Source organism: Lactobacillus intestinalis, from assembly GCF_024397795.1.
GTDB lineage: Bacteria > Bacillota > Bacilli > Lactobacillales > Lactobacillaceae > Lactobacillus > Lactobacillus intestinalis.
Genome location: NZ_CP072983.1, coordinates 173,014 through 230,684, shown reverse-complemented (window position 1 = coordinate 230,684; position 57,671 = coordinate 173,014). Strand labels below are relative to the sequence as shown.

Annotated in this window: 52 protein-coding genes, 2 tRNA genes, 1 pseudogene and 1 riboswitch (2 of these 56 only partly in view); of the genes and pseudogenes, 9 read left to right on the top strand and 46 right to left on the bottom strand. The window is 35.6% G+C overall.

Features of this window, described 5'->3' with window-relative positions:
• On the bottom strand, positions 1-446 hold the 5' portion of the coding sequence (rpoE, locus tag KBW87_RS01105; RefSeq protein WP_004045722.1) for a DNA-directed RNA polymerase subunit delta. Its footprint begins 109 nt before the window's first position; the window shows 446 of its 555 coding nt (coding positions 1-446); its start codon is at positions 444-446; its stop codon lies off the left edge, out of view.
• 47 nt (positions 447-493) lie between these two features.
• Positions 494-895 carry a YwiB family protein gene (locus KBW87_RS01100; RefSeq protein WP_057809598.1) on the bottom strand — a complete coding sequence of 134 codons (402 nt, stop codon included), beginning with the start codon at positions 893-895 and terminating at the stop codon, positions 494-496.
• A 104-nt stretch (positions 896-999) separates the two neighbouring features.
• On the opposite strand from KBW87_RS01100, the gene KBW87_RS01095 reads away from it, so the two are divergent.
• On the top strand, positions 1,000-2,361 hold the full coding sequence (locus KBW87_RS01095; protein ID WP_057809600.1) for an HD domain-containing protein: 1,362 nt from the start codon (positions 1,000-1,002) through the stop codon (positions 2,359-2,361).
• A gap of 50 nt (positions 2,362-2,411) precedes the next feature.
• Here the strand turns inward: KBW87_RS01095 and KBW87_RS01090 are convergent, their stop codons facing one another.
• The 18 genes and pseudogenes from KBW87_RS01090 to trpS all read right to left on the bottom strand — a co-directional run bounded on the left by KBW87_RS01090 (position 2,412) and on the right by trpS (position 22,718).
• Positions 2,412-3,386 carry a ribose-phosphate diphosphokinase gene (locus KBW87_RS01090; RefSeq protein WP_057809602.1) on the bottom strand — a complete coding sequence of 325 codons (975 nt, stop codon included), beginning with the start codon at positions 3,384-3,386 and terminating at the stop codon, positions 2,412-2,414.
• Positions 3,387-3,543: 157 nt separating this feature from the next.
• Positions 3,544-3,888: a hypothetical protein gene (locus KBW87_RS01085; protein ID WP_242368064.1), complete on the bottom strand. Its 345-nt coding sequence runs from the start codon at positions 3,886-3,888 to the stop codon at positions 3,544-3,546.
• Positions 3,889-4,067: 179 nt separating this feature from the next.
• A complete protein-coding gene (locus KBW87_RS01080) occupies positions 4,068-5,093 on the bottom strand; it encodes a MupG family TIM beta-alpha barrel fold protein (RefSeq protein WP_057810386.1) in 1,026 nt (341 codons plus the stop codon).
• A 121-nt stretch (positions 5,094-5,214) separates the two neighbouring features.
• Entirely contained in the window at positions 5,215-7,236 is a 2,022-nt protein-coding gene (locus tag KBW87_RS01075) for an SLAP domain-containing protein (RefSeq protein ID WP_157055139.1), read from the bottom strand.
• 185 nt (positions 7,237-7,421) lie between these two features.
• A pseudogene (locus KBW87_RS09670) lies at positions 7,422-7,616 on the bottom strand (SLAP domain-containing protein); the annotation flags it as partial.
• Between the two features lie 1,113 nt (positions 7,617-8,729).
• Positions 8,730-9,455, bottom strand: a complete 726-nt coding sequence (locus KBW87_RS01065) for an SLAP domain-containing protein (protein WP_057810376.1) — start codon at positions 9,453-9,455, stop codon at positions 8,730-8,732.
• A 90-nt stretch (positions 9,456-9,545) separates the two neighbouring features.
• Positions 9,546-10,412, bottom strand: coding sequence for an SLAP domain-containing protein (locus KBW87_RS01060; protein WP_057810374.1), 867 nt, complete (start codon positions 10,410-10,412; stop codon positions 9,546-9,548).
• A gap of 249 nt (positions 10,413-10,661) precedes the next feature.
• Entirely contained in the window at positions 10,662-12,047 is a 1,386-nt protein-coding gene (gene glmU / locus KBW87_RS01055; RefSeq protein WP_057810372.1) for a bifunctional UDP-N-acetylglucosamine diphosphorylase/glucosamine-1-phosphate N-acetyltransferase GlmU, read from the bottom strand.
• A gap of 47 nt (positions 12,048-12,094) precedes the next feature.
• Positions 12,095-12,925, bottom strand: a complete 831-nt coding sequence (gene purR, locus KBW87_RS01050; RefSeq protein ID WP_057810370.1) for a pur operon repressor — start codon at positions 12,923-12,925, stop codon at positions 12,095-12,097.
• 103 nt (positions 12,926-13,028) lie between these two features.
• Complete coding sequence (locus KBW87_RS01045) at positions 13,029-13,286, bottom strand: Veg family protein (RefSeq protein ID WP_057810368.1); 258 nt, start codon at positions 13,284-13,286, stop codon at positions 13,029-13,031.
• Between the two features lie 73 nt (positions 13,287-13,359).
• A complete protein-coding gene (rsmA, locus tag KBW87_RS01040) occupies positions 13,360-14,247 on the bottom strand; it encodes a 16S rRNA (adenine(1518)-N(6)/adenine(1519)-N(6))-dimethyltransferase RsmA (RefSeq protein ID WP_057810366.1) in 888 nt (295 codons plus the stop codon).
• Complete coding sequence (gene rnmV, locus KBW87_RS01035; RefSeq protein ID WP_057810365.1) at positions 14,237-14,806, bottom strand: ribonuclease M5; 570 nt, start codon at positions 14,804-14,806, stop codon at positions 14,237-14,239. Before rnmV ends, rsmA begins: the two co-directional genes overlap by 11 nt.
• Positions 14,793-15,560, bottom strand: a complete 768-nt coding sequence (locus KBW87_RS01030; protein ID WP_057810363.1) for a TatD family hydrolase — start codon at positions 15,558-15,560, stop codon at positions 14,793-14,795. Before KBW87_RS01030 ends, rnmV begins: the two co-directional genes overlap by 14 nt.
• Positions 15,560-17,536, bottom strand: a complete 1,977-nt coding sequence (metG, locus tag KBW87_RS01025; protein WP_057810360.1) for a methionine--tRNA ligase — start codon at positions 17,534-17,536, stop codon at positions 15,560-15,562. Before metG ends, KBW87_RS01030 begins: the two co-directional genes overlap by 1 nt.
• A gap of 88 nt (positions 17,537-17,624) precedes the next feature.
• Positions 17,625-20,306 (bottom strand): magnesium-translocating P-type ATPase, encoded by a 2,682-nt coding sequence (gene mgtA, locus KBW87_RS01020; RefSeq protein ID WP_057810358.1) that lies wholly within the window; start codon positions 20,304-20,306, stop codon positions 17,625-17,627.
• 83 nt (positions 20,307-20,389) lie between these two features.
• A riboswitch (M-box (ykoK) riboswitch) is annotated at positions 20,390-20,553 on the bottom strand.
• 55 nt (positions 20,554-20,608) lie between these two features.
• Entirely contained in the window at positions 20,609-21,214 is a 606-nt protein-coding gene (locus tag KBW87_RS01015; protein ID WP_157055138.1) for a TPM domain-containing protein, read from the bottom strand.
• Positions 21,195-21,680 carry a deoxycytidylate deaminase gene (locus tag KBW87_RS01010; RefSeq protein ID WP_004045761.1) on the bottom strand — a complete coding sequence of 162 codons (486 nt, stop codon included), beginning with the start codon at positions 21,678-21,680 and terminating at the stop codon, positions 21,195-21,197. Before KBW87_RS01010 ends, KBW87_RS01015 begins: the two co-directional genes overlap by 20 nt.
• A gap of 15 nt (positions 21,681-21,695) precedes the next feature.
• Positions 21,696-22,718 (bottom strand): tryptophan--tRNA ligase, encoded by a 1,023-nt coding sequence (gene trpS, locus KBW87_RS01005; protein ID WP_057810354.1) that lies wholly within the window; start codon positions 22,716-22,718, stop codon positions 21,696-21,698.
• 127 nt (positions 22,719-22,845) lie between these two features.
• Between trpS and KBW87_RS01000 the strand changes: the two genes are divergently transcribed.
• Together KBW87_RS01000 and KBW87_RS00995 are read left to right on the top strand one after the other, a co-directional pair.
• Positions 22,846-23,448, top strand: a complete 603-nt coding sequence (locus KBW87_RS01000; protein WP_057810352.1) for an SOS response-associated peptidase family protein — start codon at positions 22,846-22,848, stop codon at positions 23,446-23,448.
• Positions 23,449-23,490: 42 nt separating this feature from the next.
• A tRNA-Gly gene (locus KBW87_RS00995) sits at positions 23,491-23,561 on the top strand.
• 46 nt (positions 23,562-23,607) lie between these two features.
• Here KBW87_RS00995 and KBW87_RS00990 read toward each other — a convergent pair.
• From KBW87_RS00990 to greA, 3 genes are all read right to left on the bottom strand, one after another.
• Positions 23,608-24,270 carry a CPBP family intramembrane glutamic endopeptidase gene (locus KBW87_RS00990; protein ID WP_057810350.1) on the bottom strand — a complete coding sequence of 221 codons (663 nt, stop codon included), beginning with the start codon at positions 24,268-24,270 and terminating at the stop codon, positions 23,608-23,610.
• Between the two features lie 102 nt (positions 24,271-24,372).
• A complete protein-coding gene (locus KBW87_RS00985; protein WP_057810348.1) occupies positions 24,373-25,725 on the bottom strand; it encodes an MFS transporter in 1,353 nt (450 codons plus the stop codon).
• A gap of 118 nt (positions 25,726-25,843) precedes the next feature.
• On the bottom strand, positions 25,844-26,305 hold the full coding sequence (gene greA, locus KBW87_RS00980) for a transcription elongation factor GreA (RefSeq protein WP_004045770.1): 462 nt from the start codon (positions 26,303-26,305) through the stop codon (positions 25,844-25,846).
• Positions 26,306-26,435: 130 nt separating this feature from the next.
• Between greA and KBW87_RS00975 the strand changes: the two genes are divergently transcribed.
• Both KBW87_RS00975 and KBW87_RS00970 read left to right on the top strand, forming a co-directional pair.
• Positions 26,436-26,864: an Hsp20/alpha crystallin family protein gene (locus tag KBW87_RS00975; RefSeq protein WP_057810346.1), complete on the top strand. Its 429-nt coding sequence runs from the start codon at positions 26,436-26,438 to the stop codon at positions 26,862-26,864.
• A gap of 152 nt (positions 26,865-27,016) precedes the next feature.
• Positions 27,017-28,333: a C1 family peptidase gene (locus KBW87_RS00970; RefSeq protein ID WP_057810344.1), complete on the top strand. Its 1,317-nt coding sequence runs from the start codon at positions 27,017-27,019 to the stop codon at positions 28,331-28,333.
• A gap of 169 nt (positions 28,334-28,502) precedes the next feature.
• Here the strand turns inward: KBW87_RS00970 and KBW87_RS00965 are convergent, their stop codons facing one another.
• The 21 genes from KBW87_RS00965 to KBW87_RS00865 form a co-directional block, all read right to left on the bottom strand.
• Positions 28,503-29,177, bottom strand: coding sequence for an SLAP domain-containing protein (locus KBW87_RS00965; protein WP_057810341.1), 675 nt, complete (start codon positions 29,175-29,177; stop codon positions 28,503-28,505).
• Positions 29,178-29,195: 18 nt separating this feature from the next.
• Positions 29,196-30,122, bottom strand: coding sequence for a helveticin J family class III bacteriocin (locus tag KBW87_RS00960; protein WP_162255601.1), 927 nt, complete (start codon positions 30,120-30,122; stop codon positions 29,196-29,198).
• Between the two features lie 202 nt (positions 30,123-30,324).
• Entirely contained in the window at positions 30,325-31,134 is an 810-nt protein-coding gene (locus KBW87_RS00955; RefSeq protein ID WP_057810339.1) for a helix-turn-helix domain-containing protein, read from the bottom strand.
• 85 nt (positions 31,135-31,219) lie between these two features.
• Positions 31,220-31,876 (bottom strand): HD domain-containing protein, encoded by a 657-nt coding sequence (locus tag KBW87_RS00950; RefSeq protein WP_420896553.1) that lies wholly within the window; start codon positions 31,874-31,876, stop codon positions 31,220-31,222.
• Between the two features lie 4 nt (positions 31,877-31,880).
• Positions 31,881-33,194 carry a C1 family peptidase gene (locus KBW87_RS00945; RefSeq protein ID WP_057810337.1) on the bottom strand — a complete coding sequence of 438 codons (1,314 nt, stop codon included), beginning with the start codon at positions 33,192-33,194 and terminating at the stop codon, positions 31,881-31,883.
• Positions 33,195-33,279: 85 nt separating this feature from the next.
• Entirely contained in the window at positions 33,280-34,221 is a 942-nt protein-coding gene (locus KBW87_RS00940) for an ABC transporter ATP-binding protein (protein ID WP_004045780.1), read from the bottom strand.
• A gap of 23 nt (positions 34,222-34,244) precedes the next feature.
• On the bottom strand, positions 34,245-35,294 hold the full coding sequence (locus tag KBW87_RS00935; RefSeq protein ID WP_057810335.1) for an ABC transporter ATP-binding protein: 1,050 nt from the start codon (positions 35,292-35,294) through the stop codon (positions 34,245-34,247).
• Positions 35,295-35,307: 13 nt separating this feature from the next.
• Positions 35,308-36,390, bottom strand: coding sequence for an ABC transporter permease (locus KBW87_RS00930; RefSeq protein WP_051053490.1), 1,083 nt, complete (start codon positions 36,388-36,390; stop codon positions 35,308-35,310).
• Positions 36,391-36,436: 46 nt separating this feature from the next.
• Complete coding sequence (gene opp3b / locus KBW87_RS00925; protein WP_004045786.1) at positions 36,437-37,366, bottom strand: oligopeptide ABC transporter permease; 930 nt, start codon at positions 37,364-37,366, stop codon at positions 36,437-36,439.
• A 185-nt stretch (positions 37,367-37,551) separates the two neighbouring features.
• Entirely contained in the window at positions 37,552-38,694 is a 1,143-nt protein-coding gene (gene guaB, locus KBW87_RS00920; RefSeq protein WP_057810333.1) for an IMP dehydrogenase, read from the bottom strand.
• Between the two features lie 162 nt (positions 38,695-38,856).
• Complete coding sequence (locus KBW87_RS00915) at positions 38,857-40,494, bottom strand: peptide ABC transporter substrate-binding protein (RefSeq protein WP_057810331.1); 1,638 nt, start codon at positions 40,492-40,494, stop codon at positions 38,857-38,859.
• Between the two features lie 96 nt (positions 40,495-40,590).
• Positions 40,591-42,213: a peptide ABC transporter substrate-binding protein gene (locus tag KBW87_RS00910; protein WP_057810329.1), complete on the bottom strand. Its 1,623-nt coding sequence runs from the start codon at positions 42,211-42,213 to the stop codon at positions 40,591-40,593.
• 173 nt (positions 42,214-42,386) lie between these two features.
• Positions 42,387-42,459: transfer RNA gene (locus KBW87_RS00905), tRNA-Thr, on the bottom strand.
• A 76-nt stretch (positions 42,460-42,535) separates the two neighbouring features.
• A complete protein-coding gene (locus KBW87_RS00900) occupies positions 42,536-42,880 on the bottom strand; it encodes a hypothetical protein (protein ID WP_255807131.1) in 345 nt (114 codons plus the stop codon).
• 190 nt (positions 42,881-43,070) lie between these two features.
• A complete protein-coding gene (tyrS, locus tag KBW87_RS00895) occupies positions 43,071-44,333 on the bottom strand; it encodes a tyrosine--tRNA ligase (RefSeq protein ID WP_057809353.1) in 1,263 nt (420 codons plus the stop codon).
• Positions 44,334-44,624: 291 nt separating this feature from the next.
• Complete coding sequence (locus tag KBW87_RS00890; RefSeq protein ID WP_057809351.1) at positions 44,625-47,603, bottom strand: sulfatase-like hydrolase/transferase; 2,979 nt, start codon at positions 47,601-47,603, stop codon at positions 44,625-44,627.
• A gap of 40 nt (positions 47,604-47,643) precedes the next feature.
• Positions 47,644-48,258, bottom strand: a complete 615-nt coding sequence (locus KBW87_RS00885; RefSeq protein WP_057809349.1) for a glycerol-3-phosphate acyltransferase — start codon at positions 48,256-48,258, stop codon at positions 47,644-47,646.
• Positions 48,258-49,364 carry an LCP family protein gene (locus tag KBW87_RS00880; RefSeq protein WP_057809347.1) on the bottom strand — a complete coding sequence of 369 codons (1,107 nt, stop codon included), beginning with the start codon at positions 49,362-49,364 and terminating at the stop codon, positions 48,258-48,260. Before KBW87_RS00880 ends, KBW87_RS00885 begins: the two co-directional genes overlap by 1 nt.
• Before the next feature lie 102 nt (positions 49,365-49,466).
• Entirely contained in the window at positions 49,467-50,036 is a 570-nt protein-coding gene (locus KBW87_RS00875; RefSeq protein ID WP_057809345.1) for an aldose epimerase family protein, read from the bottom strand.
• A gap of 262 nt (positions 50,037-50,298) precedes the next feature.
• A complete protein-coding gene (locus tag KBW87_RS00870) occupies positions 50,299-50,586 on the bottom strand; it encodes a type II toxin-antitoxin system HicB family antitoxin (RefSeq protein ID WP_004039397.1) in 288 nt (95 codons plus the stop codon).
• 146 nt (positions 50,587-50,732) lie between these two features.
• Positions 50,733-51,425: a 2,3-diphosphoglycerate-dependent phosphoglycerate mutase gene (locus tag KBW87_RS00865; protein WP_004039398.1), complete on the bottom strand. Its 693-nt coding sequence runs from the start codon at positions 51,423-51,425 to the stop codon at positions 50,733-50,735.
• Between the two features lie 181 nt (positions 51,426-51,606).
• On the opposite strand from KBW87_RS00865, the gene KBW87_RS00860 reads away from it, so the two are divergent.
• From KBW87_RS00860 to KBW87_RS00845, 4 genes are all read left to right on the top strand, one after another.
• Complete coding sequence (locus KBW87_RS00860; protein WP_057809343.1) at positions 51,607-52,032, top strand: PAS domain-containing protein; 426 nt, start codon at positions 51,607-51,609, stop codon at positions 52,030-52,032.
• A gap of 74 nt (positions 52,033-52,106) precedes the next feature.
• Positions 52,107-52,871, top strand: coding sequence for a hypothetical protein (locus tag KBW87_RS00855; RefSeq protein ID WP_057809341.1), 765 nt, complete (start codon positions 52,107-52,109; stop codon positions 52,869-52,871).
• 82 nt (positions 52,872-52,953) lie between these two features.
• Positions 52,954-53,754: a DUF6612 family protein gene (locus tag KBW87_RS00850; protein ID WP_057809339.1), complete on the top strand. Its 801-nt coding sequence runs from the start codon at positions 52,954-52,956 to the stop codon at positions 53,752-53,754.
• Positions 53,755-54,720 (top strand): Gfo/Idh/MocA family protein, encoded by a 966-nt coding sequence (locus tag KBW87_RS00845; RefSeq protein WP_057809337.1) that lies wholly within the window; start codon positions 53,755-53,757, stop codon positions 54,718-54,720.
• A gap of 48 nt (positions 54,721-54,768) precedes the next feature.
• Here KBW87_RS00845 and KBW87_RS00840 read toward each other — a convergent pair whose 3' ends face one another.
• A complete protein-coding gene (locus KBW87_RS00840; RefSeq protein ID WP_057809335.1) occupies positions 54,769-56,607 on the bottom strand; it encodes a monovalent cation:proton antiporter family protein in 1,839 nt (612 codons plus the stop codon).
• Positions 56,608-56,689: 82 nt separating this feature from the next.
• Positions 56,690-57,671, bottom strand: the 3' portion of a protein-coding gene (locus KBW87_RS00835; protein ID WP_057809333.1) for an SLAP domain-containing protein. Its footprint extends 119 nt past the window's final position; only the last 982 of its 1,101 coding nucleotides appear in the window; the start codon falls outside the window, past its right edge — the gene reads right to left on this strand; the stop codon is at positions 56,690-56,692.

Here is a 57,671-nt window from a genome sequence, read left to right as displayed (position 1 = left end):
TCAGCAGCGTCATAATCTTCGCCATCATCTTCAGTAGCATCAAGATCTTCATCTTCTGGGTCATCATTATCGTAGTCAATGATGTCATCACTACCCGTAGCACTTGCCAAGAATGCGTTAACCTTCTTGTGGTGCTTTCTTGCTGAATCTTCTTCTTCATCTTCTGGGTGGTTAACTTCTTCGTCAACTGATTCATATGGGAACCATGAACGAAGGGCCCAAACATTTTCACCCATGGAGATAAATTCACCATCAGTATTCATATCAGTATAAAATTGTGGCAAGCGTTCACGAATTTCTTCATCACTCTTGTTCAAGTACTTTTGAACAGCATTCACAATGTCTGCAAAAGCCATTCTCTTGCCGTTATCTTCCAAAATTGCACGAGCAACTTCGATCATTGACAATTCATCACGATTTTTATCTTTAAATTGGTCTAATCCCACAGTTGTACGTCCTCTCTTTTTACAATCCTTACTATTGTACTAAGCGTTTAAGCAAAAATCAACGTGACTGCATAGTTACCTATTAAGTATAGACCACTAAAGAGGTCATATTCAACACTAACTTTGTGCTCATCGCCATTTTTAGTCACTTTTAGTAAATTTGTCACGCTAGTTAAATCCATTTGTCGGCCTTCAACAAGATAGTGGCAATCTTCTTTTTCACCAGGAGTAAACCTCATTAAAGAATGATTGCGACTATCAACTCCTCGGCGCATAATCATCTCATTGTTCTTAATCATAATCTTAATTGGAATTTGCCCATCCTCTAAATAGGATAAGCGCATTATACCATCTTTTTCATTAAATTCACCGGGCATCGTTTTTTCAAAGGTTGCCGTTTCATCTTCTTGTGTAATTTTACTTGTTAAATGAATTTCTACTTTTTCCATATGCAAAATCACCTACTTCATTTGTATACATTTGATATAATCTAGTTAAGTATATTCTAAATTATATTTTCCAAAATAATAAGAATTAAGTTTGAGGAATTATCATGTTAAATTTTCAAAGTGAAAAATTAAAAGATGAGGTTCTTTTACGTGACCCCGTCCACGGATACATCCATATTGAAGATAAAGTAATTTTTGACATTTTGCAATCAAAAGAGTTCCAAAGAATGCGCCGGATTAAACAACTTGGGCCTATTAGCTACGTTTTTCCTGGGGCAACTCATACCAGATTTGAGCATAACTTAGGGGTATACGAATTAACAAGACGTATTTGCAATATCTTTAGTAAAAATTATCCTTCACGTGAACCCGACGATGGATTATGGGATGATAGCAATCGCCTCTTGGTTGAATGTGCAGGTTTACTTCATGATATTGGTCACGGCCCATATTCACATACTTTTGAGCACTTATTTGGGACGAATCATGAAAAAATTGGCCAACAAATCATTACGGATCCTCATACTGAGATCAACCAGGCATTACGACAAGTTTCACCTAATTTTCCTGAATTGGTAGCCAGTGTAATTGCAAAAACTTACCCTAACCCTCAAGTAGTGAAGATGATTTCCAGCCAAGCAGATGCGGATCGAATGGATTATTTACAAAGAGATGCCTACTTTACTGGTGTAAATTATGGTCAGTTTGACTTGTCTCGAGTTTTACGAGTGATCCGTCCATATCAAGATGGTATCTGCTTTACCAACAATGGAATGCACGCAGTTGAAGATTACATTGTTTCGCGCTATCAAATGTATCAACAAGTTTACTTCCACCGCGTAGGTCGCTCAATGGAAGTGATTTTGCATCATTTGCTTCAAAGAGCCAAGGTTGTCTACAAAACTGGCACTTTGCAAGTCACTCCAAGTTTAGCCAAATTTTTAGAAGGTAATTGGACTTTAGATGATTATTTAAAGCTGGATGATGGTGTCATGGAAACCAATTTTTCACTCTGGCTCAATTCTTCTGATCCAATTTTGGCTGATCTTGCTAGCAGATATTTATTTAGAAAACCTCTCGCTAGTATCAGAATTGATGAAGACACTAAAGGACTTTTACCAAAATTAAAGGATTTAATTAAGCAAGCTGGCTTTGATCCTACTTATTATACTGATACTAATTCAGCTTTTGATGAACCATATGATGCTTACAAACCCACAGGTAAGAATGCTAATAGCCAAATTGAAATCATGCAAGACGATGGCAGCTTAATTGAACTTTCTCAACTTAGTCCTTTAGTTAAGGCTTTAAATGGGACTTTTCAAGGCGATGAGAGATTTTTCTTCCCAAAAACTATGCTATCTCAAAGTAACGAACCACAAATTTTTGATCCACTTTATGAGCAATTCCAACGTTATATTAAAAATGGTGCGCTTCATTACTTGCGTCGTCCTCACAAAAAATAAAGATAAGAAAAGCTCCAGAAATCTGGAGCTTTTTATTATTCAAAAGTTTACTATCTACGCTTTTCTTCTTGGTATCTAGTATTGAACAATGGACTAAGTGGTTCATGTTCTTGGATAAGCTTAATTGCATCACCCATAAGTGGTCCTACAGAAACTAAAAGCATCTTATCAAGTTGCTTTTCAGCTGGTTGATCGATTGAATCAGTCAATACCAAGTTCTTGATTGGTGAGTTATTCAATCTATCAATAGCTGGGCCTGATAAAACAGCATGAGTTGCAGAAGCATAAACTTCAGTAGCACCAGCATCAATTAAAGCTTGAGCTGCTAAAGTGATAGTTCCGGCAGTATCAATTATATCGTCGATAATGATTGCACGCTTTCCTTTAACGTCTCCAATAATATTCATAACTTCAGCGACGTTAGCCTTAGGACGACGTTTATCAACAATAGCAATGTTAGTACCTAAGAATTCAGCCAGCTTTCTTGCACGGGTAACACCACCATGGTCTGGTGAAACAACAACGGCATTTTCTTCTAAATTGTTACGTAAGAAGTAATCTGCAAGAAGTGGGGCACCCATTAAATTATCAACAGGAATATCGAAGAATCCTTGAATTTGTGGAGCATGCAAATCAAGTGAAAGAACACGATCTGCACCTGCAGTTTGAAGCATATCAGCTACAAGCTTAGCTGTGATTGGTTCACGTGCACGAGTTTTACGATCTTGACGTGCATAACCATAGTAAGGCATTACAATGTTGATGCTGCGAGCACTGGCACGACGAACAGCGTCAATCATGATAAGCAATTCCATTAAATTATCATTTACAGGATCGCTAGTAGATTGAATCAAATAAACATCTTTACCACGAACAGAATCGTCAATATTAATTTGAATTTCACCATCACTAAAGCGTTCTACACTTGATTTAGAAAGTGGAACACCAACACGATCAGCTATTTTTTGAGCTAATGGAACATTTGAATTAAGGGCAAAAATCATTAAATCGTCTTTGTAAGACATAGTTTCCTCCGTAAAAATACAACTACCTTATATTTTAGCAAAACTTGGCTAAAAAGAAACCGCAGATAGCTTTCTTTTATGATAAATTCAAACAAAAAACCAGATACTAGCATTTCTAGTATCTGGCTTTCTCAATAAATCGAAGTATTTAAAACAATTAGTCTTTTACAACATCTTTAGTGTTCAACCACTTGTTTGATGAAATCTTAACGATCTTCTTGCCGTTAACTTTCTTAACATCTTTTGCAGTAAAAGTTGAACCCATCTTGACAGTTTTTGAAGTCTTCTTAGCATCCTTGTTGTAAACTGCAACAGTTTGCTTCTTAGTATCTTTGACAGTTACGAAAATCTTTTCGCCCTTCTTAATGGCTGGATCAGTTGGAGCAACTTCGGCAACACCCAACTTTGGAGCATTGAAAGTAGCAGCACTAACAGTTGAACCAACACCTAAAAAACTAACAGCAAGAACTAAACTTGAAACAACTTTAACTAACTTCTTCATTTTAAATACCTTCGATTCTAAAACTCTTCATTTCCTCTTGACAACTATATTATATAACATCAGTTATTAAATGCAAGTATTTTTATAAAGAAATAAAAAGTATCCTAAAGCCCGATATCATGGGGTTCTAAGACACTTTTGAGGTTAAAAAAAGATAACAAATAAATAAAATAATTTTGTTATTTTGTAGATTTCACAAAAATTATGGGAGAACTGGAACCTACAAATTTCAATAAACTTAAATCTTCTTGGACAACATAGTCAATTATATTAACGCGCTCATCTGCTGGAAGATCACATTTAGTAATCTGTAACTCTCCTTGATACTGCTCATAAAGATCATTATCACAAGTCACACTACCCTCTGGACGCGATAAAATCTCTTTTTGCGGAGTTAAATCAAACAGTTGCTTAATTCTACCTTCCACCAATCTAACCACATCACGCGCAACATCAGGACGATTGTGCCATTGATTTTGAATCAAGGTAAGGTTCCCTTCTCTTAAATGAAGAGTAATCGCCTTCTGCTTCAAATAACTTACAAAAGTCGTAATCACGTCTGTATCTATGGAGGTATCCCCTACAAGAACATCATCACAATTCAGCTTTTTTAACTCTAACATTGCAGCTAACGGGTTTACTCCTCGCAATTTTTCTAAAGTTGGCCGATAAAATCCAGCACTTTTATCACCAGAAATGAAGGCTCCCACTTTCAAGCCAAATTTATGCAACCAATGATTTCTTTCCTTAAACCATTTTGAAGCTAACCCGGTATGAGGGTGAGGATAAAAGTTATGCCATGCCGTTAAATTGTCAAAATCCGCATTCTCATCCTTCAACTCATCAATATCATTTTGAGTAATTGTACTTGCATTCAACACAACGGTGAAAGACTTAGAAATTTTAGCAATGTCAGGCATACTAATCCCTTCATCAGCTCGAATCCCTGTTAAAGGTAATGTTTCAAAGTCCGTTAATTGCTTAATTTCTAAAAATTTTAAGCTCTCTTTTGAAATATCTGCAATTACTTTTAAATCTAAATTTTTACACCATTTACCTAATTCATTTAAGCGTTCTATTTCTCCATTGTCATGGTCTAAGAGTGATGTAAAAACTGTATTAAATCCTGCATTTCGCATTGCAATTAAGTAATTATAATCATCTGCAGTCAAATCATGACTTAGATATACTGAAAAACCTAACATCTTATTCCTCTGTTAATACTTCCACTTTTTATTGCGCAAAAGCGCTTTCTTAATATTACTATTTTAAACTAAAAATGCACCCTATAGAGAGTGCACTTTCATTTGTATTCAAAATGTAAATCTAGTTGTTGTTAACAGGTGTGGTTGCAACAGGAGTAGCTGTTGCATAATCTGATACTGGAAGGTATTGATAACCATCTGGAGTATTGATTGCAAGTTGAGTGTTGCTGGTGAATTGAATAGCACTTTCAGCAGCATTATTTACACGAGCAACTAACTTAATAATGGCATCTTTTTCACTTTGGCTTAAATTGTTTAAGTCAGTTACTGGAACTTTCTTACCATCTAAGTTAGCAATTGCCTTAGTTAAATTATCAAGGGCATTCTTGACAACACTGATAGTTGCAGTCTTTGAAGTACGAGCATTTTGAGCAGCTTCATAAGCTTGCTTAAAGTTAGTCTTAGCGGCATCAGTTGCAAACTTGTATGCATCTGTCTTTTCAGCAGCATCAGCATTGTTAATTGCACTAATCAAGCTTACCTTATCACTATCAGTAGCTACAACAGCATCATTCTTAGCTTGTTCAGCATCATTAGCTGGAGTAAGAGTCTTACCACTTATAGTGACGGCATCAGCCTTTACAAAGCCGTCCTTATCACTAACTAACTTGTAGAACAAAACAGCTTGGTTTTCAGATTTTACCCAGATGTATCTTAATTCACTGACACGAGCTTGGTGACCTTTACCAAATTCTTGGTTTGGCCTGATTTCACCTTTACTGTTATAAACAGGGCTTGAAGTAGTCCAAGTAGCAATCAATTGATTTGGATCAGTGGTAGAGTTAGTATAATCTGCATTTGGATCTTCAGACTTTGGAATTAAAGCTGGACCACTAGTTACAACAGCGTTAACAGCCTTGATCCATTGACCATCACCAATACTGTAGTACCATTTGTCATTAATCTTTTTAGCAGCCAAAGCTTGGTAAGAAGCACCTTTAAGAAGGGGGGCACTGTCTTCATTATAAGTATCGCCGTTATCGTTATAAATAATAGCATTCTTAATCAAATTGATATAAGTATCTTCCTTAACTGGCTCAGTATCTTCAGTTTCTTTAGCATTGGTAGTCTTGATGTATTGACCCTTACCCATATCATAGTAATTTCGATCATTAATCATCTTAGTACCATAGTAATCGATAGTAGAACCCTTCTTTAAAGTTCCAGCACTCTTAATTCGTTTACCATTTGCATCATAAACGTATGAGTTCTTAATTAACTCTACTGACTTAACAATGACACCATTTGAAGCTTTAACATATTGACCCTTACCCATATCGTAATACTCGACATCGTTAATATCTTTTGTACCAGTGTAATCAAAAGTTGCGCCCTTCTTTAAGGTTTTTGCACTCTTGATGCGCTTGCCATTTTTGTCGTAAACATATGAATTACGAGTTAATTCAACATGTCTATTATTCTTTTTAGCTGGAGTGGTAGTTTCGGCATTAGCTGCCTTGATGTATTGACCCTTACCTAAGTTGTAGTATTTCTTAGAGTTAATAGTATCTAAGCTAACGTAAGAAACCTTTGAACCCTTTTTCAAAGTTCCGGCACTCTTGATGCGCTTGCCGTTTTTGTCGTAAACATATGAATTGTGACTTAATTCAATTGACTTTGCATCACTATCATCATTAGTTGAAGTGGTAGTGGCGTTGCTAGTGGTATCCTTTTTGCTCGTATCCTTTTTAGTAGTGGTCTTCTTATCAGTTTTAGGAGTATCTTTCTTAGTAGAGCTAGTAGTGGTAGTAGTTGCTTTTTTACCATCAACCGTTGCCACATTAGAAGCCTTGATATAATTACCGTCACCGATAGAGTAGTAACTTACACCTTTGATAGTAATTAAACCGTAAGCATTAAGTTTTGCACCTTTACCAATTACAGGGTAAGCAGTATCTCCCACCTTATAATTCTTATTACGAGTTCCATCTTTTAAGTAAACATATGCATTACTGCCCAAAACAATCTTGCTAGACTTGGTAGCAGCTTGAGCGACACTAGCAGTATTAACTCCCCCTAAAACTGGAGTAACACCCATTAATGCTGCTGTTGATAACATAATTAATTTATGACTTAATTTCATATCTTTTTTTCCCTCAATTTCACGAAATAAAAAATCTCTAATTTCCATATTTAATTTATTAGAATATTTTCTATTAACTTATCTATATTACTAATAATTGCATCAGTAGTTTTATTATAACGCAAAAAGAAGACTGTTCACTTTTTGAAACAGTCTTCTTAAGAAAATGTAAATAAGTTAACACATTACTTCTTAATAGTAAAGTCTGAAGCCTTTACGTAGTAATGGTTTGGTTGTAAAGCGTAGTACTTAACACCATCAATAGTCTTAGTACCTAAGCCTTTAACTTGAACGCCCTTACCAATGATAGTCCACTTCTTGCTACCCATGTAAGTCTTAGCCTTCTTACCGTTCTTGTCGTAAACTTGAGCCTTACGCTTAGCAACAATGTTAGTTACCTTGATAGTCTTCTTAGTTGACTTCTTTGATGAAGTTGATTTTTCGTCTGATTTCTTTGAGTCTGACTTAGTTGACTTCTTTTCTGACTTTGAATCAGATTTCTTTGATTCTGATTTAGTTGAAGTCTTTTCTGACTTAGTTGACTTCTTTGAATCAGTCTTAGTAGTCTTCTTAATGCTCTTGGTTGAAGCCTTGGTTGATTCCTTTGAATCTTCATCTGATGACTTCTTAGCATCCGATTTTGATGAAGTCTTTTCTGACTTTTCATCTGCTACTTTTGAGTCTGACTTAGTTGATTTCTTTGAATCAGATTTTGCTGAGTCCTTAGTTGTCTTTTTATCTGACTTTGAATCTGACTTAGCTGAGTCATTCTTGCTTGACTTCTTTGAATCTGAGTCAGTAGTCTTCTTTGATGAAATTGACTTTTCGTCTGACTTTGATGACTTCTTAGTTGAATCTTCATCAGATTTCTTTGATTCTGATTTAGTTGAAGTCTTTTCTGACTTAGTTGACTTCTTTGAATTAGTCTTAGTAGTCTTCTTAGTGCTCTTAGTTGAAGCCTTCTTAGTTGACTTCTTTGAGCTTGACTTCAAAGTCTTTTCAGTTTGAACAACTTTCTTACCATCAGTAGTAATAGTTACCAACTTGTTACCATCTTGGTATTGAACAGAACCACGAGTAGCAGTTGCTGGAATCCAGTACTTCAAGTTACTTTGAATGCTGAAGTAAGTTTCACCATTAACTTCTTTTACATTATAAATAATGTAGCTACCATTCTTGTAAGCTTTCTTGCTAGTCTTCTTACCATTGTTGTTAACAAAGTACATAGTCTTAGTTGGCTTGATGCGGCTATTCTTGCCCATAGTGTTATAAACCTTAACAGACTTGGACTTCTTAGTAGCAGCGAAGGCTACGTTAGTATTTACAGCTGAACCAACAACTGGGCTAACTCCCATTAAAGCAGCTGCTGAAACCATAACTAATTTATGACTTAATTTCATATTATCTACCTCAACGCAAAAATATAATTATTTATACTCTAATATTGTAAATCCTCAAACACTATTTGTGAATTAAAGACTACATTAATTTTGTTATTTTTTACGAATTTTAACCTTTTCTAAATTGTTGTACTTAATCCATCCATGATTGGTTATATAGAACTTCTTACCCGCAACGCGCTTAATACTATAGCCCTTAAGAAGGGTTCCTTTTTTAATCAAAGTGATCGTCCCATATTTTGTGCGTCTCAATTGTCCCGCATTATTATATACGTATGCATTATGTTTAGTAATTAAACTAGTCACAGTAGGAACGGGATTATAAACAGAGTAAGACAAATTGCCTTTCTTATCTGTTGTCAAAATCATTATATTATTTGAAACCTGTTTATACCACACCTCACCATTGGTACTCTTTGCGAGTAGCCACAAATCAGATTTAGTCTTGTAATAAGTATGATTGTTTAAAGTCTTAATCTGATAAATTTTATAAAGAGTATTTTTCTTAGCCAGCTTCTTTAATTTTTTGCCAAAGCTATTATAAAATGGTGCATTCTTATTCAAGCGAACACTACTTTTAGAAACAATTGTATTACTCAATTGTTCTTCTTCATCTTCTGGCCCAATTACTTTGGTTTTAGATTTATCAGTTTGGGAAGTTTTAGAAGTTGCCTTTTTGGAAGGATTGCCACCCAAATGAATAACGTTAGTAGGTTTAGCTGGATTTACAGTTACTGTAGCGATTGCTTCATTTGAAAAAAGGCACAGTGTCGCCCCTAGAGCTGCAGATGTCAAAATCACTTTCTTTTTTAGGCTCATAATTTTTCTCCTTGTTACTATTTTTTACATCAATATAATTATAAGCCTAAGAAAAAAGATGATCGCTTTTAACGATCATCTGCGGGTGCATTAATTATGACTAGTTGTTCCTACATTAGCAGCTTTAATATAAACCCCATCACCTAAGAAGTAATAAGTTGAGCCATTAATTGTTTTTGTTCCATAGTAATTAAGAACTGTGGTCTTCTTAATGTAAGAATAACCTAAATTAGTGAGCTTCTTACCATTTTTATCATATGGAATAGCATTTTTCTTCAACTTAAGCGTATCTTTACCAGCTACCCAATTATCTGGACGCCCTAACTTCTTAGAGTTGCTGGTAGTTGAAGGAGTAGGTGATGTCGACGCATGTGGGGTTACATTGCTGCTTGCCACATTCCCAGCTTTAATATAGCCAGTGTCAACAACATAATACAATTTGCCATTAATGCGTTTAGTACCTTTGTTAGCTAACTTAGCACCTTTACTATAGTAAATTTTACCTACGCGTTTTCCATTTGCATTATAAACATAGGCGTTCTTCTTTAATGTAATAGTTTCACCTGAAGCATGTGGTACCACCGTACCGTCATTAACATCATCATTGGTACTAATTATATATGAAGCGCCATTTTTAACGTAACTTACCTTACCTTTTGTAGCAGAAGAAGGTATCCAATAATTTGAATCCTTTTCCACGTTATAGTAAGTCTCACCATTAATCGACTTAACATTCCAAACCGTATACTTACCGTCCTTTTCAGCAACGATAGGCATACTCTTACCATTTTGATCTACAAAATGTGCATTCTTGATGGTTCTAACAACACTTGTCTTACTGTTAGTTTTGTAAACCGTAGAACTTGCGGCCTGAATTGATTGAGTGCTAGTCAAAAGTGGACTAACTCCCATTAAAGCGACTGCTGAAACCATCATTAACTTACGACTTATTCTCATGTTCTCTACCTCATGTCAAAATCTAACTCTACCTAGCGTAGAATGCAATGTCTGGTATTTTATTCAATTTTCTATACTCTGTTAGTTTTTAAATTATATTTTCACTCCCACGTTATGTTTTTTTATCTACTCTTCTATTATAATCTTGCTTGCTAAATATGCTATAGTTACGCCAAAAAAAGAGCATAAAATTTTAAAAGTTTAAAATTCATGCTCTTAATATTTGTTATTTAATTTTTAAAATAAACTTTATTCCCATTCCTTGTCTTTTGATAAAGGAAGCTTGTGCCAGTAATCTGGCTTGTTAGTTTGACGGCCTCTAGCAATTGCCATATCGTACTTATTAACATCTTTAGTAATAGTAGAATCAGCTGCGATAAAGGCATGGTCAGCAACGTTAATTGGAGCAATCAAAGTTGCACCAGCGCCAATAAATGAATGATCTCCAACTGTAGTATGGAACTTCTTAACACCATCGTAATTAGAAAAGATAGTTCCACAACCAACATTTACATCTTTACCTAAAGTTGCATCCCCAACATAAGTCAAGTGACCAACCTTAGTATCCACACCAATTTCAGCCTTCTTAATTTCAACGAAGTTTCCAATATGAGCGCCTTCACGAATAACAGCCTTTGGACGAAGGTGTGAATTTGGACCAATATCAGTATTATCATCCATTTCGGATTCTTCAATAGTTGAAGAAGTAACAGTTACATTATTACCAATCTTAGAATCGATAATTCTTGAACCATTGGTGATGTAACAATCACTACCAATTTCAGTATTCCCTTTAATTACTACATTGCCTTCAATGACAGTATCATTACCAATCTTTACATCGCTATCAATATAAGCAGTATCGGGATCGATGAAAGATACACCATTTCTCATATGCTCTTCATTGATTCTTCTTTGCATAATTTTAGTAGCTTGTGCTAAAGCAATGCGGTCATTTACTCCTAAACTTTCACTAAAGTCAGGCATCTTGTATGCACCAACGCGTTCGCCTTCATTACGCAAGATTTCAAGCACATCCGTTAAGTAATATTCTCCTTGAGCATTGTTGTTAGTAACATGCTTTAAAGCTTCAAAGAGCTTCTTATTGTCAAAACAAAATACACCAGTATTAATTTCTTTAACTTTTAATTCTTCAGGCTTGCCATCTTTTTGTTCTACAATTCGTAAAACATTTCCTTGATCATCACGAATAATTCGGCCATAACCAAATGGATTTGGTGCTTCTGCGGTCAATACAGTAGCTGCATTTTCTTTTTCATTGTGATATTCAAACAAGTTCTTGAAAGTATCCGCAGTAAATAATGGGGTATCTCCAGTTACAACTAAAGTTGCACCATCTTCATCTGCCAAAATTTTGCCAGCAGTCTTAACTGCATCTCCAGTACCCAATTGCTTTTCTTGGAAAGCAAATTCTGATTTGCCATCAAGAACTTTTTCTACATCTTCAGCACCGGTACCCACAATAGTTACGATCTTTTCAGGATCAACACCTTCAGCTGCAGTAACAACATGTTCAACCATCGTCTTGCCACAAACTTTATGCAAGACTTTGTACAACTTGGACTTCATCCGAGTTCCCTTACCAGCAGCCAATACAACAACAAATTTTTTCATATTTTTAACCTCTTAATTAATATCAAAACTAGTGTCTAGTATAACATTTAGAAGCGATTGAAATCAGTAACTGAAAGGAAGTTCCCTGGTTGAGCTAAAATAATCTTTTTAGTAGTATCGATTTTGCTAATCTTGATTAATGAAATATAATTATCCACCAATTTGCTCTTATCAAAATCAGCCTCACAAAGGACACAAATTCCAGCAATACTACAGTCAAATTCTTTAACTAGTTCTTCCATTCCAGTTAAAGTACCGCCGCCCTTCATAAAGTCATCAACAATCAAAACATTTGAGTTCTTTTTAAGCGCACGAGTTGGCAATTCCATTTTTGAAACACGATCTAATGAAGAAGAAATATAGTTAACTGAAACAGTTGCACCTTCGGTAACTTTTGAACGTTTTCTAGCCGTTACAAATGGTACATTTAAATAACGTGCTACTGATTGTGCCAAGGCAATTCCTTTAGTTTCAACAGTCATTACGGCATCAATATTAGAATAAGCATACTTAGTGGCAAGCAATTCACCGATTCTTCTTAAATCTTGAGGGTTGCCGAGAATATCGGATAAGTATACAAAACCACCAGCTAAAATACGACTAGGATCCTCAATTCGAGAAGCCAAATCTAATAAATATTCCTTAGCATGGTCATGCCCTAAAAATGGAATATACCTTACTCCTCCAGCTGCACCAGCTACAGTCTCTAAAATTCCATTTTGATTATTTGCTAAAGTTCTTTTTAAAATTGCAAGATCTTCTGAGATTGATGATTTAGCTGCATTATAACGATCTGCAAAAAAAGGTAATGAAATTAAAGTGTGAGGACGTTCTAATAAATATTTAGTCATATCTACAAGTCTTTCTGAACGTTTCATAATATTTCCTTTCTAATGTTTGGATTTATCTGCTTATAAATATTACTCTAATGCACAAAAAAAAGCACTAACATTTTAACAATGTTAGTACTTATTCCAGCTTTTAAGCTTCAGCTTCTTCTACTTCATCATCAAATTCTAATGCAATATTCTTAGTTAATAAATCAGTGTAACTATAAGAAACATGTTTAAAATTATTTTGATCTTGATCTAAATCAACAACAAATACTGCAGGAAAGGTTTCTCTCAAGATTCCCCGTCTCTTTGTAACCTTCTTACGACCCGCTTGAGCTACTACTGTTAAGGTATCGCCTAAGTGAGAATCCAACTTATGTTTAATCGTATTAATCGATGTTGGCACTAAATAACAACTCCTTTTGGACGATTCTATCATAAAAAGGGTTAATTGTCAATTTTTCACAAGCTTTTAAAGCCTACTGCTTCATCGGAATAGCCTTAGCAATTTGGATAAATTGTGAAATCGTCAAATCCTCCGGCCTAACCCGTGGATCTACTCCTAGACTAGAAATGAGCTTTTCTCTTTCATCCTTATCAGGAATTACGTTTTTCAGATTATTATTCAAAGTCTTTCTTCTTTGAGAAAAACACATTTTTACTACCCAATTAAAATGTTTACGATTAGGAATATCTGGTTTATTTTCCAATGGGGTAAGAACAACGACACTAGAATCAACCTTGGGACTTGGCATAAATGAGGTATTCTTAACTTCAAGTGCAATCTTAACGTCCATTTCAGTTTGAACCGCAATTGAAAGTGGCCCAAACGCTTTATTACCAGGACTTGCAACTAACCTTTCCGCAACTTCCTTTTGCATCATCAAGGTTAAACTTTCAAAATTGAGATTTGATTCAGCTAAACCAAAAATAATTGGTGTTGTAATGTAGTAGGGTAAATTAGCTACAACTTTCACGCCTTTATTCAAGTCAAAAAATCCAGCTAAATCATGATCAAAATCTGCCTTCAAGACATCTTTTAACATTAATTTGAATCGACTATCTAAATCTTCTCCATCGATTGTTTGTGGTAATTCATTGTGAAGAATTTCAGGAAGTGAATCATCCACCTCATATGCGAACACTTTTGCACCTGCTAAAAGAAGTTGTTCTGTTAAAGAACCTATTCCTGGTCCAATTTCAATAACTTGATCCCCGGGTTTTACTTGCGCTGCTTCAACAATTCCCATAATTGCATCATGATCAATTAAAAAGTTTTGTCCTAAATTCTTTTTAGCTTTAACAAAATAACGATTAACAATCGCCTGCGTTCTAACAGGAGATCCAATTGGAATATTATTTGCCATTTTCTATTTCCTTTACCACTTCTACTAACTCATCTAGAGATACGCCAAAAGTAACTAATCGTTTATAAAATTGTTTAGAATTGCCGTATCCAATCCCAAGTTTAATGCCCACTTTTTCACGTAAAATTTTAGAATTGCTACCACCAACAAATCCCAGGTTCTGATAAGCTTTTTTAGTTATGTCACTAACTTCTGGTTTTACTTCATAAAGGTCACTCAAAGCTCGCTCAATAGCTTCTTTTGAAGCATGTTCAACTCCAAGACTATTACCTTTTTTATCTGGTTTTCCTTCTTCACGTGTAATAAAAGCTTGTTTGGCATTAGGAACTGCCTCAGAAACAATTCTTCTGATTCTTTCACCGTTAAAATCAGGATCAGTAAAGACAATGATATCTCTTTTTTGGCTTAACTTTTTCAATTCTGCCAGAACTTCTTTTGAAACAGCAGACCCATTAGTTTCTATAGTTTCTATCCCAGGAAAAAATTGTTTAAGTCGAATTGTATCATCTTTTCCTTCAACTACGACAACGGCATTAAAATTCTTTTTATTCAAGACCATAAACTCTCACAGTATTCGCATAAGTAGCATAGGCCACTTCTTCTAAAGGTATCTCTTTTAAGTCCGCAATTGCTTGAGCAACATATCGAACATATGCTGGTTCATTTTGTTTACCACGATATGGCTTAGGAGTTAAATAAGGAGCATCGGTTTCAACCAAAATTCTATCTAAAGGAGCTTTTTTAGCTGACTCATGAACTTCCTTTGCCTTAGTAAAAGATACAACTCCAGAATAAGAGAAATAAACGTTTAAATCTAAGAATTTATTTAACCATTCAGCCGAACCATTAAAGCTATGCAAAATTGCGCCATATTCCAGATTGCTTTCTTTTAAAATTTTATAGCAATCCTCAAAAGCATCCCTAGTATGAATGTCAACGGGCATCTTTAATTCATGTGCAACTTCAATTTGTCTTCTAAAAACATCCTGTTGAACATCTCTTGGCGATTCATCCCAATAATAATCAAGACCTACTTCTCCTAAAGCAACCACTTTTGGCATTTGGAGTTGTTCAATCAACTTATCTTCAGCTTTTTGATCATAATTTTTTGCAATATCCGGATTCAAGCCAACCATCGCATAAACATTGTCAAACCGTTGAGCCAAATCAATTGCACGCTCATTAAAATCAGGATCCTGCCCAGCACAAATCACTTTGGTTACATCTAATTCTTTAGCCCGATCGAGGTAATATTCTTCCTTACCCCGAAAAGGCTCATCATTTAAGTGAGTATGATTATCAATAATCTGCATTAGCCTAATTCTGCCCCGATTTCATGTTCATCGCCAACAATTGCTAACTTCACTTTGCCATCTTTTTCACTTGATAAAAGCATTCCTTGACTTTCATGACCAAGCATCTTACGTGGCTTCAAGTTAGTAACTGCAAGAACCTTTTTATCTAAAAGTTCACTTGCATCTGGGTAAAACTTACGGATTCCACTTAAGATTTGACGTTCTTGACCATTACCAAAGTCAAGCTTAAACATCAAAAGTTTACTTGAACCCTTAACTGGTTCTACTGAAAGAATTTTACCTACTTGAATCTTTACTTTATCAAAATCATCAATAGTAATGTGTTTTTCTTTCTTCTGTTCACTTCTAGTTTGTTTCTTTGGCTTAGCCTTCTTCATTTGGTCCTTGATGTACTTAACTTCAACATCATTCTTAAGTCTTGGGAAAATTGGGGTTGGTTTTTCAATTACCTTAACATCCCAATCAAAACCACCAAATTCAAGAGCCTTTTGATCATCATTGTTCCAATCAAGACCCAATTGCTTAAACATCTTCACTGGACTTTCAGTCATAATTGGAGAAATTAAAACTGCTACTAGACGAAGACTTTCAGCCAAATTAGTCATTACACGTGATAATTCTTCTGTCTTGCCTTCTTTGTTTAATACCCAAGGAGTAGTTTCATCAATGTACTTATTAGCACGTGAGATTAACTTCCAAATACTGTCAAGCGCCTTAGAGAAGTGCAATTCATCCATTTGAGTTTGGTATTCGGTAATTGCTTCAGTTGCAGTCTTAATTAGATCTTGACCAAATTCATCTTGAGTTTGGCTAACTGGGGCAACCACACCATCTTGGTATTGGTTAATCATTGAAACCGTTCTGTTCAAAAGATTACCCAAATCATTAGCAAGATCAAAGTTTACTCTTTCAACAAAGTCTTCTGGAGTAAAGATACCATCAGAACCAAATGGGATTTCCCGCATTAAGTAGTAACGAAGAGCATCTAAGCCGTAACGTTCCACGATCATTTCTGGGTAAACTGCATTTCCCTTAGATTTTGACATTTTACCATCTTTCATCAAAACCCAACCATGACCAAAGATTTGCTTAGGAAGTGGCAAACCAAGTGCCATCAACATAATTGGCCAATAAATAGTGTGGAAACGAACAATTTCTTTACCTACCAAATGAACGTCGGCAGGCCAGTACTTCTTGAATAATGAATCATCATCAGAACCGTATCCTAAAGCGGTGATATAGTTGGATAAAGCATCGATCCAAACGTATACTACGTGTTTAGGATCGCTTGGGACAGGAATACCCCAGTTTACTGTCGTACGAGTTACAGATAAGTCTTCAAGACCTGGCTTAATGAAGTTGTTAATCATTTCTTTTTCACGAGAATGAGGCAAGATAAAGTCAGGATGATCTTTATAATATTGCAAAAGACGATCTGCATATTTACTCATTTTAAAGAAGTATGAAGGTTCTCTCACCAGTTGAACTTCATGGCCAGATGGAGCCTTTCCGCCCACTACGTTGCCTTTATCATCTCGGTAAACTTCAGCAAGTTGAGATTCAGTAAAGTATTCCTCATCTTCAACTGAGTACCAGCCAGTGTATTCGCCTAAGTAAATATCACCTTGCTTTAACAACTTTTCGAAGATCTTTTGAACAGCTTCAACGTGTTCTTTATCAGTGGTACGAATAAACTTATCATATGAAATATCTAACATCTTCCAAAGCTTTTTGTAAGAAGCTGCCATTTCATCAACAAATTCTTGAGGTTTGATCCCTTTAGCTTCAGCTTTTTGTTCAATCTTAAGACCGTGTTCATCAGTTCCAGTCAAAAAGAAAGTATCATAGCCTTGATTACGCTTGTAACGAGCCATTGAATCAGCTGCAACAGTGGTATAAGCATTACCAATAGTTAATTTACCAGATGGGTAATAAATTGGAGTTGTAATATAAAAAGTTTTCTTTTCAGCCATAAAAAATGCTCCTTCAAATGAAATAGTTCTTGTTCTATGATACACCATCAAAAAAGGGATTTCTTTAACAGAATCCCTTTTCATAGAATTATATTAGAAATTTTTTCTTTTTTAAGTAAAAATATTTTACTATGCTTGCAACTAAAATGTAAAGTACCATCATTATTAGTACAAACCACAAGTAGCTGCTTGGTAATTCCGCAAAGTGGAATAAACCAGATAGATTTGAATAAGCCAGCATCGTTCCAATTAAACCTGCAATCATTGTTGCTAAAATCACGGTACTTGTAGCATGTTGCTTAATAAATGGGAACTTGCCGTCACGCAAAACATGAATGATCAACTCTTGCAGCCACAACGTTTCAATAAACCAGCCTGTATTAAATAGCGCCGCAAAGGCATTTTTACTATTTAAAGAAAGCTCATTATAATTTCCACCCATTAAGTAAGGACAAATTACAAAGAATAAGGCTGCAAAAGTAATTACATCAAATAAAGTCGAAACCGATCCAAAAATCACCATGAATTTTGGCAACTGTTTAATGCGCCAATTCCTCGGTTTATCCAAATATTCTGAGGACATTTTATCGTATGGAATAGCTAAACAGCTGATAGCAAAAATCAAATTTAAAACTACCAATTGAAATGGGCTTAATGGTAAAAATGGCAAGCAGAGCGAAGCAATTATTAAAGATAATGCCATACCAAAGTTTGAGGTCAATAATATCTTAAAATACTTCATGATATTTCCTAAGATATTGCGCCCAATTCGAATGGATTCTTCTAACACCAGTAAATCTTTATGAAGCAAAATAACATCGGCACTCTCTTTTGCAATATCCACAGCATGATCTACCGAAACAGCCACATTAGAAGCACGCATTGCTGGAGCATCATTGATTTTATCACCCATGTAACTTACCACATGGCCATTTTTGCGCAAAGCTTGAATAATCTTCGTCTTTAATTCTGGTGTCAGTTCTACGAAGATATTACAATCTTCTACCATTTGAGCTAATTCAACGCTAGTTTTATCTTTCAAGTCATCAGCAGAATAAACCACATCAACATTTAATCCGACCTGAAGTCCCAAAGCACGGGTCACAGCTTCATTATCCTCAGTCAAAATTTTAACGGTAATGCCGTCTCTTTTAAGTTTGGCTAATGAGACCCGGGCACTTTCCTTTGGTGGATCTAAGAAAGTTAGAAAACCAACTAAAGTTAAATTATTTTCATCTTTAACTGAAAATTCACCAACAGGAGCTGGATTACGCCTATATCCTAGCAAAAGAACGCGCATCCCATCATCGTTCATATCTTCAACTTGCTCTAAAATAAGCTTCTTTCTAACATCAGTTAAAGGTAGTATTTGTCCATTTAATTCAACTTTAGTTGATACTTTAAGCATCTCTTCAGCAGCACCCTTAGTCACTAAGAGGTGTTCTCCATGCTCTCGATCTGAATTAGCTACCACAACACTCATTCTTCGACGCGTATAATCAAAAGGAATTTCATCAATTTTGTTATAGTCACGTTGAATATCATCAACGTCCAATTCATCTCCGGCCGCATCAATGATCGCTTCATCAATCAAATCTTGCATCCCAGTTTGATAGTAAGAATTAAGGTATGCCAGTTTTAAGATTTTTTTCGTCTCTTGCATCGTGAGGTCATAGTGACGTTCTAACATAACTTTATCTTGAGTTAAAATCCCCGTCTTATCTGTACAAAGAACATCAGCCGACCCAAAATTCTGAACTGAATTTAACTTTTTGACAACACTGCCATGCTTCGCCATCTCTTTACTTCCTCGGACCAAGTTCGCAGTCACGATTGTGGGTAACATTTCTGGAAGAAGTGTAGCACCTGTTGCAATTGCAAAAACTAAAGCTAAATCCAAGTTCTTTTTTATTAGACTGTTGATAACAAAAATCAAAATACTCACGATTAGCATCATAATCAATAGTAATTTAGTGATACTTTTAATTCCAATATTAAAAGTTGTTTCGCGAATCTTCTTACGATTTTCATCACGAAGCATTCTACCAAACATTGTATGAGTACCTGTTGCAAAAACCACTCCTACTCCTGATCCCGAAAGAATTGTTGTCCCTTCATAGAGAATATTAGGATAACTTAAATAATTATCTGCTTGCGCAAAACGCGGAACTTTAGTCGCAATCTTCTCCTTAGGTTCAAATTCTCCATCAATTGAGCTCGTAAGGCAAAATAAGTCCTTGCTTCTAAGTAAGCGCATATCTGCAGGCACCATATCCCCCGCAGATAAATGAATAATATCCCCTACTACCACTTCATTGGTAGGCAATTCTTGATCCTCGCCATCACGTTTTACATTTGTAGTGACAGAAACCATTTCCAGAAGCTTCTCAATTGCATCAGAAGTTTTTAGATTTTGAAAAAATCTAATTACACCTGCCAGAATCACCATAATCAAAATAATAATGATGGTACTCACACTATTTTGATCAGAAGGGATGACATCTAACACAATTAACAATACAGCTAAAACAAACAATGTAATTGTAAATGGTGTCAAAAATGATTTAACAAAGAAATGAAGCTTGGAAGTATTTGGTTGAACAATTTCGTTAGCCCCATATTCTTCTCGGTTAATATTAGCCTGTTTAGTTGATAAACCTTCTGCACTTGCATGAAGTCTAGCTAAAGTTTCTACTCGAGTTTCCTGTGCAATTCTTTTTACTAATCGCAAATCGCCGCTGAGCTTATTTTTATTCGGCGCTTTCAGCATACTACCCACTCCTTTAGTTATCTCTGCAAATAAACAAAAAAGATCACTTACAAAAACTGTAAGTGATCATGCCAAACAAGGCTTCTTAATACTCGTCGTTCAGTTTTAACACTACGTGACGTAAGCACATGCTAGCTATCTGGATCTCGCCTTAAGTCGACGACACCTATTTAACCCGTTGGCATCTCTAGATGTTTCTGGGCGATAGCGTGTGTTCACGTAGGAGTCTCACCTAACAGTTTATTTGCTAAATTATGTCCATTGAGAGTTTAATACTCAAGGTCTGCTTAGTCAAATTCAATTTATTGATTATTCGGATCGCTTCTAACCCTACGGAAAAGATAAACTAAACCCATTACTACTAGCGCAAGAGCTAAAGCAATCGGAAGCGCCACTTTATGAGGATGACTAATTTTACTTTGTTCTTTATCAGATAAATCATACTTATCAAGAGTGTACTGATACTCCTGATCAATCTTAGTTGCAACTGCTCGAAAAACGAATCTCAACCCCTGATTAAAAGTCGCATTATTCGAACTCCGTAATTTATCAGCTTCAGCTCGAATAATATTCATCCGTACTTCAGCTGTAAAAGCACCGTGTAAATCTTTAGTTGAATAAATTTGCACATTACGCTTTTTACCTTTAACTCCTACTACAATAAAAACTGTCTTATCTGATTTATTTAAAGCTTTAGGAGTTAACTTATCGAGACGATTTACAGTTTTAACAACAATTTGAGGTTGCTCCCCTGTTTGCCAATAACGAGCATTTTTAGCCATAATTAAATTACGTGTTTCTTTATTAAGAATATGAGCTTGATCTTCAATATCAGGTTGGCTAAATCCAGTTAAAATACAAAAAACCGCAATTAAACCGGCTATCCAGCTAAGAGTCTTTTTCGACATCTTCAAGTTTATGGGCCAAACTTTCCACGTATTTTCGATCGATTTTAATTTGTTCATATGGTACCCCACAATCATGAAGCAATTGTATTGCTAGCGGATTATCATGATAATCAAAATAATAATTGATCTTCTTCACTCCAGCCTGTAAGAGTGCTTTCGTACAATTGTAACAAGGAAAATGTGTGACATAAATTTCAGTATCAGCAGTTGAAACGCCATTTTTAGCACATTGAATTAAAGAATTCATTTCTGAATGAATAGTGCGCACACAATGTCCATCTACCATTTGATGACCAGCATCATCACAATGAGGCTGACCAGAAACCGATCCATTATAGCCGGTTCCAATAATGCGATTATCTTTAACTAAAACACTACCAACTAAAGCACGATTGCAGGTCGAACGTTGAGCAATCACTAACGCCTGCATCATAAAATATTGTTTCCAAGGAATTCGATCGTGCATTTAAATTACCTCGATTTATCTATTTTCAAAATAATTAAGACCAATAGCATCCCGAACTTGCTTCAAGGTTTCATTAGCCTTTTCATTAGCTTTCTTTGAACCTTCTTCAAGCATTTCATAAACACTATCAATATCTTGAGCATATTTTTCACGACGTTCTCTAATTGGAGCTAGTTCATTTTCTAGAACTTGATTCAAATAGCGCTTAATCTTAACGTCGCCAAGGCCACCCTTTTGATATTGTTCTTTAAGCTCAGCCACTTTATCCTTGTCTGGATCAAAGACATCAAGATAAGTAAAGACGGTGTTACCTTCAATTTGACCTGGATCTTCCACATGAATATGATTTGGATCAGTGTACATTGACATAACTTTCTTTTGAACGGTTTTAGCATCATCAGAAATGTAAATAGCATTTCCAAGTGACTTAGACATCTTAGCATTACCATCAAGACCTGGAAGACGTCCTTGACCTTTTGCTGGAAAGTAACCCTTAGGTTCTACCAAAACATCACAGTTGTACACACGGTTAAAGGTACGAACAATTTCACGAGTTTGTTCAAGCATTGGTTCTTGATCATCCCCAACAGGCACAATAGTTGCTTTAAAAGCAGTAATATCAGCAGCCTGAGAAACCGGATAGTTCAAAAAACCAACTGGAATTGAATCTTTAAATCCTTTTTGCTTAATTTCTGTTTTTACAGTTGGATTTCTTTCCAAGCGAGCTACAGTTACTAAATCCATGTAGTAAGCAGTTAATTCAAACAAAGCTGGGATTTGAGATTGAACAAAAATAGTAGACTTAGATGGATCAATCCCTACTGCTAAGTAGTCAAGTGCTACTTGAATCAAACTATTACGAATTTTTTCTGGATTACGTGCATTATCAGTTAACGCTTGCGTGTCTGCAATCATAATATAAGGCTCATATTTACCTTCATTTTGCAATTTCACACGGTTTTTTAATGAGCCAATATAGTGACCAATATGAAGCTTCCCGGTTGGTCGGTCTCCTGTCAGCAAAATTTCCTTTGCCATAATCATTCTTCCTTCTCTTTTTATATGTTTATTTACATTCAGTTAGAATAATTTTAACAAAAATTAGGGCTTGATTAAACCAGATAAAGGATTCCTAGACTATAATCAAAGGAAAAGGAGAAAAATTATGTGCAATCAGTTCCATATTCCAAATTTAGCTACGATTCAAAAATACTTAAAAAGTGATCTAGATTTACCTTTAGCTACGCCCGATTTTAAATCAGATTCTGAAAATATTTTTCCTAAAGGAATTGCGCCAGTTTTACTTTTTAAAGACGACGAATTGCAATTAAAACAAAAGAGTTGGGGCTTTACGAGCCCATTTGACCCTAAGAAAGTAATTTTTAACGCTCGGATTGAACGTTTTTATGAAACTAAACCCTCCATGTGGGACAAATCTTTTGAAAAAGAGCGTTGCATTATTATTAGTGATTACTTTTTTGAAACTAGTAAAGAAACCTATTTAGGAAAAAATGGTAAGACTTATCGACAAAAGTATCGCTTCGATAATCCTAACCAACCACTAACAATGATTGCGGGGATTTACAAAAAAGACCAATTTTCAATGGTTACCACTGAACCCAATAGCATAATGGCACCAATTCACAACCGTATGCCTTTAATCATTACTCCAAGTGAATTACGCCAATGGCTATTCCAAAACTTCACTAGTTTAGTTGATCGCAAAAATATTCCTTTACAAGTTGAAAAAGTAATTCCTAAAAATTAATTTGGCTTCCACATTCATTTCATGCTAAAATAAATGAGTAATGCGGGTATAGTTAAATGGTAGAACGTCAGCTTCCCAAGCTGAAGATGCGGGTTCGATTCACGCTATCCGCTTTTTATATCAAAAAAACAGATGACATTTTTGTCATCTGTTTTTCTTTTATGTCATAATTACTAGCATTACACCATTTAAGACCGATAAATAGATTGGCATCCATAAAGTTTGGGTATACAAGTAAGACCATGCAAAGAGGGCGCCATAAAAAATATTGATAAAAAATAGTGGAATTGACATTTGAAAATTAAATAAACTAAATAAAATCCCCGATGTTAACATTCCTAAGATGGCGACTGAAACTTCATTTCGTCTAAACATGTAATTAAACAAAAATCCAGTTGCCAAATACTCTTGCAAAATCGGTAAAACAATCCCAATTGCTACAATCAAAAACCAAAACATCGAAACAGATTCATGTCTTAAATATTCTGCTTGAAATCCATACCAACTGACTTTGTTATAAGCTTGCAGCCAAGAAACGCCGATTCGCGTCACAATTACAATTAGAGTTAAGATTACCGTTGCACCATAGTTACCTAACCATGGCAAGACAAAGTCCCGCTGAAAAAAGCGCTGTTCGCGATTAAACCGATAAATATAAAACAACAAGACCATTGCCGTAATTAAAACGAATAAGATCAAATCCCATACTCTCAATGGCGAGTTCATGGTAACTATTTTAACTACCCCACGCGCCATCAAATATCCGGCTAAATAAACAGCGTAGCGAATCAAGTTACCCTCTCTTGATTCTGGTGTATTCACTAAATTCACCCCTAAATTTGCATATGTACCCTACAAATTCCTTATTATAGCAAAAAAGCGCCCTATTATAAAAGGCACTTTTCAATCAAATAGTGATTAGCATTATTTATTTTTTGTCTTGGCTTCTTTTTGAAGTTTCACTTCACTAATGGCGGTATAAATCAAGAAAACAATTGCAAAACCAGAAGCCACATAAAGAACGGTATTACTTGCAATCCAGCCGTACTTATTTACTAAGATTCCGATTAAAGCCGTAGCTAAAGTTTCACCAAAAATGTATTGGAAAAATCCCATGAATCCCGTTGAAGATCCAACTGCAAATTTAGGGACAACTTCATTAACCATTAATCCTACCAAAGTTAGGGGTGCATAGATCAAGTTCCCCATAATCATTAAAGCAACCACAATCATGGTGTGATTAGAGCTGAAAAAATATATCGTCAAGCAAATAAGCATCCCGATTACACAAACAATTGAAACTAAAGCCCGACGTCCTTTTAAAGCATCTGAAATAGCCCCAATAATAATTACTCCAGGAACAGAAGCAAGTTCAAAAATACCAATTAACCATTTAGCAAAACTAGCATCAAAACCTTTATTTTGTACTAAATATGATGGAATCCAACTTTGAATGCCGTATCTAACTAAATAAAGTGACATTGAGGTTAGAGTAACCGCCCAAACTAGTTTATTTTTCAAAATATATTTAACAAAGATTTGCCAAATACTTAAATCAGTAGAATCAGTGGTTGAAACTTTCCCATTGTCCAAATATACCTTGTCTCCCGTATAAGTAGAAATATCAGGTAAACCAACTACTTGTGGACGATCAGCACCTAAAACTAAGATTAAAATACAAATTGCAAATGAAACTGCAGAAGCAGTATAGAAGACTGCAGAAATTGATCCAGCAAATAAAAATGTAGCTAGTTGAACTATAGCCACACAAATAAAGGAACCAGCATTATGAGCTGATGACCAAATTGAATAAATGGTGCCGCGGCGACGTTTTCCCCACCAAAGTTGAATCATTCTTTGACAAGCTGCTGCACCCATTCCTTGAGTTACCGCAATCAAAAACATCAGAAACATCATCAAATACAGATTCCTAGTTGAACCCAAGAAAATGTTCAAAATCGCCGATAAAAGCAATCCTAGCATCAAATACCGATTAGAATCACATTTATCTGCCAATGCCCCCATGAACAATTTGGCAAAACCGTACCCAATACCAAAACATGAAAGAACCAAACCAATATCTGCAGTGGTAAAGTGGTAAACCTTCATGATATCCGTTTGCTCAGTAGTAAAAATCAAACGAATAATGTAGTAACCAATGTACCCAATACATGTTGCAAGCAACACACCTAATTGATGCCATTTATAAGAACTTGCAATTTTATCTTTAGGAACAAGCTTTTTGGAAGGTGGTTGTTTTAAAATCCAGTTTAGCATAATTATCTCTCCCCTCATCTATAAGCTAATGGTAGCACTTTCATAAGTGAGAGATTTAAAATACTTAAACTAAATCTGTGAAAAATAAGTGTTTGTCAGTATTTACTGATGCTTTCACTTATTTAACTTCTAAAATTGTAACTTGATATTCGCCAGCAGGCGCTTCTACTGTAGCAGTTATGCCAGCCTTCTTTTTCATAATTGCTTGGCCAAGAGGTGAATCAAAAGCAATCTTCCCTTTAGCTAAATCAGCTTCCATCCGACCAACAATTTTATATTCTTCAGAGTCTTCATCATCGTCAAACTTTAAAACTACCGTCTTCCCTAAATCAACTTTACCATCGTCTTTAGTTTCCACAATTTCGGCATATTTTAATTGCTTACCCAAATAACGCAATCTACTTTGCAAGTGGCCTAAATCTCTCTTAGCTTCAGTATATTCAGTATTTTCCGATAAATCTCCCATTGACCGCGCTTCTTGTAAAATCTTAATTCTTCTAGGACGATCTTTTTTTAATCTAGCAATTTCTTCTTCAATTTCCTTATAACCTTCTGGTGTCATTTTTTGATAGTAAACCATTTTTATCCCCTTTTCTTTAGTGATCACGATCACAAGGCTAAATTCTTTAAATTTCATTCTATCCGACTACAATGAAGATTGTAAGTCAAAAACATATTCTTATAAATCTAACTTGAAAGGATGTTGTACTATGGCAAATGATATGATGAATCGTCAAAACAATGACATGTTTGATGTAATGAATGATTGGTTCGATCTTCCAAAGAACTTCTTTAACGATACTGACTTTGTAAACATGATGAAGTCAGATATTGTAGAAAACGACAAGGACTACATCGTTAAGATTGATATGCCTGGTATGAAGAAGGATAAGATCAAGATTAACTACTCCGATGGCATCCTTAGCGTATCAGGTTCAAGAGAATCACTTAAGAACTTAGACAAGAAAGATGACAGTGTCATTCATCAAGAAAGACAAGAAGGACATATTTCTAGAAGCTTTAGATTACCAAATATAGTTGCAAATAAAATCCATGCAAAGTATGATGATGGTGTATTGACTATCACTTTGCCAAAGCAAACTGCTGACAGCAATGATAGCTCAATTCAAATTGATTAACTTAAACATTGCAAGAAGTTTAAAAATAAGTTATCAATAATAATTCTCTGGAGATTAGCGGATTCCTAGTTGAATCCGCTTTTCTTTTTTCTAAAGATGGAATAAAATATAAGATAAATTTAAAGATAGATTAAAAAAGGGAGATTTTTCTGATGGCTCATGAATTAACCTTGCAAGAACTTGAAAAGTTTTCAAAAGAATTCAATGCAAATCCTCAAAACCAAGTTGTAGCTCGTGCTGCTCAAAAGAGTGGTGTGCTTGCTGCATCATACAATGAACGCGTCCAAAGCAAATTAACTCGCGTCTTCTCAACTGAACTTGACACTGATAATGTTACCAATCAAAAACATTCAGGTCGTTGCTGGGAATTTGCGACTTTAAACGTTTTGCGTCACGCTTTTGGCAAAAAATACAAGGCTAAGAACTTTACTTTTTCTCAAGCTTATAACTTCTTCTGGGACAAAATTGAACGTGCTAACATCTTTTACAACAATATTTTGGCAACTGCAGATAAGCCTCTTGATTCACACGAAGTAAAATCACACTTAGACTTTGCTGGTGGCGACGGTGGTCAATTCCATATGGCTGCATCCCTTGTTGAAAAATACGGCGTGGTTCCATCATACGCAATGCCAGAAAGCTTCAACACTAACGATACTACTGGTTTTGCGACTGCTCTGGGCGATAAGCTTAAGAAAGATGCACTTGTTTTACGTAAATTAAAGAACGAAAATAAGGACGACGAAATTGAAAAAACTCGTGAAAAGTTTTTGAGCGAAGTTTATCGTATGACGGCAATTGCAGTGGGTGAACCCCCAAAGAGATTCGATTTGGAATATCGCGATGACGACAAAAAGTATCACTTAGACAAGAACTTAACTCCACTTGAATTCTTGCACAAATACTTAAGTGACGTTGATTTAAATGATTATGTAGTTTTAACCAACGCTCCTGATCACGAATACAACAAGCTTTATGGGTTACCAGGTGAAGATAACATTCAAGGTGCTTACAGAATTAAGCTTCTTAATGTGCCAATGGAATACCTCACTACCGCCTCAATTGCTCAATTAAAGGATGGCGAAGCTGTTTGGTTTGGTAACGATGTTTTACGTCAAATGGACCGCAAGACTGGTTACCTTTCAACTAATTTGTACAAGTTAAACGATTTGTTCGGGGTTAACCTTGATATGGATAAGGCTGATCGTTTACGGACTGGTGTAGGTGAAGTTTCACACGCCATGACCTTAGTCGGGGTTGATGAAGACCAAGGCGATATTCGTCAATGGAAAGTCGAAAACTCATGGGGTGAAAAATCTGGCTCCAAGGGTTACTTCGTGATGAGCAACGAATGGTTCAACGATTATGTTTACGAAGTTGTCGTTCACAAGAAGTATTTGACTGAAGAACAAAGAAAGATTGCAGAAGGCCCAATTACTGATCTTCCACTTTGGGATTCACTTGCTTAATCAGCTTAGAAAAAGAGAATAATAAAAAGAGTCTGGGAAATAAGTCTATTTTTAGTTAATTTAGGCTTTTACTCAAAAGAAAGATCCTATTAAATCAAGGTTTATTAATGCCTAGATTTAGTAGGATCTTTTAATTTCTGAGTTTTTTCCCAGACTATTTTTCGAATATTTATTTTCTGTTTTCAGCCTTTTCAGCAAATTCCAAGTCTATTCTTGGAGCTTTGGTATCATTTGCATAAATATAGGTTTGCGTCCCTTTAATACGATAAAAACAATATACTCTATTTGTAACATTGTAGTTTCCTAAGTTAATTAAAGCATCTACTTTAACTTTTTGCCCTTTTATTACTGTTTCAGAAAGAGGTTTTAAATTGTAGCTCCACAAATGAGCGTTACGCTTTACGGTCAAGATACGTTCAGTTGCAGCAACAGTATGGTTATCGATATGTCCTACATTAGCCGCACGAATATACTGTCCCTTTCCTAAACTATAATAAGGGTGATTCTTAATCATTTTATAGGAAAGGTAGCACCGTTTAGGCGACTCCCCATAATTGTTTATCAAAAAGTAATAAGGTGCTTTCACAGGGCGTCCTTCATATTGAGTTCTAGTATAGGGCATCGTAACAGTTTTTTCTGTTAATTTTCCAATCAATTTAACTTTATGATTTTTATACAGTTTTCCTTTTGTCTTTAGACGTACTCCATTTTGATTATACAAATAAGAATTGTGATTTAAAGTTCCTATAAAAGTAGCCGCAGAAGTCTTTGAAGATAATGTAAAAACTGATATAACAACCATTAACACAGCTAGACTTAATTTGAATCGATTAATGGGTTTCATGATTATTTTCCTTATTTTTTACAAAATACCAAATACTTGATAAATTCTACTTTCCTTAACAGGACTATCTACACTTCGGTCATGATATGAAGCCGTCACATACACTTTTCCAGTACCGGTAATTTGTATACTTTCTAATTCTGTATAGTACTTTCTGTCAATTATACCATCTAAGTAGAAAGCTTGGCCATCATTATTAGAAGTAGAACCCCAAGGAAGCTTTATAATTTTCGGTCTAATTTCATTATCATTTGTAGTGGCTTTTTGAGATGTGATGTAAATATTTCTATTATTATCAATATCATACCCTTGAACTGAGTTAATATATGTATCACCATTGCCGCCACCATAAAAATTATTAATATGAAATGCAATTTTATTATTATCAAAATTACTAATTGGAACCGCTGAAATGCCGGAAGAAGTTAATGCTCTATTAATTGAATTTAAATCATACAATGCAAAATGACCCGATTTATTCTCCCAAATACCAGCTATTAACAACCTATCATAATTTGGAGTAGTTGCAGCCTCTACTCGTAATAGATGTTCACCATGCCAGTTAGCATCTGTAGCCTCAACTAATTGAGATAATCGGGGCAATTCTAAATTGCTTTTAAAGCTTTGTCCAAACTTCATTCTAGCAATTTGGGTACTCCATTTAATTCCCTTTTTTACACGAGGATTAGGCTTTACACCCACAAACCAATTATTATCGGTAGCATATTCCCAAGTCTGTGTGTGTCCACTGGCACTCCCTTTTAAGATACTCTGCGGGGAAGAAAAATATAAAGCACTCTCATTATTAAGGATTCTACTTATATATGTGTTTTCCTTATACATTTGTAATGCATAAATGTACTTTTCGCCAACATTACCTTTTTGAACTACCCTAGCAGTAGGTAAGTATAAAGTATGCAATAATTGAACTTCTGCTACAACCATAATATTTTCTCCTTTTTTACAATTATACAGTTAGAAAAACTTAATTAAATTAATAATGGTCAAAATTACCGGTGTTACTAAAACGTCCATAAAATAATTAGTTCTCTCCTTTCCTCTATAATCTCCAATTCCTAATATTACATACTTTCAATTTAAATTGAATACGTTTTACCAATACTTACTCTTGTTTTCCAATTGGAAATTATTTCTTAGGTAAACCAGATAATATTTTGGGCGTCAATATTTTTAAGACGCTACTTATCTCTTTTAATCTTTTATCATCTCCACTAAAAAGAGCATCGTAGTAGTATCCAATTAACTTACAAAATACTAATTCTGGTATTTCAGGCAAATGTTCCAAAAAAATCACATATTTTTGTGCCGTTCTTACTGCACCATAGTCATACAAAACATGAAGATAATTAATGAAAATATTTCCTATTCGTTTCTGGGTATCTAAAGGAAATGTTTCAATTTTTTTATACTTTTCTAATAACTTATCCATCAAAACCGCTAATAAATTAAAATCAATAATTCGGGTTGAATTTCCCACAATTCGAAGCATATCTGCATCTGTCAGCCAATTATTATTTTTCTGAAAATACCTTGTTAATCTATTACTTAACTTTTTCTTAGTATAATTAATAGTATTTGTTAATACTGCCACTACTAATTCAGATCTAATTTGTAATTCATCCGCATTAGAAAATTTATCTATCGACATTTTAATTTGTTCAGCAAGTTTAATATCTCGGCGATAAAAAGCCTTAATTAATTCGTCGGAAAGATTTTCAAGACTTTTTTCCATATTATCCATAACTTCTTTACTAAATTCATTAATATCAATTTTTCTAGCAGTTAACAATTGAAAAAGATCTTTAGCTTTGATATCCTGAGTATCATTTTCAATTTTAGAATAATGAGATAGAGAGATAGAAGTATTCTCTATCATTTGAGTTTGCGTATAATGCAAGTTTTCTCTTTCTTTTCTTAAAGCTTCACCAATTGTCATTATATGAATTCCTTACCTCAGTATTTTTATAATACTATTAAAATAAAAAATAGACCTAAAAGCAAAAATACTTTTAGGCCTTTTTTTACACATTCCATTCATCCATAAATTCATTCACAAACTCACGCATATATTCTGTGCGTCTGTGAGCTTCTTTTTTACCACCTGGGGTATTCACCAAACTTTCCAGATCAAATAATTTCTCATAGAAATGATTAATCGTTGTCTCCGTGTGGTTACGATACTGATCATGACTGATCAGCTTTTCAGGCTTAATTTCAGGATCATAGATTTTGTTGCCGTGTTTGCCGCCATAAGTAAAAGCTCGCGCAATTCCTATCGCACCCAAACTTTCCAAACGATCAGCATCTTGGACGTATTTTCCAGAAAGTGGCAATTCATAATGATGTTCAATATTAACCGAAAAAGACATATGTTGAATAGTAAACAAAATGTCTTTAACTTCTAAATCTTCAAACCCTACCTCAGGAAGCAGTTTTTGAATTTGTTCAATTACTTTATTTGGATTTGAAGTTACCTTTTCATCAATTGTGTCATGCAAATAGCTCCCGGCTCTAATAATTGCCACCATGCGGCTCGTTTCATGAGCCTGTGGGTTATCTGCCAAATACATCTTAGTTGCTAAATGAGCAACGCGCTGCCCATGATAATAATCATGTCCTGTTGATTCACCATCAAGCTGCTCTTTAACAAAGTCTTTGAGCTTTTCTAAATCAATCATATTTTTAACCCATTGAATCCCAACATGGAACTGGCGTAGCTTTGCTCTCCGCAATTTCAACTAGCTTCTTTGGTAAGTACTTTTTCTTCACCACAACCTTGAATAAATATTCATCAAACCACTTGTCATCCATCACGAAGTAGCCTTTTTCACCAACTTTGCTACCCCAAGAGTTTTCAATCTTCCATTGACGAGGCTTGCCGGCTACAACGTCAACACCAACCATCGTCATCGCGTGAGTCGAGCCACTAGCACCAGTTTCAAGACGCTCTTTTTTGCTCAATTTAGTTTCAATATCAAAAACAGTGTCAGTTGCGTACAAATCAGCTGCTAAGAGTCCCTTTTGACGATCACTTTGCTTACCAACATCACACCCAAACCAGAAAGTTTCCCCGGCTTTAAGTTGCTTAATGGCCGCTTCTTTCAAGTTCTCAATTTTAGTATTCAAAAATTCAACTGGTGTGCCGTTTTCCACATTATCTTCAAATGGCAATGAATAAAGCTTGTCATATTCATGATCTGGCGCATTAAACAAGACCACATAATCATCTAAATCATCCGTAAAGTATTCTTTAAAGAAAGTTTGTGGAGTAAGATCTTGATCAATATGATACTTTCCTTCATCATCCTTAAATTCCAAGTCAAATTTATGCACAGGTTCACCAAAGGCAATCGTAGCCATGCGATAAACTTCGCTCAAAAATTCTTGTCTCTTTACTTCAACTTCACCATCATGACCATCTTGAACCAACTTACGCAAAACAATGGCGTCTTCACGCAATTTCATATTTAACGCTTGATTAAAAGCAGCAGTATTGTTTGCAGTAAAGCTTTCAGCTTGAGCATAAGCAGGTACTAAACCATACTTTCTAATCAACGAAACAGCCATATGCCACTGACCACCATCCGTATCCGGTGCCTGCATATAATAGTGAACAGTTCGATCATCTAATGGCTTAGCAGCAGTTTCCAAGATATGATTGAAAAAAATATTCGCTCTTTCAATGCGATCCCAGAAAAAGAGATAGCTTTGTGAAAAGATAAAGTTCTTTGCCTTATACTTTTTAGCAAATTCATGACGTAAAACGTTTAATGCAGCAAATAACCAACAACGACCTGATTGCTTTTGGTCAGTTACATTATCAGTTGGAATTTCAATTGAAAATGTCCGATTTAATTCACGAGCTGCTTCTTCATTAAAACTTGCCTTCTGCAAACCATTATTTACTACCGCAAGTTCTGCAACCTTATTTTGTTTATGTTGACGATAATCTTTTTGAAAACCAGCGATTTCGTCAAAAGTTAATTCGTGACTCATGGGCCATCCCTTCTCTATTCAAAATTAGTGTCAATTCAATTTTACCACCAAAAAAGTCTACCCACTGTGAGGTAGACTTTTATCTTTATTCATAGCTTTTAGCTACTTGTTCATAATGAGCAACTTCATCATCAGTACATCTTACAAAGTGTCCTGGACGAATTTCGTGCATTGTCCGAACTTTACCATCCATCTCTTCCTTTTCTGGATCATAATCAATTCGGTGACGTTGACGTTCAATTTCTGGATCGGGTACAGGAACAGCTGAAATTAAACTCTTCGTATAATCATGAAGTGGTTTATCATAAACATCATCAGCAGAACCAACTTCAAGCAACTTACCAAAGTGCATAACACCGATTCGGTCTGAAATAAACTTAACCATTGATAAATCGTGGGCAATAAACAAGTAAGTTAAGCCACGTTTCTTTTGTAATTCAATCATCAAGTTTACAACTTGGGCTTGAATGGAAACGTCCAAGGCTGAAATTGGTTCATCAGCTACGATAAATTTAGGTTCTACTGCAAGCGCACGTGCAATACCAATTCTTTGACGCTGACCACCAGAGAATTCGTGTGGGAAACGGCTAGCATGGTTTTTATTTAAACCAACAGTTTCAAGTAATTCTTCAACACGTTTACGACGTTCTTCTTTGGTTTTTACCAAATTGTGAATATCTAGCCCTTCGGCAATAATATCTTCAACCGTCATTCTTGGATTAAGTGAAGCATATGGATCCTGGAAAATCATTTGAGCATCACGTCTAAACTTAAGTTTATCTTCGTGATTCTTCAAATTTTCAACATTTTTTCCTTCAAAGATAACTTCACCACTAGTAGGATTGTAAAGTTGTAAAATCGAACGACCAGTGGTGGTTTTACCTGAACCTGATTCACCTACAAGGCCAAAAGTTTCACCTTCATAAATATTAAAGCTAACATCGTCAACAGCTTTAGTGACTGTTCGTCCATTTTTGAAGTATTGTTTTAAATGCTTTACTTCCAAAATCTTCTTTTCTTCTGGCATCTAAATCCCCCTTAAAGCTGTGATTAATCTTGCAAGCTCTTTTCTTGCTTCATTAATTTAAATTTCTTCCAACGTCTTTGAATTTCTGCAGGTGGTTCTACTTTTGGTGCCCCCGGAGCTAAAAGCCAAGTTGCCGCATAATGAGTATCAGAAACCTTGAAGAATGGTGGCTTTCTTTGAACATCAATTCTCATTGCGTATCTATTTCTTGGAGCAAATGGATCACCTTTCGGTGGATCAAGTAAATCTGGAGGTGTCCCTGGAATTGATTCCAAAGTATCACTTTCCAAAGTAGGCATTGAGTTGATCAATCCCCAAGTATATGGATGTTGTGGATCATAGAAAATATCATCAACAGTTCCATATTCAAGAAATTCACCAGCATACATAACAGCCACTCTGTCAGCCATCCCAGCCACAACACCTAAGTCGTGAGTAATGAAGATGATTGAAGTTTTTACTCTCTTTTGTAAATCTTTCATCAAGTCCAAAATTTCAGCTTGTACAGTAACGTCCAAGGCAGTTGTTGGTTCGTCAGCAAGTAAAATTTCCGGTTCACAAATCAAAGCAATCGCAATCACGATTCTTTGTCTCATACCCCCTGAGAATTGGTGTGGATATTGATTAATTCTTTCTTCAGCATGAGGAATTCCAACGGCCTTCATCATTTCCAAAGCCTTAGCCCATGCTTCCTTCTTAGAAGCACCCTTATGTTTAATCAAAGGTTCCGCAATTTGTTGACCAATCTTCATAGTAGGATCAAGTGAAGTCATTGGATCCTGGAAAATCATCGCAATCTTATTACCACGAATGTCTTGCCAATCTTTTTCAGATAAGTCAAGCAAGTTTTGACCGTGGAAATTAATTTCTCCACCCATAATTTTGGCATTTCGAGCAAGAAGACCAATAATTGAACGAGTAGTTACTGATTTCCCTGATCCAGATTCACCTACAATAGCTAAAGTTTCTCCCTTATTTAAGTGGAAGGAAACATTACGGATGGCCTTAACTTCACCAGCGTATGTGTGGAAATCTATTTTTAAATTTTTAACATCTAAAACTCTTTCTGGCATTTAGGCAATCCTCCTATCTTTGGCCTCTAGGGTCAAAGGCATCACGTAATCCATCACCAAGTAAGTTGAAGGCAATCATCAAAATACACAAGACAATTGCTGGGTACCACATTTGATATGGTAAGAATTGGAAGTTCTTTTGACCTTCATTCAAAAGCACCCCTAATGAAGTTTCTGGTGCGGTAATACCAATACCGATGAAACTTAAGAATGCTTCAAAGAAGATGGCTGATGGAATAGTGTACATTGTTTGAATAATAATGATACTTGAAAGGTTAGGTACCAAGTGTTTAATCGCAATCTTCCAAGGTGATTCACCAAGCGAACGCGCAGCTAAAACATATTCTTCATTCTTTAAACTCAGTGTCTCCGCTCTAACCTGCCGAGCCATTGTCGTCCAGCTTGAAATAGCGATAGCCAAGATGATTGAAGTAATACCTGGCTTTAATACAACTAACATTAAAACAACAATAATTAAGTTAGGAACAGAAGAGATAATTTCGATTATTCGCTGCATCACGTTATCGACTCCTCCTCCTTTCCACCCGGAAATTATTCCGTAGGCGACCCCAATCGTTAAATCAAAGAAGGCAGCAACTAAAGCTACGATCAATGAAATCTTAGTACCATAAACAATTCTTTGGCCAAGTGAACGACCTAAGTAGTCAGTTCCGGCAATAAAGTACTTATCTTTTGGTACATTATTTTGGGCATAAGCATCAACCCATTGGCCGTTTTGTTTAATTTTTCCGTTTAAACCATTAATTGCCCCAAAGCCTGGCACTTTAGCAGGTAAGTTAGCGTACTGTGGATGAGATTTAACTAAAGTAGACTTATTAATGAATGGAGTAGAACCAAATGCCACTACAATCATTACAATAACAATAATTGCAGAAAGCACGGCAGCTTTTCTTTGTTTAAATCTAAGCCAAACATTTTGACCAAAACTAAGTGATGGTCCTGCAATATTTTCATTATCTTGTGCTTCATCTTTTGGCAAAGGTTCAAAAGCATCTGAAGGAAGATTTAAATCCTCTACGCTTGTTCGATCAAGACTACCTGATTGGCTAACGTTGTCATCAGTGTCTTGTGGCATTGCTGCCATATCTGGACTAAGTTTTAAATCTTTTTCATCCATATATTTAAGCCTCACTTCCAGCTAATCTAATTCTTGGATCAATCAATCCATACACAATATCAGTAATCAGTAAGATTACTACAAGTCCAATACAGTAGACCATCGTAATACCCATGATTGTTGGATAATCATTAGTCAAAATTGATTTAACAAATTGTTCACCGATTCCTGGTACGTTAAAGATGTTTTCAATAACCATTGAACCAGTCATAAGTGCTACTGCGTAAGGACCAATCAAAGTAACAAGTGGAATCATTGAATTACGCATCGCATGCTTTCTAATAACTTGCATCCGGCTAAGACCTTTGGCCTTACCTAATTCAATGTAGTCACTACTTAAAGTATCAACCATACTTGTTCTAATAAATCTGGCCGTTTCAGCAAGTGGTCCTACAGCCAAAGCAATAGTTGGCATGATAGTTTGAGAGAATGAACCCCAACCAGCGATTGGGAACCAACCAAGTTTCAAACCAATGTAGTATTGAAGAAGTACAGCTAAAACAAAGTTAGGAACTGACTTACCAATGATTGAAACTACCGTGGCAGTTGAGTCGACCCAAGTACCTTGCTTCATCGCAGCAATTGCACCAACGATAACTCCAAGAATAACTCCCAAGATTAAAGCTTGAAGACCGAGTTGCATTGAGGCACCAATACGTGCGCCAATTAAGCTTGAAACAGGTTGATTACTGTATTGGAATGATGTACCAAAATCACCATGTAACATTCCAACAATGTAAATCAAATATTGTTCCCAAATTGGTTTATTCAATCCATATTGTTCATTCATAATATGTAATTGTGTTGGCGTCATCTTCGCTTCGTTAGCATATGGTGAGCCCGGCATTAATTTCATTAAGAAAAAAGTAACCGTGGCAACAATGAACAAAGTGAGGATCATGTAAAAAACACGTTTTAGCAAGTACCTAGTCATATAAACAGCTCCTCATTTTTCTATTAATTTCCAGAACACTTTTTAATGTTTTTCTTATTATAGCAAATATGAGAAAAAATTCTAGTGAAAAAATGATAAAAATTAAAAAAATAAGAGAAAAAATTAAGTTTTCTCTCTTATTTGTTAATATATTGATATTATTCTTTTAAACTATGACTATATACTTACTTATAGTTAGGGGCAGCCTTGGTCATTTGCACGTCATGTGGATGTGATTCTTTCAAACCGGCGTTAGTAATTTGAACAAATTGAGCCTTTTCAATCAAACTTGGAATATCAGCTGCACCAACATAACCCATTCCTGAACGAAGTCCACCATCAATTTGGAAGACAACATCTGAAACATCGCCCTTGTATTCAACACGAGCTTCAACCCCTTCAGGAACTAGCTTGTTAGCTTCATTAACTCCACCTTGGAAGTAACGATCACTTGAACCATGAGCCTGAGCCATTGCACCAACTGAACCCATTCCACGATAAGTCTTAAATTTCTTGCCATTTTCTTCAAAAAGTTCCCCTGGAGCTTCAGTAGTACCACTAAGCATACTACCAAGCATCACTGCATTACCACCAGCAGCTAATGCCTTTACTACATCTCCAGAATACTTAATGCCACCATCAGCAATAATTGGCTTGTGGTATTCGCGAGCAGCAGTTGCGGAATCATAAATTGCAGTAATTTGTGGAACCCCAACACCTGCAACAACTCTAGTAGTACAGATTGAACCAGGTCCAATTCCAACTTTAACTACATCAACCCCAGCATCAAACAAAGCACGGGTTCCATCTCCAGTTGCTACATTACCAGCAATCAAAGTTTTGTTTGGAAAATGATCTCTAATTTCCTTAATTTTACGCAAAACTCCAGCTGAATGACCATGTGCAGTATCGATTACAATTGCATCTGCACCGGCTTCGAGAAGAGCTTCAGCACGTTCAAAAGTATCGCTTGTTACACCAACTGCAGCTGCGACAAGTAAGCGATGTTGATCATCTACTGCAGCTTTAGTAGCACTAGCTGGCACAATTACACTTTTTACATTAGCTATTTCCCCAGCTTGAGCTTGGATTGACATGTTCTTATGAACAACACCAAGACCACCTTGAAGAGCCATTGCGATTGCCATTGCCCCTTCGGTTACAGTGTCCATTCCGGCACTGATCAAAGGAATATTTAACTTTAAGTTATCAGCTAACTTAGTGCTCAAATCTACTTCGTTTGGTAAAACATGACTTTCTGCTGGAATCAATAAAACATCATCAAAAGTTAAACCTTTTTTAGCAAACTTTGTTTCCCAATTTGACATCGAAAATAACTCCCCTTTTCTTGAATTACAAATTTAATTTAAATTAGCTTTACTTTACTAGGCATCTGAGATTTGGTCAAGGGAAAAAGAAAAGAAGTTAGAACTTTTTTTCTAACTTCTTTATTTGGAGAGGAGATTTCATTATATGGTTGATATTAAAATTTAGTTTGCTACGTAGGCATTCTTGAAACTATATGGTGCACCAGCGCCATTGAAGACTATGCCTTTAACTGATGGACGTACCATCCAAGCTTCTTCTGGGTGATACAGAGGTGTTACACCTTGTTTTTCTAATAATACTCTTTCTGCATCCTTCATGTTATTCCAACGTTCATTCTCACTAGAAGTAGTCTTAGAATTTGCTACTAATTTATCATATTGTGAATTTGACCATTTACCAAAGTTATAACTATTTTTGGTAGTTTCAAGATCTAAGAATGAAATTGGATCTGAGAAGTCAGCAATCCATCCAGTAAGAACTGCATCAAAGTCACCTTTCATGGCACGATTTAATCGTGTCTTCTTTGGAATACTTTGCACATTAACATCCAAATTATCTAAATTACTTTCAAGTTGACTTTGTAAAAATTCGGCAGCCTTCTTAGAAGTATCATCATCGTCACTTAAGATAGTGAATGAAAGTTTCTTTTTACCTAATTCGTTCAAAGCTTGTTGATATACTTTGTTAGCATTAGAAGGATTATAGGACATTACATTCTTAGTTTTATTATTCTTTACTAAGTTTGTGTAGTCTTTGCCATTTACCTTCACCATATCTTCAGCTGAGAAAGTAGTAGCTGGTTGATTAGCACCGCCAATAGTATTCGCCAAATTATTTCTATTGATTGCCATTGAAAACGCGCGCCGCAATTTTTCATTCTTAAAATCAGGATTCTTTTGCATATTCAATTGCAAATATTGAGTAGATGCCATCTTTCGAATGGTATAGCCCTTTTGATTCTTTAATTGTTTAGTTCCTTGGGCATTTAAGACTGCAGCATCTAACTTACCTGACTGGTATTCATTATATGCTGTTGACGGAGTTTTCTGAACACTATAATTAATTGTGTCTAACTTAACATTCTTTTTATCCCAGTAATTTGGATTCTTTTCTAACTTCCAAGTTAAATTACTACCATTCCAACCTTTTTGTACAAATGGACCATTGTAGTAATTATATTTTGAAGCCATAGCATAATTCTTACCGAATTTCTTCACAGCATTTTCATTTTGAGGATAAAATAATGGGAAGCCCATTAATAGTTTAAAATATGGGATTCTCTTATCTAAGTTAACTACTAATTTATAATTTCCCTCAGCTTTTACACCCAAACTAGAAACTGGTTTTTTACCCGCTACAATTGCCTCTGCATTTTTTACTCCAGAGAACAAGTATGAATATTCTGAAGCGGTTTTTGGATTAACCGTTCTACGCCATGAATATACGAAGTCTTTTGCAGTTACTGGATCTCCATTAGACCATTTACTATTTTTACGTAAAGTAAATGTCCAAGTTTTACCATCTTTGCTTTCTTCGGTCTTAGTGGCCAATCCTGGTTCAATCTTGGCATTATTACCAAGACGATATAAACCTTCCATCGTATTATTTAATTGTTCATAGGATACTCTATCCACCGCTTTAGAGACGTCCATGCTTGGGATTTCTGCTTGTTCCATCCAATTAAGTGTTTTTTTAGTACCCGAAGAAGAGCTATTAGATTGATTAGAACAAGCTGTTAAAGCTAATCCACAAGCTCCTACTGCAAAACCTACTGCAAATACTTTTCGCCACTTTTCCATTTTTATAACCTCATTACCTTATTTTCCTTAATCATATATACAAAAAGAAGCAACCGTCTACTTGCAGTTGCTCCTTTTCAACCTCTTTATTTAATTTTAGTTGCCTGAAACGTAAGCTTCCTTGAAGTTGTAGTTTGCACCGGCAGCGTTGTAAATAACATTCTTGATTGAAGGACGAACCATCCATGCTTCAGTCTTGTAGTAAAGTGGAGTGATTCCTTGGTCCTTAAGTAAGATCTTTTCAGCCTTTTCAAGGTCTGAGAATCTTTGTTCATCGTTTGAAGTTGTCTTAGAATCAGCAACCAACTTGTCATATTGTGAGTTTGACCACTTACCGTTGTTTTGAGCATTCTTTGAAGTCATCAAATCATCAAATGAGATTGGGTCGGCGAAGTCTGCTGACCAACCAGTAACTACAATATCGAAGTTACCATTAGTTGAACGACTTAAACGAGTCTTAAATGGTACGTTTGATACAGATACCTTAATGCCCTTTAAGTTTTCTTCAATTTGACTTTGAAGAGTTTCAGTGGTCTTTTGACCTGCATCAGTATCATCACTCAAGATGCTTACTGAAACGTTCTTCTTGCCTAATTCTTGAAGTGCCTTCTTAAATAACTTCTTTGCTTCTGCTGGATCATACTTGCTGTAGTCAGTATCAGCAGTCTTTGCAGCAAAGTCAGTATTTTCAACCTTAGTCAAACCTTGAGCGGTGAAGGAGTTAGCTGGCTTGTTTGAACCACCTAAAGCACTACCTAAAGCTTTTCTATTGATTGCAAGAGAGATGGCACGACGTAAGTTAGCATTTTGTAAATCTTTATTCTTTTGGTTGTATTGTAGGTAGAATGTTGAAGCAGTTGGACGAATAGTGTATCCATTTTGATTCTTCAAATTCTTAGTTTGTTGTGAATCTAGCAAGACTGCATCAATCTTGTTAGATTGGTATAAGTTGTAAGCAGTTGATGGCGTCTTTTGAACACTGTAGTTAACTGAATCTAACTTAACAGCATTCTTATCCCAGTAGTTAGGGTTCTTCTTAAGCTTCCATGAAAGGTTTGAACCGGTCCAACCTGTTTGAGTAAATGGACCGTTATAAGCCATGTACTTAGAAGCAGTACCATACTTAGAACCATACTTTTCAACAGCCTTTTGTTGTTGTGGGTAGAATAGTGGGAATCCCATCAATAACTTGAAGTAAGGAATTCTCTTGTCCAAGTTAACAACTAACTTATTTTTACCTTCTGCTTTAACACCCAAGCTATTTACTGGTGCTTTATTTGCAGAAATCTTAGTTGCATTATGGATACCTTCAAATAAGTATGCATATTGTGAACCGGTCTTTGGATCAACTGTTCTACGCCATGAATATACAAAGTCCTTTGCAGTTAATGGTGAACCATCAGACCACTTAGAATTACGTAAAGTGAAGGTCCAGGTCTTACCATCATTTGAAACTTTAGTATTAGTTGCCAAGGCATTTTCAACCTTGTTGTCTTTACCCAAACGATAAATACCTTCCAATACATTGTTCAATTGATTAAAACTTGTAGCGTCTGTTGCCTTAGACAAGTCCATAGTTGGGATTTCGGCATTTTCTTCCCAATTGATAGTCTTCTTAGCAGAGCTTGATGATGAATTACTATTAGATCCACAAGCTGCCAATACAGAAGCAGATACCAATACAGTTGCACCTGCTGCAAAAAGCTTTGTAAATTTCATATATTTATCCCCTCTCAAATTATGAGAAAATTAATAGATTTCTTAAGTTGTTTATAAGTATAAAACAGTACATTCTCATATGCAAGACATTTTTTAATTTTATTTTTATCATAAAACTAAAAAAAGACTGTAAACGGCGAATTTACAGTCTTTTATGATTTTAATTTTTTAAAAGCCGCTTCCCAGATTTGAACTGGGGACCTCCTCCTTACCACGGCGGTGCTCTACCTCCTGAGCTAAAGCGGCGAGTATATTGTATCAAAAAAGAAGGCATTCAACTAGAATACCTTCTTTTATTTTTAAATCGAAGTATTTAAAACAATTAGTCCTTTACAACATCTTTAGTGTTCAACCACTTGTTTGATGAAACCTTAACGATCTTCTTGCCGTTAACTTTCTTAACATCTTTTGCAGTAAAAGTTGAACCCATCTTGACAGTCTTTGAAGTCTTCTTAGCATCTTTGTTGTAAACTGCAACAGTTTGCTTCTTAGTATCTTTGACAGTTACGAAAATCTTTTCGCCCTTCTTGATAGCTGGATCAGTTGGAGCAACTTCGGCAACACCCAACTTTGGAGCATTGAAAGTGGCAGCACTAACAGTTGAACCAACACCTAAAAAACTAACAGCAAGAACTAAACTTGAAACAACTTTAACTAACTTCTTCATTTTAAATACCTTCGATTCTAAAACTCTTCATTTCCTCTTGACAACTATATTATATAACATTTGTTATTAAATGCAAGCACTTTTATAAAGAAATAAAAAGTGTCCTAAAGCCCGATATCCTGGGGGATTCTAAGACACTTTTGAGGTTAAAAAAGATAACAAATAAATAAAATAATTGTGTGAGTTTTGCTTATTTAATTGTAACCAGTGTGTATTTTCTCTTACCTTTTCTGATGATGACATACTTCCCATCAAACGCAGCTGATGGATCAACTTCAAAATCAGTAGATTGTTGACGATCGCCATTAACGTAAATAGCACCGTTCTTAACATCTTCACGAGCTTGACGCTTGGAAGGTTCAATCTTAGTATCAACCAAGAATTCCACAATATTCTTCTTTTCTGCGCCTGCTTCAGCACTTGGAGCAGAACTTAATCCTTGTTCAATTTGCTTAACTGACAAATCTTTAATGTTACCGGAGAAGAGAGCATCCGTAATCATTTGAGCTTCCTTCAAACCTTCTTCACCATGAACAAACTTGGTAACTTCTTCTGCTAATCTCTTTTGAGCAGCACGTTTCCAAGGTTCTTTTTCAGTCTTTTCAGCCAAATCTTCAATTTCTTCACGACTAAGGAAAGTAAAGTATTTAAGGTATTTAACTACATCGCGGTCATCTTGGTTAATCCAGAATTGGTAGAATTCGTAAGGACTAGTCTTTTCAGGATCAAGCCAAACAGCTCCACCAGCAGATTTACCAAACTTAGTACCGTCAGCCTTAAGCATTAATGGAATGGTCAAACCAAATGCTGGACGATCTGAACCTTCAAGCTTGTGAATAAGATCAATTCCGGCAGTAATGTTACCCCATTGGTCACTACCACCAATTTGCATTTGAACGCCATTATCTTTGTTCAAGTGATAGAAATCAATAGCTTGCAAAATTTGGTAAGAAAATTCAGTAAATGAAATACCATTCTCTAGACGACTAGCCACAACATCCTTGTTAATCATGTTGTTAACTTGGAAAAACTTACCATAATCACGCAAGAAATCAAGCAAATTCATCTTACCAAGCCATTCCGCATTGTTGCGAATTTCAAAGTTTTCAGTTCCAAACAACTTCTTCATTTGAGCAGTTAACTTTTCTTCGTTGTGCTTAACTTGTTCAGCTGTTTGAAGAGTACGTTCAGTCTTTCGACCGGATGGATCTCCAATTGCACCAGTTCCACCACCAATTAAAATTACTGGGTGATAACCTGCCATTTGGAATCTCTTCAAAATCATGAATGGAATAAGGTGACCAATATGAAGTGAATCACCAGTTGGGTCAGTTCCACAGTAAAGAGCCAAATCATCATGTTCAGCTAAATACTTGCGCAAACCTTCTTCATCAGTTTCTTGGTTAATTGCGCCACGCCATTTTAAATCTTCTAAAATGTCAAATTTTGCCATAATTTCCTCCAATAAATAAAAAACGCCCCCTAATCCAAAGGATTAAGGGACGACTAAATATCATTATTAGCCGTGGTACCACCCACGTTCACGCAAAATGCGCCTTAAATAGCCTCTAAGGGAGCCACTCCTTATCGTATTTCGTTAACTTGACCTGCCTAGCTCACACCAAAATGCTAGTTCTCTGAACACTGAATCAATTAACTACTAGTCTTAGTAATGATATTACTGAGTTTTTCAATATTAGTCAACTATCAAACAAAAAAGTCGGATAATTATCCGACTTTTTCATTATCTATAAAAACCTTTTGCGGTTAAGCCATAAGCCTTACCTGCAGTCATATCATATTGAACAGCTTCATAATCATTAAGAAGTGCACGTTGTTCTGAGGTTAGAGTCTTAGGATTTACTCTTTCACCCTTTTGATTAATGAGTTCAAATCCTTTATCACCATCAAAGTTGATTGTAATTGCAGGAAGTTTTTCATGAACTTCAGTTAACAATGCTTGGTAAGGAGTTACCTTAGAGTTAGTTTGTTCAAGCATCATTGCGATGAAGTCACTAGTATTTACAAAGTTAGTGTTCTTAACCAATTTTTCTTTAGCGCCATGCGCTCTAGCATACTTGTTTGAGTAAATAAAGTAACGAGTTGAGTGCATTTGAACTGGATACTTAGCAGTGTAACTTTGTGACAAAATACTTGGGTAGTGGTCACCGTAGAATACCACAGTAATTGGCTTATTAATCTTATCAATTTGGCCAATAAACTTCTTCACAGCCTTGTCAGTGTATTGAACACCCTTGATATAGGTTGCCATTTGTTCACGAACAGCACCACTATTGAACAATTCACCAGAAATCTTACCCATGTATTCATTCTTTGGATACCAGTTGTTGTATGGCATGTGGTTTTGGATAGAGATCAAGTTAATGAATTGACCACCATTTTGAGAATTGATTTGTTTCAAACCATTTGCATAAGCAGTGTAGTCGGAGTTATAGCTACTCTTTCCAAGTTTCTTTTGATCAATAATCTTGTACTTAGAACCTAAGTATTCAAACTTGTTAAACTTAAATCTCTTGTAATCTTCTACTCTTGAGTAGTAAGTACCAATAAATGGGTGAACGGCAGACTTGTAGTCAAAGTTCATACCAATAGTTGGGTAGAACTTGTAGCGAGGTACAACTTGAACATATGGAGTCAAAGTTGATCTAAACATCCCCATGTTAAGACCAGTCAAAGTTTCCCATTCCATGTTAGCAGTACCACCACCGTAACCAGCACTAAGCATGTTACCGTAAGTTGATTTATCCTTCATTGATTGAATAAATTTAACTGGATTTGGAGCTGATTTATCAATCTTGATAGTTGGGAAAGTATATGGATCGACAAAACTTTCACTCAAGTTAAAGACAACTGTTTGATTCTTAAGGTTGTTCTTTCTTGTCTTGTTAATTTCGTCCGCAATCTTTTGATACTTGCTATTCAAATGATTAATCGTAGATTGTGAATAATTGGCAGGTTGATCCATAACTTGCAAGTCAAGATAATTCAAGAAGTTCAAGATTGGACCGTTAATTTGAATATCACGTTCAGGGTTTCTGAAGGATTGCTTATTATCAAAACCACGATTAATGTGATAAATAAAACCACCATCATGATTGAAACGAAGTGGAGTTAAGAATAAAAGTAAACTCAAAAGTGCCCAAATTCCACGGCGCTTCCATGAACCCTTTTTCTTAATTGGAAATTTAACTTCTAAGAAAACATCTAAAGCAATAATAACTACTAAAGCAATTCCAACTACGATCAATAAAGTTGAGCCAATCATTGGAATCAAAGTCTTAAAGTTAGCTGCTTCACTCAATTCACTTGGGTAAATTGGTTCCCCACGTAAGTTAAGCTTAACCTTGTTAGCAATTGCCCATCCAATTGTAATTACACTGACTAAAACTGTGGAAGTCCAGTAGCGCGTAGTTACAAAATAGAAAATTGAGAACATTGCATCTAAGAAAATAGTAGTCAAAATAATTGCAAAGAATCTCGTACCGAGTAAGAAGACTACGGCATTGATATCACTAGCAGTTGAAATTTGAATTCTCAAATTATCTGATTCAATTAAGAATGAAGCAAAACTCAAAATATAGAACCAGATCCAGGTAAGAATCATTACTCGATGTTCGACACACCAAGCAATAAAATTCTTCCAGCAGCGAACTAAGATGTCTACTAAATTATCATCTTTACTCAAGTAGAGCATAGCTCTTCTAAATGGCTTAATTCTAAAGAGATATTTCTCATAAATCTTAGTAAGCAATACGCTCACAATCATCATAATAATGATCATGATGAGCTTATTTACACCAGCACTATTTGTGAAGCGGAAAGCATTCATAAATGAAGTGGAAATTGGCGCTTGCATGAAGATAATTACTGGAATAAAGTAACGCATTTCACGCGCACTATAAGACATGATAGTTTTTCTAAAGATTAAGAAAATTGCAATAACCATCAAAACCATAAATGGTGATGTTGGATTATTTAAGAATTGTCTATTCCAGCCGCCGCCATTACGAGCAGATAATACTTGGTACCAGAAAACTCCATTGAATCCTGGAACCCCAATAAACACTATGAAGAAGGATACAATTCCTGAAAAGATTGACCACTTAAATTGAGTCTTAGTAATCTTCCAGTTTGCTAAAAACATCCCCCAAGCAAAGTACAAAATTAGGTACACGCCAAAGATTGAGTAACGGAACCCCATTGCACCTGCACATGTTGCAAAACCAACTACAGTTAGCATACACAAAACTAACAAGTTTTGTTTAACTGTTAATTTTCTTTGCAAATCATACAAATATGGTTGTACTAAGATACTAAATATCAATCCAGCAAGTAATACAGACGTACTAGTTAATACTGGGAAGAACACACCCCATAATCGCCACATATTAAATCTATCTGGCAATTTGAAGAAGTATGCTAAATAGAACAATACCAAAGTTACAACGGCAATCAGCCAAAATCTAAAGGCTTCAGTCGGATGAACTTTTTTCTTGCTGTAAACTGCACCAAATACCATTGGTACAAAAATCATAAAGGCATTTTCAGCCATTTTTGGCACAAATCTAAGCAAACTACCTAGAGGTAATCTCCCAAAGCTGCCGCCAAAGTTATAACTTAAAGCGATCATTCCAAAGGTAGCGATACCTAGACAAAGATATTGCCAAAATGTTAGTGATTTTCTTTTTCTACTTTCACTCATCGTTTTTATCTATGTCCTTACTAAAAATATCCCTTTTATACTACACCTTAATACCCAATTTTTTCTTAATTGAATATAAAATATCAACTTTTTTGCCATGACCGGTAAAGAAATCGATAATATCCTTCCAAAACTTGAATATCATGATGACCGTAATAATCAGAAATATGATTCCTGCTTCCTGGTTTTTGAAGAATTCAAAAACACTAAATAAAATCATAAACACAAGAGGAGGAATCGTCAAATTTTGCATTACTGCTGTCAGCACTAATGCAATGAGCAGAGTAATAATTCCAGCTTTCCAATCATACACCACAGTCAAAAGGGCTGCGACAGCCACTCCTTTCCCACCTTGGAAATGATTCCAAATTGGAAAACAATGCCCTAAAATTAGCCCCAATCCTGCATAAGCCAAATTTATTTTTCCAGGAAAAGCAAAATGAACAATTAACAAGGCAATTGCGGTTTTTAATAAATCACCGCTACACGTTAATATTCCCCACTTTTTACCAAAAACAGCTCCCATATTGGCGGTTCCTGGATTTCCCGAGCCATATTTAGTTGGATCAACATGCAGAGCCAGTCGCCCAATAATCATCGCAAATAAAAAGTTGCCGAAGACATATCCAATTAAAATCGACCAAAAGCGCGCCATTAATTATCACCTTCTTCGGTGTAATCATCATAAATTTTATATTCTTGGTTTTTCTTGCTCTTAAAACTAAATCCATCAGCTACATTTCGCTGATTCTGATAAGTTTCATTATTATTGATAAACTCTTGCTCTAACCCCAATTCTGAACGAGCATAGTTAGAAACACGCTGTAATTCAGTCGTAGGTTGAATCTGGTAAGAGGAGCCATCAATTGTAGCATTATATCCATGCAAATAATCACTTACTTCATGGTCTGCACAACTGCGATAATTTAGGGCAATTGATTGCAACGCTCTAAATGGCAAGTTGGTTTTAACATTACCAGAAACCGTAGACAAGATAGAATCCAAATTTGATAAGGAGCCCAAGGATACAGCCTTTTTAATTAAAGCGATGATAACTTGGCGTTGACGTTCTTGGCGCCCATAATCTCCTTTAGGATCGTCATAACGCATTCTGGAGTAAGCTAAAGCTCCCCCACCACCCATACGGGTCATCTTACCTTTTTTAAATTCATATCCACCATATTCAAAAGTTAAATTAGGTCTAATATTAATGCCCCCAACATAGCGAATCATTTTCATAATTCCACCCATGTTAACTAAGGCATAATACTTCACTGGAACGTTAATTAGTTTAGATACACTATCCATCGCCATTTTGGCACCTCCAATAGTGTAGGCGGCGTTAATTTTTTCAACTCTAAAACTTGAATTTCCTACCATTTGAGCCATTGTATCCCGCGGGATCGACATCAAGGTATAACGCTTCTTTTGCGGATTTACAATCGCTAAAATAATAGTATCGGTACGCCCACGCTTTTCGGTTCGATCTAAGGCCCCAGTATCAGTTCCCATTAACAAAACAGCAAATTTATTTTTCCCATTAAATTCGCCATCTCGAACCTCTACCTGGTTCTTGGGATCATAAGTCTGATCGACAGCACTTTTAGCTTTGAAATAAACATATGCGGAATAAGCTACCGCCGCAACCGCGCAAATTGCTACTATGCTTATTATCCATCCTAATACTCGATGCTTTTTGTGATAATCATCCGAGTGCATCTTCACTCGACTTGTATCTGGTCTTTTTTCGTTATTTTTCATATTCCCTTTTACCTGAGTATTTATTGACAATGAGTGTATTATAGCAAAAAAAGCAAATCACTGCTGATTTGCTTGGCGTATCTTATTGAAATTGTTATATTTTCAACTTAATGTGAGCGATACCGCAAAATTCTGACTGCTATCGCCAGCTAAGTTAAGTTCATGATTTTTGGCTAAAATTTGATTTTCATTTACTTCCAGCTCAAAATCAGTCGACTCAACAGTCACCTGATGATTATTAACACCTTCAAGTTGAATTTTATTTAGGTCTTTACTTGGTGTAAAACCTGCAAGTATAGGAATAATCACCCCTAAAGAAACAGGCATTTCTTTATGAGAATTATTCTTTAAATAAAAAGATACATTTACTTGATTGCCCTCCAAAGCATAAGTAAGTACTACCTCAAAATGATACGGAAAGTACTTATAGCTCTCTTCAGTGTCAATCAATGTGAGGCTCACTCGACTATCTCCCTTATCGACAACTGTCCAAGGTAATTCGAGCGCCCAATTTTTTTCTTGGTCAATTGCTGGAAAAGCAACCGCCACTTTCTCTTGTCCATCTTGTGACTTTAGATAATCAAATTTATCATTCTGGGACACGCAGTTAACCATTTGTGCTCCATTTTCGTCAACAGAAACTTGCAAGAGAGAATTTTCAATAGTTTGCATAGTGTGTTCTCCCAACTTTTCCCCTTTTTGAAAATAGCACTTTAAGGGTAGGACTGTCAATTTCGTGAAAAACATTCTAACCCAGAATTAATTATTTTGCTATCGTTTTTTGTCCTTATTACTATAATTTTACCATTCCAACTAACAAGATATAGTAATTAGTACAGCCTTATATTATAATTAATCTGTTCCAAATAAGTAAAAAACAGTTTTTGGAATAAGTTGATAAAAAAGGCGTCTCTTTTTGCGGAGGCGTCTTTTTTTAAATTTGATAATCGATTCGATTGCCAAAAGCTTCTGTTAAATCCGCAGAAACCTTTACTACAAATGAACCATCATTAGCAGTCTTAATGTCATTAGGGTCACTACTTTTTGGCAAATTATGCTTGTTATAAAGACGACTTGCCAAAGTATCAGCGGCCATTTTCATTGCATCTCTCAAACCTTTTCCTTCAGTAATTGCACCCTTAACATCAGGAAAATTAATTACGTAAATATCATTTTCGAGTGGTTTAAAAATTGCTGGATAAGTAACAATTTTATGATCCAATGCGATTCCTCCTTACTTAAATCTTTTACTCCTAATTTTAATCTTAACGCTAAAATCCAATAATAGAGCAAAGTTTATTGAAAGAATACGTTTTCAAAACAAAAAACCTCAATCAAAAGATTGAGGTTTTTAAATTTGAATGAAAATTAGTCATCCAACTTTTCTTTGTTAACAACATCCAAGTTTTGGTCGAATGTGTAAACAACTGGTTCACCAGTCTTCATTTCTAAGTCCATAATATCGTCATCAGAAATGTTTTCAATGTACTTAGTCAAAGCACGAAGTGAGTTACCGTGAGCTGCGATAATTACGTTCTTGCCGTCAAGTAAGTCTGGAGCAACGTTGTCTTCCCAGAATGGCATTACACGGTCTAAAGTTACGTGTAAGTTTTCTGCCTTAGGAACGATGTGTGGGTCAAGCTTTGCGTAACGACGGTCATGTGCTTGGCTGAATTCTGAATCGTCATCAATAACTGGTGGCAAAACATCGTATGAACGACGCCAAATGTGAACTTGTTCATCGCCGTACTTTTCAGCAGTATCCTTCTTGTTCAAACCTTGAAGAGCACCGTAGTGACGTTCGTTAAGTCTCCAGGTCTTAGTTTCAGGAATCCAAAGTTGGTCACTTTCTTCAAGTGCGAAGTGCAAAGTCTTGATAGCACGAGTTAAAACTGAAGTGTAAGCTTGGTCAAATTCAAGACCGTGTTCCTTAATTAAACGACCAGCTTTTTTAGCTTCTTCAACACCTTTTTCTGAAAGGTTTACATCAACCCAACCAGTAAATTGGTTTGAAAGGTTCCATTCACTTTGTCCGTGACGAATTAAAACTAATTTAGACATGAAATATCTCCTTTGAAAATTCAATGTTTCAATCAATATTTTACACGCTTATTCAAAAATTGCATAGTTTTTCCTTAAAAAATCTAAATCAATCGTAAATCCTTAAATCTAAATCAATCGTAAATCCTTAGAGGATGATAAAATAAAAGTAGATTTAATAAGTAAGAAGGATGGTAATATTATGGAAACAGCAATTCAGCTTGAAGGTGGGAGCCTTTCATTAGAAGAATTAAATGCAATTTTTAAAACTATTCCCCAGGAAATGGATGTCCTCGATGAAAACGATGTGGTTGTCTGGTCATCAATGAATGAGCATCGTTTATTCAAAAGAACGCCCAAAGATATTGGGAAGACAGTCTTTGAGGTGCATCCCGGCCACAGCCAAAAGCATGTCAAAGAAGTTCTTAAGCAAATGCACAATAACCAGCGCAATTCTATTTCAATCATGATTCACAAAAACGACATCCCAGTAAACATTTCTTTTTACAGTCTTCATAACCCTGAAGGCAAATATATCGGCTGTATTGAAATCACTCAACCAGTGGAAAATTACCAAGTCAAAGGTAGTAAATTACGCAACATTTTGAATATCTTTAAGAAAAATTAATCGATTTGAGAACTTTTCTTTACTATCCAAAAACTACAATAAGAGGCGTTATCAATTTTAGTTGGGAGAAAATTATGTCAAACAAAGTAAAGAAAATATTATCCTTGGTTTTAGTAGCAATTTTGGGAGTTAATCTTGCAGCGTGTTCCAATCAAAAAAAGAAAGCAGCCGCTACAACACCCTCTGCTCAAACAATCTTAACTAAGGCGCAAAACACTAACTTAAAAAATATGAAGGCCACTTGGAAACAAACTTCTCCATCTAGACAAATTTTGCAAAAAGCGAGCGCTAAATATTCTAAAAATCCATTAGTAGTCTATGCAAACTTTACTACTAATTCTAACCACTATAAAATGTGGATTGAAAATAAAACCAACTACATTCAAATGCAAGGTACAGACACAAATAAATGGTTTAAGACTAAGCTTACTAAAGCTAGCAGCTATGCTCAATTAACCGATGATCTTGCTAAAAGCACTCTGCTTACTTTAAGCACTTCAAACCCTAACTTATTCAAAACAAAGCAAACCAAAAAAGGCTATGAAGTTTATTACCACGGAAATAATAAAAAGCTTTGGAATGAAATTATTCAAAACTCCCCTGTTACCTCTGTAATTGGCGTTGATTTAAACAAGGCTAAGCCAAAAAAGATCAATATTAAAATTAGGACTAATAAAGACTACAAGTTAAAGTCAGTTTTAATTGGTGCTGATTATAAAGATGGCAGCAAAGATAAGAAATTATCAATGAAGATCAAGGATATTAATAAATTAAAGAAGCTAGAAGTCCCTGCTTCAATTAAAAAGAATGCTGTTAATTTAGGAAATATGGCAAAATAAGAAAAAAGCTCGAAGTCACTTAGGTGCAACTCGAGCTTTTACTGTACAATAGACTTAGAAATATTAGAGAAAGAGATATATCATGAAATTCAAACGTATTTTTATTGCTGCATGTTTAATGGGGGCTTTAATTGCTGGAGGTTGTAGTAAACAGCAAAAAAAGTCCGAGCCTGTTTTAACTAAGAGTCAAGTTGTAGATCAAACTAAGAAAAGTTTTAAGAGTGGTGAAGTAATTCAATCCATTTGCTTATCTACAGATACTTCCACACAAATCGTTTCTGCTAATACTAACTTTGGTGGAGATCCGACTGTTTTCCATATTACTAATCAAACAACCAGTAAAGGTAAAACGCAAAGTTCTGAAGAGTGGATTAATATGAACAACGTTTACTTAAACGGCCGTAGTAGCTGGTACAAGGCTAAACTTGATAAACTTAGCGGTCACACTTATGCTGAACTTCTTGAAGCGATTACTAATAACACTACCATGACTGACCCAAGTCCAAAATTGGTTAAAGCTTTCAAAATGAAGCGTAACAAGAATACTTACACTCTAACTGCTGATATCAAAGACCAAAAGCTGATGAAAGATGCTGCTGATCCAATTTTTGGAACTACGGGTCAAAGTGCAGCTCAAGAAAAAGTTTTCCGCCGCGTTCAAAAATACGGCAAATATCAAAATATGACTGTTAAAGCTGTTGTAAAGAATAAAAAGTTAACGTCTTACAATCTCTTTATCAACATGAAACTTGGTAAATTGATGAAAGTTCGCTTAGGTCAAAGCTATGGTAACTTTGGTAGCCACGACTTCTTAAAGGTTCCTGACTCTGCTTTAAATGCAAAGCCAATGCCAAAAGCAAGCACTAAGAAAGGAAGCAATTAATTGAAATTAGGAATTGTAGGTAGTGGAAAAATCGTCCATGATTTTTTAACAACTGCTGATAAAATTGATAATTTAGAACTGATTGCTATCTCCACTACTAAACGTAGTGAACAAGTAGGCAAAGACTTAGCCCTTCAATACGGCATTAAACATACCTATACCGACAATAGTGATCTTTATAATGATCCAGAAGTCGATACAGTTTATGTAGCTGTCCCTAACTCGCTTCATTTTATTGTGGCTAAAAATGCCCTAGAAGCAGGCAAAAACGTCATCTGTGAAAAGCCTTTTGTTACTACAGTTAGTGAAGCTGAAGAATTAAAGCAAATCGCAGACAAAAAAGGTCTGATCATTGTTGAAGCAATCACCAATATTCACTTGGAAAACTTTAAACATATTAAAAAAGATCTTGAACAAATTGAGCCAGTTCACATTCTTTCCTTAAACTATACCCAATACTCCAGTCGCTATGACGACTTCTTAGAAGGAAAAATTGCACCAGTTTTTGATCCTAAAAAGGATGGTGGTGCTTTAAACGATTTAAACATCTATAACATCCACTTAGCTGTAGGTTTATTTAAAAATCCAAAATTAGTTAAGTACTATCCTAACATTCAAAAAGGGATAGATACTTCTGGAATTTTAAATATGGCCTATCAAGGAATTCAAGCTAGTTTAATTGCCTCAAAAGATAGTTACACAATGCCACCACGTTCATTTATTGAAGGCGAAAAAGGAACTATCTACTTTGATGGTTCACCTGGTGAACTTAATCACTATACCCTTGAACTCCGCGATAAAGAGCCAAAGAAGTATAACTTTAACACTCACTCACATCGCATGGCAGCAGAGTTTGATGACTTTGCTAAAGCAATCGATGAGCATAATACCGAGCTTGCCAACAAATGGTTTGAACATAGTTTGAATGTTTTAAAAGTTTTGGCAGAAGCCAAAGCTTCGTACTAATAAGATAATCAAAACAAAAACCTAGATCAAAAATGATCCAGGTTTATTTTATTTGCGTCCTAAAATTTGTCTGATTTTATCTGCAGCTTCATATTGTCCTGAGAAAACCACTTCATCCCCAGCTTCGATTACAGTCGAACCGTGTGGGGCAAGCCATTTGTTCCCACGTTTAATTCGACTCACCGTAATTTGATCGATAAAGTCCCAATCCTTTAGTTCTTGTCCAATATATTTTGGATTGCGTACAACAACGGAATACAAAATATTCTTCGTATCGGTCATAATTTGGTAAACAGCCGGTGATTCAATTAAAGCTCGCATCAATGAAGAACGAACATTGGTAAAATTAAACACTTCGATTCCGTCAGCACGCAACTTGCGGACAGTTCCCATATCAGGTTGCTGAAGTCGAATAATGACGCGCTTTATTTGCTCACTATCTTTAGCCATTTTAGCTAATTTCAAATTGATCTCATCACTATGATTTGCAGCCACAAAAATATCGCCATTAAAAGCTCCAGCTTTTTCTAAAGATTCTTGACTCAAATCCTTGATTAAACTTAAGCTCTGAACCTTACTCTTGTAAGTATTGTAGTTTTCTTCATTATCAGTAAACATATCAACTGAATACCAATTATCATGAAGGTCATGCATTACTGGCACCGTAAAAGTATTAGCACCCATAATAACCACGCGTTGTTTAATTCTGTCTTCTGGTAAAAGTCTAAAGCTAGAATTAAAAACGATTGGACTAACAATACATACAATCACCGCTGCTAAAATAAAAGCATCAGATTGCGTTGCAGTAATAGCATGTAATTTTCTCGCAACTTGCAAAGTAGGAAGCACAATTGTAATTGTAGTTGCCGTTAAAAATCCACCCGCAAAAGCATTCCGTCGAGCAAACTTGGTCATGTAAACTCCTACTACCGGCATTTTGGCAAGGAAAAAGAATAGTACCAAAATTGGCAATAGCATCAACGAACTTGGACGAGCAAATAAGGATCTTAGATTCAAATTTACACCCGTCATCATAAAGAAAATTGGAATAAAGAAACCATAACCAATGGAGGTTAGCTTATCCTTAGTTGCCTCACTTGGTTCCAAAAGTTTCATTACCATCCCTGCCAAAAATGCTCCTAAGATATTTTCAGCACCAACTCGCTCAGCCACGGTTACCAAGGCAAAAATAAGGAAAAACGCCAAACGAATATCTAATTGCGTGGTCGCTTTAGTAACTTTACTAAACCAGATGTATGGCTGCTTAAAACGATGTAATAGAAAAATAGCAGCCACAAATAATAGAATGATCAGCCATAATCTTTCCGCATTTCCACCATGAATCGATGCATAAATTGTTAACAACATTAATGGCACTACTTCCCCCATTACTGCTGTCAGCAAAATTGTCTGCCCAATCGGACGATTTAAGATTTCCTTTTCCTTTAAAGTGGCGATTACCACTCCCAAAGCAACCGTCATAAAAATAATTGTGGCCAACATTACTTCACTAAATAGCCCAATCCACTTCAAAATGAAGGCCAAAATGACTGCCATAATCGCCAATCCACAAAACGCAACAATTGCCGTTTTGAGTGGATCAACTTCTTTTCCTGCTTGAGACTTACCTTTGGGATTATTTTTTCTACTTAATAAATCAAAATCAATTTCCATCCCTGATAAAAACATCAATAGGATAACCCCTAAATTGGAAAGAAAAGTTAGATCATGAGTTGATGAAATAATATTAAATCCACTGGACCCCATGATAATTCCCACAATAATTTCAGCAACGGCCGTTGGCACATTAGTCACTCGAAATCGCGCCATAAAAATTGGAATCACTAATGCTAAAAGCACTACCAAAAATAAAGATAGTTGTTCCAATTCAATACCCCCTTCTATAATTACAAAAATTATACAAAAAAATACACCTTTTTCACACCGAAAAAGGTATATTCTTCTTAACTTAGAAATTATTAGCTTTTACAAATTGAGTTGGGCTAATTGCATAATATTTAATTCCTTGTATGGTGACTTTAGAGCCATAAGTCTTTACAGAATTTCCCTTCAAAAGCTTGGTAACTCCAACACGGACACCCACAGTATCATAAATGTAAGTATTACGTTTTAATACCCGGTCAGTCCCTTCAACATTAGTTGCATTAACGTATTCGTTTTTACCAATTTGTAAATACTTCTTCTTATTAATTGTCTTTTCACCAGAAACGTTTACAGCTACACCGGCTTTTTTCAAAGTTTTGGTCTTTTTGCCGTTTTCGTCATAAACATAAGCATCGTGCATTAAGGTTTTACCATTTGTGCTTGGTGCTTGAGTAACTGCAGTAGTTGCAGTTGGCTTCTTTTCAGCAGAAGCATTTCCCTCTTGCAAGTTGTAGTAATGCTGGATTAAATCGAAAAACTCATCCATTGAGTAACCCCAACTAGCAAAATAACCATCGGGATCGCCATGGTCGGTTCCACCTAAGAATTTTGAAACTGCCAGGTGAGACCAAACTGTTCCTTGGCCAGTTTTGGTGGCATTAGTCGGCGTCAAATTATAACGGTGCAAAAGCTTTGCTGCATAAACTGCATCATTATTGATACTTTTAGCAAAATTAGTTCGATCCGTTTCTTCACATAATTCAACTTGCATGAAGCGGTCGTTAGCCATTGGGCCTGCGCCCCACACACCATAATCAGGAGTCATCATTTGAATTACACCGTTATGATCAACGAATGCATGTACATAAGCATACATGTTCATCCATTCTCGGTTAAAATAAATCGCCTCATCATGGGCGGTCGCGCCGGGAGTTGCCGTTTCATGAATGACAATCCCCTCAGGTTTACCAGTTCTATACTTGATTGGATTTTCAGTATAAAACTTATTATATTTTATGCCTTCTGTTTTTAACATCTTATATAAGTAGGTAGTGCCACTATAACTG

Excerpts from the sequence above, each read along its gene's own strand:
- KBW87_RS00885 (WP_057809349.1), bottom strand. The coding sequence starts at position 48,258 with ATGGCGCGCTTTTGGTCGATTTTAATTGGATATGTCTTCGGCAACTTT.
- rsmA (WP_057810366.1), bottom strand. The coding sequence starts at position 14,247 with ATGGCAAATAATATTCCAATTGGATCTCCTGTTAGAACGCAGGCGATT.
- KBW87_RS00960 (WP_162255601.1), bottom strand. The coding sequence starts at position 30,122 with ATGGTTGTAGCAGAAGTTCAATTATTGCATACTTTATACTTACCTACT.
- KBW87_RS00865 (WP_004039398.1), bottom strand. The coding sequence starts at position 51,425 with ATGTCTAAATTAGTTTTAATTCGTCACGGACAAAGTGAATGGAACCTT.
- KBW87_RS01090 (WP_057809602.1), bottom strand. The coding sequence starts at position 3,386 with ATGTCTTACAAAGACGATTTAATGATTTTTGCCCTTAATTCAAATGTT.
- KBW87_RS00940 (WP_004045780.1), bottom strand. The coding sequence starts at position 34,221 with ATGCCAGAAGAAAAGAAGATTTTGGAAGTAAAGCATTTAAAACAATAC.
- KBW87_RS01100 (WP_057809598.1), bottom strand. The coding sequence starts at position 895 with ATGGAAAAAGTAGAAATTCATTTAACAAGTAAAATTACACAAGAAGAT.
- KBW87_RS00860 (WP_057809343.1), top strand. The coding sequence starts at position 51,607 with ATGGAAACAGCAATTCAGCTTGAAGGTGGGAGCCTTTCATTAGAAGAA.
- KBW87_RS01015 (WP_157055138.1), bottom strand. The coding sequence starts at position 21,214 with ATGTCGAAAAAGACTCTTAGCTGGATAGCCGGTTTAATTGCGGTTTTT.
- KBW87_RS00850 (WP_057809339.1), top strand. The coding sequence starts at position 52,954 with ATGAAATTCAAACGTATTTTTATTGCTGCATGTTTAATGGGGGCTTTA.
- KBW87_RS00945 (WP_057810337.1), bottom strand. The coding sequence starts at position 33,194 with ATGAGTCACGAATTAACTTTTGACGAAATCGCTGGTTTTCAAAAAGAT.
- KBW87_RS01010 (WP_004045761.1), bottom strand. The coding sequence starts at position 21,680 with ATGCACGATCGAATTCCTTGGAAACAATATTTTATGATGCAGGCGTTA.
- KBW87_RS01085 (WP_242368064.1), bottom strand. The coding sequence starts at position 3,888 with ATGAAGAAGTTAGTTAAAGTTGTTTCAAGTTTAGTTCTTGCTGTTAGT.
- KBW87_RS00935 (WP_057810335.1), bottom strand. The coding sequence starts at position 35,294 with ATGCCAGAAAGAGTTTTAGATGTTAAAAATTTAAAAATAGATTTCCAC.
- KBW87_RS00880 (WP_057809347.1), bottom strand. The coding sequence starts at position 49,364 with ATGAAAAATAACGAAAAAAGACCAGATACAAGTCGAGTGAAGATGCAC.
- opp3b (WP_004045786.1), bottom strand. The coding sequence starts at position 37,366 with ATGACTAGGTACTTGCTAAAACGTGTTTTTTACATGATCCTCACTTTG.
- KBW87_RS00970 (WP_057810344.1), top strand. The coding sequence starts at position 27,017 with ATGGCTCATGAATTAACCTTGCAAGAACTTGAAAAGTTTTCAAAAGAA.
- purR (WP_057810370.1), bottom strand. The coding sequence starts at position 12,925 with ATGAAACGTTCAGAAAGACTTGTAGATATGACTAAATATTTATTAGAA.
- glmU (WP_057810372.1), bottom strand. The coding sequence starts at position 12,047 with ATGAAAAAATTTGTTGTTGTATTGGCTGCTGGTAAGGGAACTCGGATG.
- KBW87_RS01065 (WP_057810376.1), bottom strand. The coding sequence starts at position 9,455 with ATGAGCCTAAAAAAGAAAGTGATTTTGACATCTGCAGCTCTAGGGGCG.
- KBW87_RS00915 (WP_057810331.1), bottom strand. The coding sequence starts at position 40,494 with ATGGAAAAGTGGCGAAAAGTATTTGCAGTAGGTTTTGCAGTAGGAGCT.
- greA (WP_004045770.1), bottom strand. The coding sequence starts at position 26,305 with ATGGTTTACTATCAAAAAATGACACCAGAAGGTTATAAGGAAATTGAA.
- KBW87_RS01095 (WP_057809600.1), top strand. The coding sequence starts at position 1,000 with ATGTTAAATTTTCAAAGTGAAAAATTAAAAGATGAGGTTCTTTTACGT.
- trpS (WP_057810354.1), bottom strand. The coding sequence starts at position 22,718 with ATGGCAAAGGAAATTTTGCTGACAGGAGACCGACCAACCGGGAAGCTT.
- mgtA (WP_057810358.1), bottom strand. The coding sequence starts at position 20,306 with ATGCTGAAAGCGCCGAATAAAAATAAGCTCAGCGGCGATTTGCGATTA.
- KBW87_RS00855 (WP_057809341.1), top strand. The coding sequence starts at position 52,107 with ATGTCAAACAAAGTAAAGAAAATATTATCCTTGGTTTTAGTAGCAATT.
- KBW87_RS01075 (WP_157055139.1), bottom strand. The coding sequence starts at position 7,236 with ATGAAATTAAGTCATAAATTAATTATGTTATCAACAGCAGCATTAATG.
- KBW87_RS00950 (WP_420896553.1), bottom strand. The coding sequence starts at position 31,876 with ATGATTGATTTAGAAAAGCTCAAAGACTTTGTTAAAGAGCAGCTTGAT.
- KBW87_RS00955 (WP_057810339.1), bottom strand. The coding sequence starts at position 31,134 with ATGACAATTGGTGAAGCTTTAAGAAAAGAAAGAGAAAACTTGCATTAT.
- KBW87_RS00965 (WP_057810341.1), bottom strand. The coding sequence starts at position 29,177 with ATGAAACCCATTAATCGATTCAAATTAAGTCTAGCTGTGTTAATGGTT.
- metG (WP_057810360.1), bottom strand. The coding sequence starts at position 17,536 with ATGGCTGAAAAGAAAACTTTTTATATTACAACTCCAATTTATTACCCA.
- rnmV (WP_057810365.1), bottom strand. The coding sequence starts at position 14,806 with ATGGTCTTGAATAAAAAGAATTTTAATGCCGTTGTCGTAGTTGAAGGA.
- KBW87_RS00985 (WP_057810348.1), bottom strand. The coding sequence starts at position 25,725 with ATGCTAAACTGGATTTTAAAACAACCACCTTCCAAAAAGCTTGTTCCT.
- KBW87_RS00890 (WP_057809351.1), bottom strand. The coding sequence starts at position 47,603 with ATGAGTGAAAGTAGAAAAAGAAAATCACTAACATTTTGGCAATATCTT.
- KBW87_RS00975 (WP_057810346.1), top strand. The coding sequence starts at position 26,436 with ATGGCAAATGATATGATGAATCGTCAAAACAATGACATGTTTGATGTA.
- KBW87_RS01000 (WP_057810352.1), top strand. The coding sequence starts at position 22,846 with ATGTGCAATCAGTTCCATATTCCAAATTTAGCTACGATTCAAAAATAC.
- guaB (WP_057810333.1), bottom strand. The coding sequence starts at position 38,694 with ATGTCAAATTGGGAAACAAAGTTTGCTAAAAAAGGTTTAACTTTTGAT.
- KBW87_RS01060 (WP_057810374.1), bottom strand. The coding sequence starts at position 10,412 with ATGAGAATAAGTCGTAAGTTAATGATGGTTTCAGCAGTCGCTTTAATG.
- KBW87_RS00900 (WP_255807131.1), bottom strand. The coding sequence starts at position 42,880 with ATGAAGAAGTTAGTTAAAGTTGTTTCAAGTTTAGTTCTTGCTGTTAGT.
- KBW87_RS01030 (WP_057810363.1), bottom strand. The coding sequence starts at position 15,560 with ATGCAGATTATTGATAATCATACTCACTTAAATGATGAGCCTTTTCGG.
- KBW87_RS00930 (WP_051053490.1), bottom strand. The coding sequence starts at position 36,390 with ATGCCACAAGACACTGATGACAACGTTAGCCAATCAGGTAGTCTTGAT.
- KBW87_RS00875 (WP_057809345.1), bottom strand. The coding sequence starts at position 50,036 with ATGCAAACTATTGAAAATTCTCTCTTGCAAGTTTCTGTTGACGAAAAT.
- KBW87_RS00910 (WP_057810329.1), bottom strand. The coding sequence starts at position 42,213 with ATGAAATTTACAAAGCTTTTTGCAGCAGGTGCAACTGTATTGGTATCT.
- tyrS (WP_057809353.1), bottom strand. The coding sequence starts at position 44,333 with ATGGCAAAATTTGACATTTTAGAAGATTTAAAATGGCGTGGCGCAATT.
- KBW87_RS01080 (WP_057810386.1), bottom strand. The coding sequence starts at position 5,093 with ATGTTAGGTTTTTCAGTATATCTAAGTCATGATTTGACTGCAGATGAT.